The following is a 57,671-nucleotide window of genomic DNA, read 5'->3' on the forward strand; positions in this document are numbered from 1 at the left end:
GCCTCCCCTCCCCCGCCGCGGGGCTGGGGGGGGGACTGGGTAAGGGGGGTGCCCTCCTGTGTCGAACAAGCCCCCGTTACGCGGGCGCGCCGGGGCCCCCACGGCGGGGGGGGGCGCGTCGTCTCTGATCCACTAGCGCTTGATGCAAGGAGTATGCAAGAGGGCATTCGAGTGAACCCAGCAAGCCTCTACTCCATCGGCGGCGAATGAGTGAGGTCCTGTCCGGGTGGCGGGTGTCGCTCCCCGGACGGGCGCCGATCCGAAGGGATGGAGCATGTCAGCACCTCCTCCCACGCGTCGCCGACGACGCGTGGCGGTAAGTCTGGTAGCGGTCGGGAGCGCTGTGCTCGCGGCTGGTTTGCTCGGTGGTTCAGGTCCGGCCGGCGCGTCGAGCCACCGGGAAGCTCCGCTGATCGCGGGCGATCCCGCGGTCGACAACACCGATGTCTACGCGTTCGTCAGCCCTGACAAGCCGGACACGGTCACGCTCGTCGCGAGCTGGTCTCCGTTCCAGGAGCCCAACGGCGGGCCGAACTTCTACCCGTGGGCCACCGACGCCCACTACGACATCAACATCGACAACGACGGTGACGCCAAGGCGGACCTGACGTATCGGTGGACGTTCCGCACCGAGGACCGTCGCGGCAAGTCGACGTTCCTGTACAACAACGGGCCGGTCACGTCACTGGACGACGAGAACCTGCTGTTCCGGCAGACCTACACGCTGGAGCTGATCGACCGCGACGGCAAGGATCGCAAGCTGATCCGCTCGGGCAAGGTCGCGCCGTCCAACACCGGCCCCGCGTCGATGCCGGACTACGGCGCGCTGCGCGCCCAGGCGATCACCGACGTGCCCGGTGGCGGCAAGAGCTACGTCGGTCAGTCCGACGACGCGTTCTTCCTCGACCTGCGGGTGTTCGACCTGCTCTACGGCGGCAACCTGTCCGAGGTCGGCCAGGACACGCTGCGCGGGTACAACGTCAACACCATCGCGCTGCAGGTGCCGAAGTCGCAGCTGGCGCTCAAGGGCGACGCCACTCGCAACCCGGTCATCGGGGTGTGGAGCGACACCGAACGCCAGTCGATGATCCTCAGCCCCGGCGAGTCCCACGGGGTCGGCCCGTTCGTGCAGGTGTCGCGGCTGGGCAACCCGCTGGTCAACGAGGTCGTCGTGCCGGCCGGGCTGAAGGACAAGTTCAACGCCCTGACGCCGGACCGCGACGGCAAGACGCCCGAGCTGGTCAACCGGGTCACCGACCCCGAGGTGCCCAAGCTGATCCAGGCGATCTACGGCATCCCGGCCCCGGCCACGCCGCGCAACGACCTGGTGGAGATCTTCCTGACCGGCATCACCACCAAGGCGGGCGGGCCGATCAAGGCGGACCTGAACTCGCAGCTCAACAACGCCGACGTGAACCCCAAGAGGTTCGTCCCGTCGGAGCAGCTGCGGCTCAACACGTCGATCCCGCCGGCCGCGTCGCCGAACCGGCTGGGTGTGCTCGCCGGTGACCTGCAGGGCTTCCCCAACGGCCGCAGGCTCACCGACGACGTGGTCGACATCGGGGTGCAGGCGCTGGAAGGGGCCGCGGTCAGCGGCATCGTGCCCGCGCTCGCGACCGGCGACAAGGTCAACGCCAACGACAAGGCGTTCGGTTCCGCGTTCCCGTACGTGGCGCTGCCGAACAACACGGCGGTCAACTCCGGTGCCGCCGGTGCGGTCCCGCCCGTGGGCGGTAGCGGTGGCGGTGGAGGCCTGCCGGACGGGCTGGTCCTCAACGGCGTTCTCGCGGCGCTGCTGATCGGTTCGGGCGTGTGGCTGCTGAGCCGTCGTCCACTTCGGACCGCAGTTCCCGCAGTCGCATAAACGCGTGCCGGGGGACGACTTCCGTCCGTCCCCCGGCACGTCCTTCGGCAGCAACCCACGGAGTGCGCCATGAATCGCCGCAAGGTCATCGCAGTGCTCGCCATCGCCGCCGGCGCAGCCCTGCTCGCCACCACCGCCACCGCGCTGAGCCGCGGTGACGACCCGGCTCCTGCTGCTCCTGGCGCCGCTGTGGTGCGCAGCGACGTGCAACGGACCATCACCGCGGCCCAGGAACGGCTGCGACGGATACCCGACGACGCCGCGACATGGGCACTGCTCGGCTCGGCCTACGTCGAACAGGCCCGGATCACCGGCGACCCGGCCTACTACGGCAAGGCCCAGGGCGCGCTCGACACCTCCCTGCGGCACAAGCCGGACGCGAACGGCCCCGCACACCTGGGCCTCGGCGCGCTGGCCAACGCCCGTCACGACTTCGCCGCAGCCCGCGACCAGGCCGAACTCGCCCGTACCGCGCTGCCCGACACCGCCAAGGTGTACGGCGTGCTCGCGGACGCCCTGACCCAGCTGGGTGCCATCGACGAGGCACGCGCCGCCGTGCAGCGGATGCTCGACCTCGAACCCGGTGTCCCCGCGTTCACCCGCGCCGCCTACGACTTCGAACAGCGCGGCGACGTCGACTCCGCCCGCCAGGCCCTCACCCGCGCCCTCGACGCCTCCTCTTCCCCTTCCGACAAGGTGTTCTGCCGCTACCACCTGGGCGAGCTCGCGTTCGACAACGGCGACCTCGACGAGGCCTCCTCCCAGTACGAGCAGGGTCTGCTGGTCGATCCGCTCGACCCCGCCCTGCTCCAGGGACGCGCCAAGATCGCCGCCGCCCGAGGCAACCTCGACGACGCGCTCACCGGCTACGCGGACCTCGTGGCACGCGTGCCGTCACCGCAGTACCTGCACGAACACGCCCTCCTGCTGCGGGCCGCCGGCCGCACCGACGACGCCACCCGCCAGTTCGACCTGATCGCCCAGCAGGAGCGACTGCTCGCCGCCGCAGGCAGCACCGACGACCTCGCCGCCTCCGTCGTCGCCGCCGACCGCGGAGACACCGCCACCGCGCTCACGGCCGCCGAACGCGAGTGGAACCGTCGCACCAACCCGTTGGTCGCCGACGCGCTCGCCTGGGCCCTGCACCTGGCCGGACGGGACGCCGAAGCCCTCACCTACGCCGAGCGCGCCACCTCCACAGGCTGGCGCAACGCGACGTTCGCCTACCACCGAGGCATGATCCTGCGCGCCCTCGGCCGCACCGCGGAAGCCGCCGACGCCCTCGACTTCGCGCTGCGGATCAACCCGCACTTCTCCCCCGTGGACGCGCCCGCCGCCCGTGCCGCGCTGGACGGCCTGCGATGAAGGCGCTCGCGGTTCTCCTGCTCACCGCGCTGGCCATGCTGGCGGCGCCCACGAACGCCGGAGCCCACCCGCTGGGCAACTTCACGGTCAACCACCACCACACCATCACCGTGCACCCCGACCGGGTCGACGTCGTCTCGGTCATCGACCTCGCCGAAATCCCCACCCTGCAAGAACAACCCGCCCAGCAGACCGGCTACGCGAACCGCGAATGCGACACCGTCCGCGGCAGCCTCGAAGTAGCAGTCAACGGCACCCGCACGGCCGTGACGCTCCAGTCGGCCGCGCTCGAGTTCCCGCCGGGCGAAGCCGGGCTCGCCACCACTCGCCTCACCTGCCGGCTCACCGCGCTTGCGGACCTGAGCAGCGCCGCCACGCTGGACGTGCGCGACACCTACCGGCAGGGCCGCGTCGGCTGGCACGAGATGACCGCCACCGGCGACGGCATCGCCCTGATCGACCCGCCCGTCCCAGCGGCCAGTTCCAGCGACGAACTGCGTGCCTACCCCGACGACCTGCTGGCCAACCCGCTCGACGTCCGCATGGTGACCCTGCGCGTCGAACCCGGCTCCGGCACCACCTCGGGCATCGCCGCAGCACAAGGTGGCAGCACGTTCATCGGCACCGCCACCCGCGCGTTCACCGACCTCGTCGGTCGCCAGGACCTCACCCCGTTGATCGGCCTGCTCGCCGTGCTGCTCTCGCTGCTGCTCGGCGCCTCCCACGCCGCCCTCCCCGGCCACGGCAAAACCGTCATCGCCGCCTACCTCGCCGGCCGCGACGGCACCACCCGCGACGCCCTCACCGTCGGTGCCACCGTGACCCTCACCCACACCGCCGGCGTCCTGCTCATGGGCCTGGCGATCAGCGCCTCCAGCGCCCTGGCCGGAGAATCCCTGCTACGAGTGCTCGGCATCGCCAGCGGCGTGCTCGTCACCGCCATCGGCGCCTACCTCCTGCGCTCGGCCCTGGTCCAGCACCGGCAGCCCGTCCTCGCCGGACACGGCCACGGACATGGCCACGGGCACGGGCACGGGCACGGGCATCGTGTCGGTCGTGGCTGCCTGATCGGCATGGGCGTGGCAGGAGGCCTGGTCCCCAGCCCGTCCGCCCTGGTCGTCCTGCTCGGCGCCATCGCCCTGGGCCGCACCTGGTTCGGTGTCCTGCTCGTCCTGGCCTACGGCCTCGGCATGGCCACCACCCTGACCGCTGTGGGCCTGCTCCTCGTCCGCCTGCGCGACCGCCTCGCCGCCGTCGAACGCTTCCGCGACCGCTTCACCGCCCTGCCCGTCCTCACCGCCGGGCTCGTCCTCGTCGTCGGCATCGGCCTCACCGCCAGAGCCCTCTTCGAATAGGAGACCCGATGCGCCACCTGGCCACGATCCTGTGCTGCGCCACCGTCCTGACGGCCTGCTCCACGCCACCCGACCCCGGCCCGGTCTTCGACAACGAGAACGGCGCCGAGCTCACCTGCCTGCGCCACCAACCCCAGCCGCCCGGCCCCCGCTACACCGACGAAGCCATGCGCAACACCGGCGAAACCCTCTCCCTGCTGCGCTACTACACCGCACACGGCCGCAAACCCTTCTGCGACAGCCAAAAACCCACCGAAACCGACAAACAGTGGGCACAGCTCTACGTGACACTCGGTGCCGACCGCGTCAACGTCACCACCGTCCTCAGCTGAAGCCGGAAGCACGGGATCCGATCCGCATAGCCTCGAACGACGAAGTACCCAGGTGAGACTCAGCGACCGGATCACCGCCGCGACGATGCACGCCACCGCCCGCTGGACGGTCCGCTACGGCGAAGAACTCCGCTTCGCCGGCTCGGAGCTGCCGCGACCACGAGCGATCCGAGTACCGACCAGGCACGGCCGCGTCCGGGTGTACGTCTACGAGCCGCTGACCGGGCCCGTACCCGGCGCGGCACACGTCCACTTCCACGGCGGGGCGTTCCTGATGCGCTACCCATTCATGGACGACTGGTGGTGCCGCTACCTCGCCGCCACCACCAACATCCCCATCCTGAACGTCGACTTCCGCACCGCGCCCTACGTCACCTACCCCGTCGCCCACCACCAGTGCCACGACATCGCGGAATGGGCTGCGGCAGGCGGCAACGACCTGAAGCTCAGCAGCGATCGGATCTCGGTCGGCGGGTTCTCCTCCGGCGGCAACCTAGCCGCGTCCGTCAGCCTGCAAGCCCGCGACGGCGGACGCTGGCTCCCCGCCCTGCAGGTGCTCGGGATCCCGGCACTGGACTTCCACACCGAACACAACCACAACGAGCCAGGCATGATCACGCCACAGCTGCGCCAGCTCGTGCGCCGGACGTATTTCCCCGACCCCGCCAGCCGCAGGGAAGCGTGGGCCTCTCCTTTGCTGGCAACGGATCTGTCAGGACTGCCGCCCTCGGTGGTGCTGACTGCCGAACGCGACGTACTCCGGCACGACGGCCGCCGCTACGCCGCACGTTTGCGCGAGGCCGGCGTCCCGGTACACCACGACGAAACGCCTGGCACCGACCACTACTTCCTCACCGAAGACCCTGTCCGCGCCCGCACCACCATGGCAATGGTCGCCAAGTCGATCCGCGCTGCAATGTGCTGAAAAATCCCGGCTTGCAGGACATCCTGATCGGATGGGCGAGACCCGCCTCACGCCAGGAACCTCAGCCGGCGGAGATCGGTACGTGCGAGTCGATCTGGGGTAGGGTGAAGTGGATGGTGGTGCCGCCGGTGCGCGCGGTGTCGAGCCACATGCGGCCGCCGTGGTGCTCGATGATCTTGCGGCTCATCGCCAGGCCGATGCCGGTGCTGGGGCACTTGTCCTTGGTGTGGAGCCGCTGGAAGATGACGAAGATCCGTTCGGCGTACTGCTCCTCGATGCCGATGCCGTTGTCCCGCACCGAGAAGACCCACTCGCCAGCCTCGCCCGGTTCGGCGTCGACGCGCACGTGCGGTGTCTGCTCCGAGCGGAACTTCACGGCGTTGCCGATCAGGTTCTGGAACACCGTGACGAGCAGTCGCGCCTCGCCCTTGATCTCGGGCAGCTCGCCCACCTCGACCTCGGCGCCCGCGGACTCCAGGGTTAGGGCGAGATTGCGGCGCGCTTCGTCGACCAGGTCGGCGGCGGAGACGACCGTCGCGGTGTCGCGGTGCCGGCCGACCCGGCTGAAGGCGAGGAGGTCGCTGATGAGCGCCTGCATGCGTTTCGCGCCGTCGACCGCGAAGTCGATGTACTGCTTGGCCCGGTCGTCGAGCTCGTCGCGGTAGCGCTTCTCCAGCAGCTGGCAGAAGCTTTCTGGGCCCCATCCCTGTCTCAACCGCGAGCGGCTGGGTTCACGACCGCTGGTCCACTTCAGCCCCACCGACACGAGAACAGCATCGACAACCAGTCGATGCGGAATCGCCCGAAGAGTTCGTGGTCTGGACCGACACACGCCTCGCCGCTGCGCTGCGCCAGCACTCGTCGCGGCAGGTGGTCAAGATCTGGTTCTCAGCCGCTGCATTCCGCAACGTGGTGACGTCGTTCAGGCCCAGGGGTCTGCAGCTCAGTCGGTGGCATCGTCGATGAGGCCGTACGGAGGGTTGGTCCGGCTTCGCGTGAATCGCTTGACGATGTCGCCCGCGACGGTCTCCGGCGGGGAGTTGTCTACGACAACGAGTTGAGCTCCAACACCCGGCCCAGCGAGCCACCGTTTGGCGTGACGATAGAAGTTCTCGACGAGTCTGGCGTCGGCGAAGTCGGAATCGTTCGGGTCTGCAGCGTGCCCGAGGCTCTTCTGCGGACTGTCGATGATGAGCAAGCCTGGGCGCCGAGCGTCCTGTTCGTGAGCGACTTCCCAAAGAGTGAGGTACCAGGCAAGGCTGATCAGGACCAGGCCGCCGCTGCTGGCCGCACTGTAGGGAAGGCCGCGGACGTACGGCATCAGGTTGCCGTCCAGCCTGGGATCGCTCAGCTTCGGATAGCCGAAATCTGAAAGTACCTCGCCGAAGCGTTGGGAAAGCAGGCGAATCACAGCGGTGCGGTCCGGCCGCGAAGCTGCCTCACGACGCTCAGCACGTAGCCTCTTCGCCTGCCTTTCAAGACGAATCACGTTGTCATCAGCCTGCTGCACGCGCTCCCACAGCCGCAAGCCGGAGGATGCCTTCTGTTCGCGCAGCAGGGCAGCAGCATGACGGCGAGCCAGATCGTCGCGGTCTGCGAGGTACGGGGCGGGTACGTCGGCCACTCGGTTGAGTGCGGCTGCCGCCACCTCAACCGCCCGGTCAGCCTCGTCTCGCGCGGTCCGAAGGGCATTCAGGTCGTTGTCCAGGCGTGTCCAGTACTCGTTCAACTCGTCGAGGCGCCGAGTCGTCGCCTTCAACTCTGCTTGAAGGAGAGCTGAAGAGCCCGTGCGGGCGGAACTTGTGACGCCCGGCGCCGCAGGGACGTCATCCTCGCTCACCACATCGGAGCCTTTCATCTCAACGCTTTGTCCGCACAGCGTGCATGAGCCATCGACAAGCGTCGGCGAATTGTCCAATGTGGATAGACAAGCAGGGCACACCGAAACGTGCAGCGGGTCGAACAGCTGCTCGGCTTCCTTCAGAAATGTCAGCTTCTTCTTGTCGTCTGCGTATTGACCACGGAGGGCTCCCAATCGATCTACAAGGCTCTCACGATTGCGCACACGAACCTCAGCCGCACGCGCGGCATCCTGCGCGCTGCTGAGCGCTTGCCTCAGCCTGGTCGCTCCGGTTTCCTGTGAGATGCGTGCTCTGTCGAGCGATCCGAGCTGAGCTGCGAGTGCGGCGACTTCCCGTTGCGCGTTGTCGCGGTCGGTTTCCAGCACCAGCGGCCCCAGCGGATGTTCCTCCTCGACCACCGCCCGCAACGCTTCTGCCGCACGCTCGGCGTTTCGAACGGCGTCGTTCGCCAACTTGAGCCGTCCGGCAATGTCGCTCCCAGTACTGTCATGCACGTCGAACATCACGTTGATGGTCTGCTGGAACTTCTGCCTGACCATGTGGTTGGAATGCTCGAACACCAGGTTCTTGTTGTCCAAGCGCTCGTTCGGCAAGCACATCACCCGAAACACATCACGGATACTCAGCATGTGCGTCGCCGACTCCGGCTGCGTAGGTGCAACCGGAAGCTCCACGTTCCCAAGCCCACACGCGGCGAGCACGTGTTGGGAAAGTCCGCTCGGGTCGGACGTCGGCTCGATCGGCAAGCGCAGCTCAGGCACGCTTTGCAGATCCGACAGCGGGGCTTCCCACATCGACGCGAACTTCGAGGACGGCCCGGTGGCCGCTCTCTCGATCGTCGTGGTCGTTCCCCCGAGCTCGGTTTCAAGAAGCGCCGCACGCACGGAGGCAAGGACTTCCGGGTGCTGAGGATGTTCGTCATCTCCCAGGCAGTACCGGGCAAAGTCGATGACGCTGGACTTGCCAGTTTGACTCGGGCCAGCAATCACGGAGAACGGTCGCCACGAGTCTCCACCGGCGCCACGAAACGAGACCTCGTACGAGCGGCCGGTCGCGGCGAGACCACCAAGCTTCAGCTGTACCAGCCTGATACCCCTGGTCGGGTCGTTGTCAGCCACGAGGTTCTCCCCTGTCTGCCCGAGTTGAGGCACCCGGTATCGCCTCAAGGACATCGTCCAATACATCGATCAGCAGCCACGACCGTCCAAGCCACTCGTCTGCGTTTCGCTTCAAGTTGCGGTCCGACAACCGTTTCAACCGTCCGAGGACTACACGAGCGCCCTCTCGATAGGAGTCTGCATAGACAGAGATGAACTGCGACGCGATCGTCTTGCCCTCCTCTGACAAGCCGTAACCCTCGTTGTCGATCGTGACCAGACCGTAGGCCACGAGCAGCGACAGGTCGTGCTGAAGGCGCCGCAACCTGCTCGCGAACCGCTGGCCGGTGGAAGCGTAGGAGAGCTGCCGGTCACTGAAGCCTGCGAGTCGCAGAGTTAGGCGATCAGCATCGTCACGTGGGGTACTCCCGGAGACCACGACGAAGGGGTTCGCGGAGAAGAAGTCGTAGAACGCAAGACGGTCAACGGATCGCACCGGCGCGGACTCCGCACCGGCAACCTGAAGCAGGAGAGTCAACTGCGCGAGCCGAAACACCTGCCGGTCTTCAGGACCGTCAGGTACCGCGGCGGACAGGGCGACGCCCTCCTCGACATGGCCATCTTCGAACGACGTCACGACGCTGCTCCAGGCTGATCCGCTTCCAGTTGTGCAGCTACGGTCTCACTCGCCGCTGGACCTTGATGTGAGGCCGCGACATGACGCCAATGCTTGACCCAGCCAGCTCGCGCATCCTCGACGAGGCGATGCACGACGCCCTTGCGATGCGCAGGCCTCAGTTTGAGGCCTTCCGGATCGGCGGACTGGCCAGCTTCATGGAGAACCTGGTCGACCAGGCCCTGCATCTTGCCCTCATCGTCAGCGCCACCAACTTGGGCGTTGAAATGCTGTTCCCACAACGAGTGCAGGTCGAGGTGTAGCTCGTTGAGTGCGCTGACACCGACTTCATTGCCTGCGGCAGCGAGATCGCGTGCCAACGCTTCGGCTGCGAAGAACAGACCTCGGGCGGCATCGGTCTCAACCTTGCCGGCTTCCTCAAGCTGTCGCACGAAGAGCGCGTCGCCCAAGCAACTGGCATCCGTCAACATCCGCACCTGCTGTGCAGGCTGTAGGCGTCCGCTGGTGAAGTAGTTGCGGTACACGTGTTCCGCGTCCGGCTGCATGAGCTGGCGACGGAGTTCGATCACGTTCCACATAGTGATCTTGATCGTGTGCTTGCGCCCCTCGCGCGCAGCCCAGCGGTCGAACCACTGCTGCTCATCGGGCGGGAGGATGCACGGCACGCAGAGGGTCCACGCATCGACGTGAAAGCCCTCGTCCTTAGCCTTGCCCATGAGCTGCTTGAACGAGTCGCGAACCTGCTGCTGCTGATCCTTCCCCACCCAGGTCGGAAAGAACTTCGACTGCCACACCACGACCGAGTCGTCGAGTCGCCCAACGTACGTGTCGATCCCCCAGTCACCGCCGCCTGGCCCGGCGACCTCATTCGCAGCGGGATGCCTGACGCCCACGAGATCGGTGACGAGCGACTGAAACGCCACTCGGGCGCCCGCCAAGCTACCCGCTTCGACCTGGAACAGGGCGAACAGCACCTCTGGCGTCGGCACCACCAGGCCCATCATCACCGTCCAAATGCATCAGTTAGGTCGAAGCGCCGGCAGCACCGAGCCGCCACACCTCGCGTGCAGGTTGCTCACATCATCGAAGCAATACTTCGCCATGTTTCGCATCTCACCCAAATGGGGCATGGCTAAGAACATGATCGCGCTGCCTCGCCCTCGACCGAAAACCCGTGAGGAGGCACCATCAAGCAGCCGAGGACTGAGCAACTTCGAGCTGCTGTGCAGATTCGACGGTGTCTGCCCCAGGCGAACAGCTCACCCGTCCTTCGCTGCGAACGATCTTGATCAACCGTCTGGCCGAGCCTGAGCCGATCCCGAGCTTCGTTCGCAGAGCGTCTGCCGATATCGGCCGCTGATGAACAGCTCGGTGAACTGCATCTTCGTGTCGTGCCCGATCCAAAAGCGCGTCCTGTGAACGATCAACTGGCAGGCCGATCGCCATCGGGTTCGATACGCCTTCACGTCGAGGTGATGCGGCCTCTAGTTCGTCGCCTTCTGCGATTCCGCGCTCGTCGTCGGCCGCGGCCAGCGGCTTCGACGCACAGCTACGAACAATCGCCTGCAACAGGCCCGGCCCTACCTCAGCCCAGCCGATCAACAGCAGCGGGCCAACAGCATCGAACGCAGCCTTGCCGTACTCACCGGCAACCACCGGATCGGCCACGTTCAGCGCCAACGTGACCGCACTCGCGAACATCAACAACCGGCGAGCCGGCTGCAGCGCTTCAAGCGGGGCCCCGGCGAGCGCAAGGTGCCGGATCCCGAGCAGAAGACCGAGGATCGACAAGTCCACCGCAGGAGCGACGAGTGGTGCCACCCACACCGGCACGCCCAGCCGAAGGCCCAAGCTCAGCACGTTGCCGAATCCGAACAGGAACGTCAGCCCCACAACCGCAGCCATGATCGTCGTGACCGCCCGAACGACCAGGTCAGAAGCGTTGCGCTCGATTTGGCCGTTCATCGCCCACCCCGCGGCTCGTCCACGACGAAGCTGCTCTCAAGTACCAACTTGCCGGTTGTACGCTTGATCGAAGTGGTGAGCAGGTCTGCGTGGTGCCTTGCCGGGGGCACGAAAGTCGAAGGCGATCTGTGTTCGCGGAGTGCGCGGACCGGGTCGCCTTTCGGCGTTTTCTGGGGGCAACGAGCAGACCTGCGCACCACGAGCAGAGCGTTGTGCGGGAAGGGCCGCAACCACCTGGGTTGTGGCCCTTCCCGCTGCTCCGGTCGGGGTCGGCCTGGGGTCAGGCGTTGCGCACGATGTCTTCGAGCGTCGTGCGGATGGGGATCGCCGGCCGTCCCAGCAGGTCCTCCAGTGCCGGGTCGGTGACCGCGAACTCGCCTGCCCGCGCCGCCCGGAACATGCCGAGCACGAACTCCGCCGCCGGCTCCGGCATCCCTGCGGCGACCGCGTCCGACTTCCACTCCTCGTCGTCCACCACCACCCGCGTGATCGTCCGCCCGGTGATGTCGCCGAGCAGGCGGGCCGCGTCCGCGAAGTCGACGAGGTCGGGCGCGGCAAGCGGCGGGCTGACCGTGTCGAACAGGCCCGGCTTCGTCAGGGCGCGGACGTCCGCCTCCACCAGGTCGGCGTGTGCAGTCCACGACACCGGGCCGTCGGCCGGCAGCCGGAACTCGCCGGTCCGCAGTGCGGAGGGCACGTAGTGCTCAAAGGTGCTCGCGTAGAAGCCGTGTCGCAACGCCGTGTGCGCGATGTTCTGTCCGGCCAGGTACTTCTCCGTCGCCGCGTGCTGACGTCCTGGGTCGAACAGCGACTCGGCGGAGGCGCACTGGTGGCTCGTGTAGAGCACGCGGTGTGCGCCAGCGCGCTGTGCGGCGTCCACCGCGGCCCTGCTCGACGCCGCGGCCTGAGGGCCGCGGATCGCGGCTGACACCAGGAACACCTCGGCGGCGCCCTCGAAGGCGTGGTCGAGCGACGCCGGGTCGGTGAAGTCGCCCGCCCGGACGCGTACTCCGCGTTCCGCCAGTTCGGCGGCTTTGGCCGGCTCCCGCACGCTCACGCCGACCGTCTCGGCCGGAACGCTCTCGAGCAGCTTCTCGACGACCTGGCGGCCGAGCCTGCCCGTCGCTCCCGTAACGATGATCATGGCATCCCCTCATCTGAATCACTGGTTCACCGAAACAGTATCACTGATTCGGACCAGCGATATCAGTTGGCTGATATCATCGATTCATGACGGAGCCGCCGCTGACCGAGACCCGCGCCGACGCCCGCGCCAAGATCGTCGCGGCGGCCGCTCACCTGCTCCGCACCAGCGGCACCAAGGCCGTGACCACCCGCGCGGTCGCTCAGGAGGCCGGTGTTCCGGCCCCGACGATCTTCCGGCTCTTCGGCGACAAGGACGGCCTGCTGGAGGCGGTCGCCGAGCAGGTCATGGCGGACCACGTCGCCGAGAAGGCCTCCTGGGCGGCCACCGAGAACGGCGATCCGGTGGACGACCTGCGCGCCTCGTGGCGCACCCACATCGCCTTCAACCTGGCCAACCCCGACGTGTTCCTGCTGCTGGTCGACCCCGCACGCGCACAACGCTCCCCGGCCACGACCACCGGTGCCGGGATCCTGCGGACGAGGGTGGCCCGCCTGGCCGCGGCAGGCCTGCTCAACGTCACCGTGGCCCGCGCGACGGACCTGATCCACGCCGCCGGCGACGGCGCGGTGCTCGCACTGCTGAGCACGCCCGCCGACCGCCGCGACCCCGAACTGGCCGACACGATGCTCGACGCCGTGCTCGCCCAGGTCCTGACCTCGACGCCGGCGCCGCCCGCCGCCGACCCGATGGCGCTCGTCGTGGCGTTCCGCGCGGCCCTGCCCCAGCTCCCCGCGCTGAGCGACGGCGAACGAACGCTCCTGGCGGAATGGCTCACCCGCACGACCGCCGCGCTGGAGGACCGACGGCACTGACGGACTCCCGCGCGGGCCATCGCCGAAGCGCTAGAGCTGGCAGGATCTGATGTGGGGAGTCGTGCTCGGCGGACGCGCGTTCCCCTTCCCGGCCCGAGGATTGGACGCAATGGGACGCTCGTCGGTGTTCACCTTCCAGTACATCGCCATCGACACGGAGGCCGGTGTCACGCCGGAGGAGTTCGAGACCTTCGTGCGTGCTGAAGGCGTTCACCTGCCCCTGTACCCAGGGTGGCGGTGGACGCTGCTGCGCGGGTTGCGCGGCGAGCGGACCGGGCAGTACCTGATGTTGTTCGAGATCGACAGCGCCGAGCAACGCGACCTCTACGTGACGGCCCGGGGGGAGCAGACCGAGCTCGCCCGGCAGTTCTGGGCGCGGTACCCCGAGGCGGAGGCCGTGCTGGCGCGGTGGCGGCAACTGGGCACGTTCGGGGAGCTGCCGACGTTGTTCACCGACTACCGGCTGCTGGCCGACAACCCGCGGAGCACGGTCACGCCCGGACCTCGCTACCGCTCCGGGGAGAAGCCCGTCGCCCGTGTCGTCGGGATCCACAACCTGGCGTTGCGCGCCGGCGTGACCGAGGAGATGTTCGACCGCTTCATCGCCGAGAACCACCACCGGATCGACGACTACCCGGACTGGCGGTTCCACGTGCTCAAGGGCGAGCGGGGCAACCGTCTCGACCAGTACGTGATGATGATGGAGATCGCGAGCCTGGAGGCGCTGGACGTCTTCTACCCCGAGCCCGACATCGCCACCGGTGAGGCCGCGGAGTTCGCGGCCGCTCACCGCGACACCAAGCAGATGTACGAGGAGTGGAAGCAGCTGGCCTCGTTCTCGGGCTCGCCGCAGATCTACACGGACTACCTCGCCGTCGCGGAGAACCCGGCGTAGCCCTCGCACGACCGGGGACGGGATCAGGTGGTCACGCCGTCGTAGGGGATCCGCTCGACTCGACGGCCGTGCTGAAGTGCCTCGGTGAGCAGTTCGCGTTCGCGGAGCCGCTGCTCGAACGCCACGACCGGGCCGGGTTCAGGCTCGTCGGCCGGGCCGTCGTCGGCTGGGGCCTGGGGCGCGGGTGCGGGCGCCGGCTCGAGCCGCTGGGCGAGGCGCAACGACTCGCCCACCGCCAGCTCGTCGAGTCGCGCCGCCTGTTCGACGAGGAACCGGACGAGGTCGGCGGTGCGGTCGTCGTGCTCGTTCTTCAGTTGCAGCCGGTTGCCCCGGCTGTCCTCGTAGTCCGCCCAGCGGTGCGGCAGCTCGTGGACGAAGCCGTTGTGCTCGCCGACCCGCTCGATGACGGCAGTGTGGATCTCGTGCGCGGATCGCCACTGTCGCGTCAGTTCGTGGCGGCGGTAGAGGAACCCGTCATGCGCGGCGCCCGACCAGTGCGTGGTGTCGATGCCCTTCACGCGCTCGGCGGCGTCCCCCAGCGGGGCGGCCTGCGCGGCGGTCGTTTCCGCGACCAGGCGCATCCTGCTCGGGCTGCCCGGCGCCTCACCGGGCAGCGCCGGACCCGTCCGCACGGTCGGCTCGTCGTCGCCCCCGCCGGTGTGTCCTTCGTTCAAGCGCGTCCATCCGTTCTGAGCGACCTCAACCCGGCCGCGATCTCGTCCTCAGCGCCGCGATAGGCCTCGGCCGTCTCCCGCACCCGGTCCGCCATCTGGTCGGTCCTGGCGCAGAGGCGGTCTCTGGCTGCTTTCAGACTGCGGTCGTAGACCTCCACGGCCGCACGCAGCGGATCGTCTTCCGGCCAGCGGGAGGTGTCGACGCTGAACTTCCACGCGTTGTCGTCGCGAACGTCGGCGGCGACGCCGCGGAACTTGCCGGCCACCGCGTCCAGCTCGCCGAGATCGACCGAGAACCCGTCCACGTCACTCCTCCTCGTTGCCCATGTCGCGCCGCAGCCGCTCGACGTCCTTCGCCAGCCAGTGAAGGTGCCGGTGGGAGCCGGCGATCGGATTCAGCGACAGGCCGACCTCGGGGAAGCCGGCCAGCCGGTCGAGGATGTACCGACCTCGTTCCCGGCCGCGGCGGCGGCTGGAATCCGCGTACTCCTCGAACAACTCCCGGCTCGTGAAAACCGGAAGTTGTTCACAGCTGTCCGTTCTCACGGTCACCATGTGGCCGCTCGGGCTGACCTCGAAGAACAGCAACATCTGCGGAAGAAGCCGTCCCAGCCCGTCCACCGTCGCCTTGTTGGTGTCGAGGAGCAGGGCATCGAGGATCGAGGACGGGACTTCCATTCTGCCGTCGCTTCCGAACCGCTCGTGCTTCTCCTCCGCTGCCACCTCCTCCTCGAGCAGGCCCACGGGCATGGGCGGGTTCTGGCCGCGCTGCCACGTCGTCCAAATTCTTTTCACGCGACCCAGCAGCTTCTGCTGATGAGTGCTCTTGGCCCAGCCCCGCGACCCGCTGTTCTTCCTCGCCACGAACGCAAGACGTTCCCCGACGGTTCCCAGCCGGTTCAGCTCGACATCCCTCGGAATGTTGCAGGCGTACTTGACCACCGTCCTCGCCACCTGGTCGATCGGCAGCTCGTCGATCACGCGGCAGGTGTGCCAGTGCAGCTTGACCAGCACCTCGAGAGGCGTGTCGGCACGGCCGATGTGGAGCAGTTCCGCCAGCGGGGTCTCCCGGACCTGAACGATGCCCAGGCGACGCAAACCGAGTTTGGTGTGCAGGGACGATTCATCCAGAACCGCCATGAAGAACTCCTCGACGAACAGGCGAAGATCAGCTCGGGGGGCGAAATCGTACCCGAACACCCACCAAACGGCCCAACCGGATTAATTCCACTCCGCACGGCTCGCCAAAGGTGGACAAAAAGTTGACAGAACTCGGTAAATTTTCCGAAAGTCCATCGATCCGCCACAAGTTTTCGGAAAAGTTTCCGACTCGGTGACTTCGCTTCCGAAAATGTTCGAGAAGACATCGGAAAACAATCCGAACATTCCGGAACAACTCGAAAAAGTGCTGGTCAAGCGGTTCTTCTGGTCTTCAATGGACACCACAGAAAGAAAGCGACCACCACCGAGGAGACCGGATGAACACGCCTCACGACTGCGACCCCAACTCGTGGCCCGCCCTGGTCCACCGCCTGTCCCAGAACTGGCGAGCACTCCTGCGACTGCTGTTCGCGCTCGCGGTCATCACGGTGATCGCCGGCGCCGCGTGGTGGCTGCTCGGTCTGGGCTCCGTCGAGTTCGGGCCGATCGTGATCCACGGCAGCCCGCAGCCCGTCGCGGCATCGCGCGCCGCCGGCGGCTGACCCCGCCGCCGTGCTCGGTCAGCCGGCGGTCGACGCGGCGATCAGGTCGTCACCCGGGAGTTCCACGCCCACGGCGCCTCCCGGGTTGATCACCAGGACGACTCCCGCGAGCACCGGGAGCAGTTCCCGGCCCGTCGTCTCCATCGGGGCGGCGGCGTCCGGGGGCAGGTGGCCCGGGGCGGTCCACACGGCCAGGAAGCGGCGGCCGTCCTGGGTGACGCCGATGCGCAGGTTGCCCTGGCCGTCCGTCTCCGCGATGAGGCGTGCGTCCAGGGTTGCCGTCAGCAGGCTCTGGTGCGGGGACCAGCCGCAGGCCACGTAGCCGAGCACCACGTCGAGGTTCGCCAGGGGCTCGGGGAAGCCTCTGCGGGCCGGGCCCGGACGGTAGTGGGGGTTCAGGTAGGTCTTGCCCGTGAGTTCGCCGGTCTCGTTCACCTCGTAGGCACCGAAGAGGGTCGCGTCCGGGATGCCCTGGATGAAGTTCGGGTTCACCTCCGGATCCGCGCACCACAGCCAGGTGTCGGGGACCTGGCGGCGGGCCTGCTCGCGCAGGGAGTCCGTCACCGGCGGGAGGCCGGGGTGGAGGGTGAAGTCGTCGACGTGGTCCGGGAACTCGGTGAACGGGCCGGGGAGGACGTAGGCGCGGACGCCGTCGGGGTTCAGGGCCGTGATCAGGGTCCACGGACCCTTGAGGTGGTAGCGGTGGTGTTCGCGGTCCGACTGGATCTCGGTCTCGTACGCCAGGTTGCCGTCCGGGGTGCCGTAGCGGTGGACCCACAGGTCCTCGACCTGCGTGAGGCGGACCTCGGTCATCGTGGCCAGTTGCGGCTCCTGGTCCGAGCTCACCTGGTACGGGGCCTGCCAGGGCGGGAGGTCCTCGTCCAGTTCGAAGCGCAGGGCGTCCTGGTGCTCGATGAGCTGACCGATCAGGTACGTGACGGCGTTGCGGGCGTCGGCGAAGCGCTCGTGCTTCTCCTTGAAGTCGGCTTCTGCCCAGTAGACCTCGTACCAGTCGCCGTCCCGGACCAGGCACCACGCCTGTGCGCGGTGGGTTCCGAGGCTGTAGAAGCGCGGACTGGTCTGGACTCGGGTGATCACCAGGCGGAGCGGGTCGAGGGCCTTGCGGAAGGCCGCTTCGACCTGGTCCTCGTGGAACGGCCTGCCCATCGCGAGTGCGGAGGCCCGGGCCTTCGCGATCTCCGTGACGGGCGGGAGTTCGTAGCGCTGCTGGCGGATGTGGTCGACCAGCGCCGGCTGTGGCGGGATCTGGTGCTCGCGCAGGTAGTAGGCGACGCCGGCCGGCCAGGTCCAGACGCCGTCGGTGTGGAACGCGAGGGGCACCACCTGGTCCTCGCCTCCGGCGTGGAGGTCCTTCGCCGAGCCTCGGGAGGACAGGACGACCGGAGCGGACTCGAGGTAGCCCAGCAGCAGGTCCACCTCCCTGCCACCGACCATCGGCCGGTACCAGACGCCCTTGCCGTCCTCGACCACGTCGAAGGCGCGCGCGAGTTCCCGCAGGGGCTCCGTCTCGCGCGGGTGGAGCTTGCTGACGCGGCCGGTCTGCTGGATCTTGCCCGCGGCCCGCCACATCCAGTCCGGCACCTGCTCCGGCCTGGTCGGGAGGAGACGCAGCTCGTCGGCGGCCAGCTGGAGCGCTGTGCCGTAGTCCACCTGGATCTGCCAGTCCGGTGGGCCGTCGATGAAGAAGTGGCGCTCGGTCTCGCCGCCCGCCACGAACGCGTGGGTCGCGGTGAACCAGACGCCCATGCTGCTGTGGAACTCCCGCATCCGCAGGCGGTGCAGCCACTGGCTGACCATCACCGGCGGCGCCCAGACGTGGGTGGTGCCGTCGATCGTGACCGTCGCCTCGACCTCCATCCGGCGGGCCATCACGCGGCACCGGAGGTCGATCCGCTGCCAGCCCTCCGGCGCGAGCGCGACCAGGGCGGCCTCCACCTGGTCGCGGATCGAGGTGTTGCTGCGGGGCGACCTGTCCCCCGGTCCCATCGACGGGTACTGCGGCCACGCGCCGGGCAGCGGCGGCACCGTGCGGAGGAGGATCAACCGCTCGGTGCTCACGGTGCCCTGCAACGGATCCAGGTCCGTCGGCGCCGCGCCCTCGTCGGTGATGCGCCAGATCTCGGCGCCCAGCACCGTCTCGTAGCGCGGTGCCGTCGCGTCCGCGCCCGGTTCGATCCGGAACGCCTTGTCACCGTCGATCGCGATGTCGTACTGCACGTGCTTCACTCCCTGCCGCACAACGGAAAGACGGTCACGACTGGCGCGTTTCGACGAACTCGGCCCACTTCGGCGGCTGCTTGCCCATCTCTTCCATCATCTCGAGCATGTCGCGGAGATCGGCGACGTTCGGGGCGGTGCCGGCGAACCAGTCGCTGACGCTGTCCCATGCCCGGCGCGCGCTCTCGCCCTCGACGACGTCCCAGACCGGCGGGTCGTCCTGGTCGAGGTCGGCACCGTCGATCACGTGGTAGGCGTAGCCCTGGTGTGCGGTGAGCGCGAGGAGTCCGCGCGGGTCTGCCAGCTCGTGGTTCTCGAGGCCGTTGAGCGTGGCGACGGCGTGGCGCTTGCGTTCGGCGGTCATCGCGTCGACGCCGAACGCCGTCCCGGCCAGCCACAGTCCTGATCGGACACCCATGATGCGCAAGACCTCGCGCACCGCCTCGGGAACGCGGTCCACGCCCTGGTCCGCCGCCATCTGGTCGATCTGGTCGTCGGTCGCGCCCGCCACGGATCCGCGCCGCAGACCGTTCGCGCACACGCGGTCGAAGATCGCGCCGATGCGGTCGTTCGGGGTGCCGGTCGGTTGGTTCACAGCGGGTACAGCCTCTCTCCAGCTCGGTTGACGACTTCCAGGCGCATGTTCGGGAAGATCCGCTCGTAGGCGAGCATGATCTTCTGGCACGACAGGCAGATCTGGAACTCGGCCGGGGTTCCGTCGCGCTTGGCCGACGGCAGGTCTACCACCATGCGGAGGTCGCCCGAGATGTCCGCGGCGGAGAACGGCGTGTACGTGGTGCCGTTCGCCTCCGCCCGTGCCGCACCGCGCCGGTTCAGCTCGTCGATCGCGAGGGACATGCGGTCCTGCGTGCGCTGCACCTCGCCCTTGTAGCCGTCGCGGTAGTAGTTCGGGTCTTCCTTGTTGAGCGTGTCGACCGTCTTGTTGGCCTCGCGCAACGCCGTGTTGACCTCGTTCTCGGACAGCCCGCTGTGCTCGGCGAGCTGGTGGCGTGCCAGGTCCTCGAACATCTTCGGTTCGGAGTCGTTGGTCCTGGGGGTGCCCCCGCCGTCGCGCCAGCCGCCGCCCTCCGGGTCGTAGGAGGTGGCGTTGGACGTCTCGAAGAGGCGCTCGTTCTTCGGCGGCTGCTGCGGGGCCTCCGCCGCCGGGCTCCAGTCGTGCTGCTTGCCGCTGAAGTTGTAGAAGTCGGCCGACTCGCCGTCGCGGTCGCTGCGGTAGCGCGCCGTCGACAGGGTGCGCTCGTGCGGACGGCGTTCGGCGTCGGTGCTCGGGTTGCGGCCGGTGAGCTCGCGGACCGAGTCGAGGCCTTCCTCGCGCTTCTCGCGGTTGTCGTCGCGCATGTCGCGGAAGTCGTCTTCGCGCTCGCCGCGCCGTTCCGCGGTCTCCGGGGCGTACTCGGGGGTGTCGTCGCCCCACTCCGGCGTGTGGCCCGGCGGGTGGGGGCTCTCGTGGATCTGCTGGGAGCCGTCCGGGCCGAACGTGCTCCACTCGCCGTTCGGGGGCCAGCCGGGGCGGCCGTCGTCGTCGCTCCTGGTGGCGAAGAGGTTGCCGTGGTAGTCGACCCAGGCGTCGGTGTTGGGGGCGGTGACCGGTGCGTCGAGCTCGCGGGCGAGCTGTGCCGCGAAGCCGTCGTCGCGCCTGCCGGTGTCGCAGCCGACGAGGGTGATCGGCTCGCCCCGGTAGTCGGGGTTGGCGCGGACGATGTCCGCGACGTCCCTCGGGGTGAGCGGGTAGTTGCCGACCCGTGCGTTGGTGGCGTTGCTGTGGAGGTCGACGACGAACTGGCCGGGGATCCTCGGGAGCTCCCTGGCCGTGTAGTAGCCGTTCTTGTCCTGGCTCCTGTCGAAGATGGACATGCCGGCCGGGGTGGTGTGCACGTGGTCGCGCACGTTCGCGTCGAGCTCGTCGTTGAGCGGGCCGAGGCGGTCGCTCAGCGGTTTCTGCGGTCGTTGAGGCTCTTCTTGCGGGGCTGGATCTTGGTTTTGGTCCTGTTTGGACGGTTGTTCGTCTTGGTGCTTGGGGGTTTCCGGCTCGGGGTGGGCCGGGGTGTCGTGGTGCGGTTCGGGCGTGTTCAGGCGGTCGTGCACCTGCGACGGTGGTTGCTCGGTGCGCGGCGGGGTGTTGTCCGCCGGTGAGGTGTTGAGGCGTTCCGTGATGGACGGGCGCGGCACGTCCGGTGGGAGCGGCTTGGCCGGCAGCGGCTGGGTCGGGCCGGACTGGCGTTGCTCGGGTACGTCGGTCTTGGCCGGGGGCTCGGTGTGCCGCGGCGGTTCCGGTTCGTTGGCTGCGGGGCGGTCGCTCGACTGCGTGGTGGTGTCTGCCGGGCGGTCGCCCGACTGCGTGGTGGTGTCTGCCGGGCGGTCGCTCGACTGCGTGGTGGTGTCGGTCCGGTGTCCGACGAAGTCCGGGTTCGGCACGAACGGACCGAGCACGCGGCCCTCGCCCGACTCGTACCGGACCTCGTGCCAGCCTTCGACGTAGCGCCAGTCGATGCCGCCGGGGAAGAGCGTTTCCTTCTCTTCGTACCGGCGGTGGTGGCCGACGTTGTCCAGCGTCGGGTCGGTCATGATGCCGCCCGGTGCCTTGACCACGTACATGGCACCGAAGCCGACGCCCGCCTCCTCCCTCGCGACCTTCGTGTCGGAGCTGGTGCTGACGAACGCGTTGGTCTCGCCGTCGACGTGCTGCACGAGGTCGGGCTTGGCGTCGGCCCGCGGCACGTCGAACCCGCCCGCCGCCCTGATCTCCTCCGGCGAACGCCTGTCGCCGCGGTAGAGGGCGTTCTCGTCGCGCATCCAGCCCGGGACGTCGCGGTGCACGACGTGGGCGGGGTCGACGCCGTACTGGGACGGGTCCAGGTGCCGCATGGCGACCGGGGGGCCGCCGTCGGGGCCGGGTGGGGGCGTCGAGAAGTGCTGGGGCTGGGTGTCCGTTGTGGACTGGTGCGCGGGTGGCTGCTGGTGCGCCGGTGGTGGCTGGTTCGCGGGCGGTGGCTGGTGGGCAGGTTGCTGGGTGCCGGGCTGCTGGTGGGTGCCGGGCTGCTGGTGGGCGGGTGACGGCTGGTGCGCGGGCGGCTGGTGCGTGCCCGGCGTGGGCTGGGTGCCGCGCGGCGGGTGCGTGGGCTGGGGGTTGTGCGTGGTGTGGTGGGCGGGCGGCGGCTGGGTGTTCGGCTGGTTCGGGTGCCTGGCCGGTGCCTGCTGGTGGCTTTGCGGGTTGGGGTGGCGCGGGTTGGGGTGCGTGCCGGGGGTGGGCTGGTTGCGGTGCTGGGGCGCGTTCGGGTGCGTGCCTGGAGGGCCGTAGGGCGCCGGGGTGTGGTGTTGCGGGCGTGCCGGCGGTGCGAACTGCTGCGGTGGGCCGCTTTGGCGGTGGTTGCCGCCGTGGGGAACGGGTGGCTGGCCCGGTGCGCCGGGCTGGCGGTGTGCGGGTGGGGCGTGCATGCCCGGTGCCTGCTGGTGCATGCCGGGAGGCGGGCCGGCTGGGCGCTGGTGGGCGGGCGGGAGGCCGGGAGTGGTCGGGTGGGCGCCGGGCGCGGTCGGGCGGGTGCCGGCGGCGGGCGCGGTGGGGCGGGTGCCAGGCGCACCGGGGTGGGCGCCGGGCGCGTTCGGGCGGGCGCCAGGCGTATTGGAGTGAGTGGCTGGCGCGTTCGGATGGGTGGCCGGCGGGTTGGGGTGCGTGGCTGGCGCGTTCGGGTGCGTGCCGGGTGCGTTGGGGCGCATGCCGGGGCCACCGGACGGTGTGGTGTGGCCTGCTGGCGGCATGCCTGGGCCGCCGGGGCGCGTGCCGGGGTTGTTCGGCGACATGCCCGGGTTGTTCGGCGGGGCGCCCAGGGTGTTCGGCGGCGCACTGGAACGGGGGTTCTGCCCGCCGAAGCCCTGCGGCGCGGTGGGAGGGGTGTGGCCGCCTCGGCCTGGAGCGGGGGCTCCTGGGGCCTGCATACCGGCGGGAGGCATGCCGGGTGCGCGGTTCTGGCCGCCGGGCGGAGGCGAGCCCGGTGTGCCGCCGGCGGGTGGACGGCCTTGGCCTGCGGCCGCTGCCGTGCCGGCGGGCGGGCCACCCATGCCCGAAGGCGGGCCACCAGCCGGTGGACGGCCCGGTGCAGGCGCACCTGCGGGTGGACGTCCTTGGCCTGCGGCGGCTGCCGTGCCGGCGGGCGGGCCACCCATGCCCGAAGGCGGGCCACCGACCGGCGGACGGCCTGGCGCAGGCGTTCCCGCAGGTGGACGGCCCTGGCCTGCGGGCGGGCCGCTCACACCTGGCACCGGGCCACCAGCCGAGGGACGGCCCGGCGTGGGCGTTCCTGCTGGTGGGCGGCCCTGGCCCGTGGACGGGTTCGGGGTGCGGGGTGCCGGGGTGGACGGGGTGGAGGGCGGCAGCTTCACCGACGGGGCCGCGACCGACGGCGGCCTGGTGGTGCCTGCGGGGCCGCTGGGGAGTGAAGGGGGCGTGGAGGCTCGGGTGCCTGAAGAAGACGCCGAGGTCGACGCGGTCGGGGTGGCGGTGGTCGAGGCCTTGGGCTGGGTTGGCGCCTTCGACTCGATTCGGTTCATCGAGGAGGCGACCGACTGGTCGGTGTTGCGGGCCGTTTGGGCCGTTTCGCGGGTTTTGGTGCCTGCGTGGTCTGCGGCGGAGGCTGCCTTTTCGGCGCCGCCGCGGGCCGTTTGGATGGCTCGGTCGGCGTGTTGCATGGCCACCTGACCGAAGACGCCGGCGCTGCCCGAGGTGGCGTTGATGTTGAGCTTGCTCGCCACCGAGGAGCGGACCTGGTCGCCTCGGCCGGTGATCTTGCCGCCCAGCGACTCGACGGCGTCCGGGTCCATCCGGGTGCCGCGGCCGCCGCCCAGGCCTCCTGGCGTGGGCGACGACGGTGACGGGGACGGCGTGTGGCTGCTCGGGGAGCTACCGCCGTGGCGTGAGGAGGAACCCCTGGGGCGGCCGGTCATCAGGCGGTGGCAGGGGGCATGTCATACGGCTTCACGGCGTCGTAGGCGGTCTTCGCGTAGCCGCCGTACTCCGCGAACCGTTCCAGGCCCTTGACCAGGCCCTCCATCTTCTCGGCCAGCCGCGCCATGCGGCCGCCGAAGCGGGCCATGGCGGAGGCGAGCTTCGAGAGCCTGCCCGCGATCTTGGTGGCCATCATGGCGGCGCGGGTGCCCGCGTAGCCGGCGAACGCGGCGATCGAGCTGCCCAGCGTGACCACGGCGGACGCGGCGGCGATGAGCGCGCTCGCGATCAGTTCGCCGATGAGGTCGGAGATCCAGCCGAAGACCAGCGACCGCAGCTCGCAGACCAGGGCGCCGGACAACGCGTAGATGGCAGCGGTGCCGTCCATCGTCTTGCCGAGCGCCTCGTACTCGCCCGCCATCTGGTCCATCTCGCGCTTGAACGCGTCGCCGGACGAACCCTCCCAGTCGGCGACGGAGCGCAGGTCCTCGCGATGCTCCTGCGCGATCATCTTCATCTGCAGCGCGGCCTGCTTGAGCTGGTCGGTGTTCGCGTTGATCTCGTCGGGGTTGCCCAGCAACGCGTCCAGCGGCTCGCGCAGGAAGTCGACGTGCTCGAGCAGCCAGCCGACGCCGGCGGACGCGAGCATGCCGAGCGGGTTCGCCATCGTGGCGACGACGTCGACGACCATTCCGGCGCCGCCCAGCGCGACGTCGATGACGTCAGGCCCCTCGCCCTCCGACTCCGACGTCAGCGAGTCGACGAACCCGGCGACGCTGTCGACGACACCGGCACCCGTCGACCACGTGGTGGTGCTGTTCTCCTCGGACATGGCTCCCCCAGAGCGTTTCAGCGGTTCTTGAAGATCGAGCCGTCGCTGAAGTCGTCGTCCTCATCGCTGCTCGGCCGGGGCGCGGGACGGCGCGCGGGCGGCGGAGGGGCGGTCGCGGCGCGTTCCTCGTACTCCTCGTTGAACGCGTAGGCGGGAGCGCCCGGCTTGTCTTCTTCCTCCGGCGGCGGGAGGTACTCGGTGATCACGCGGTACGTCTCGGAGCCCTCGCCCTCGACCGCGGCGAACGTCTCCGCGACCTTCACGGCCGCGCCCCGCTGCGCCTTGCGCGCGATCTCCAGGATCTCGGCGGACAGCTGACCGTGCTGCTTGCGCATGGCGTCCGCGGTCAGCTCGAGGCCGGTCAGCGCACCGTTGGGCGCGACGCTCACCGTGATCGTCCCGTCGTTCGACGAGGCCGACCCGCTGGCCTGCGCGAGTCCTTCCTGGACGGCGGCCGCCTTCGCCTGTGCGTCGGCGATCTTCGCTTCGAAGTCGCGCATCCACTCTTCCGGCGTCTTCACCCCAGAGCTCCATCCACATTCGTCCGGACGGACCAAAGGATTCCACAACGGCTCGCAGCGCGTTGCCCGAACGCTCAGATCGACGGTCAGACCCCTGCGCCTGCGCTACCTCGACGGCTGCAGGTAGTTCGTGTCGCCGAAGCTTGAACTGAAAGTGCTCAGTCGATCACGTAAGGTAGCGAAGCTGGAGATGGCGCACGCGGCGAGCGGAGGACGGTGTGGCCACCGGCATCTATCGATGGGGGCTGCTCTTCCGCACGCTCTGGATCGCCGTCTTCACGCCGATCCTCACAGGACTCCTGATCGGCGGGATCTTCGGCCATCCCGTGTTCCTGGCCGTGTTCGCGATCTGGGTCGGCGTGCTCGCCTGCGTGCTGCGCGCCGAGGCGCTGAACGCCCGAGCACGCTCGCAGGAGTCACCGAGTGCCGGGTTGCTCGGCGCACGGGCCGGGTGGATGTCGCTCGCCATCGTGCTGATCTTCGGCAGCGCCGGGCTGATTCGGGCGGTGCTCGGCTAGGGCGTTCGAGCGGTTCGCGGCGGCGGGTACGACGAACGCCGGGGCGTACGAGCCGCCCCGGCGTCAGGTCGAGAGGAGAACGTCAGCCGCGGTGCCACTTCTGGTTGGCGCCGCCCACGCAGTCCCACATGTGCAGGACGGCGTCGTTGTTCGGGTTCCACTCGGCGATGTCCACGCACTTGTTCGCCTGCGGGTTGACCAGGTCGCCCGCGCCCGAGAGGACGAACTGCTGGGCCGGGTTGCCGGAGCAGGTGGCCAGTTGCACCGCCGCGCCGTTGTCGCGGGAGCCCCAGGCCACGTCCACGCACTTGTTGTTCTCGGTGCGCAGGGTGCCGTTCACCCACTCGAACTTCTGGTTGGTGCCGCCCGTGCAGTTCCACACGATGAGGCGCTGGCCGTCGGCGAAGTTCCAGTTCGGCACGTCGATGCACTTGCCGTGCCAGTCGCTGACGATGCTGCTGAAGTTGCCGGTGGGCGGGTTGGAGCCGCCGCTGAACGGGGTCAGGACGATGCCGGCCGAGCGCGGGTCTCCGTCGTGCACCAGGGACTCCTGGGCCTGCACGTCGTCGAACGCGAAGCCGTACGCCTTGCCGTCGACCATGTTCTGGTGCACGAGCTTCGAGTAGTGGTTGGTGATGGCGCCCTGGTAGAAGTCCGCGGGGCCGCCGCCCGGCTGGGTGGTGATGCGGTCCAGCGTGGTGCGGTGCAGCGCGGCGCACAGGGTGCGGGCGATCGGGCCGACGATCTGGTCGTTGGGGGCGTGCAGGGCGCCGTCGCAGCCCCAGACGTTCGACGTGGACGGCTTCGCGAACGACGCGACCTGCTGGCCCGCGGAGTTCGTGAAGTTCATGTTGTTGCCGGAGGTGCGGCCGAAGTACTTCACGTCCGGACGGTCGCCGAACGGCTGCACGGTCAAAGTCCTGCCCGTGTAGGAGTTCCACGCCTGGTTGATGTACGGGTCGAGGTAGTTGCGGTCGAAGTTGCCGACGTCGGCCGCCTTGCCGGGGGCGAGCACGCGCAGCACGGTGCCGTCGCCGCGGGTCATGATCGAGCCGCCCCAGCCGGCCTGGCCGCGGATGCCGTTGATGACGGCGTCACGGCCGCCCGGCTTCAGCTCGCCGGTCTTCTTCGTGGCGCCGCTCGCGCCGGTCACGGTCACCGCGTGCGGGACCGCGAACATGTCGACCTGCGAGCTGTTGAGCCACAGGCCGGCGTCGTTGTAGGTGAACTCGCTCCAGTCGAACAGGATGCCGCTGTTCGGGTCGCCGCCCGCCCACGGCGCGGGTTGCACCAGGCCGTCGGGCGTCAGGAAGAACTTCAGCTTCTCCCCGAACGACATGTAGACGCGGCCCGAGATGAACCGGGGCACGCGCAGCGTGGTGGTGCCGCCCTGGCCTGGGCCGGCGATGGACACGTCCGGTGCGGGGGTGGGCGGGTTGCCGCCCGGCGACCACGGCGTGAAGGCGCCGCCCTGGTTGACGTACCCGAGGCGGCCGTTGCGGATGTCGGTGCCCAGGACGTACAGGTGCACTGACTCGGATCTGCCGCTGTTGTTGGTGACGTTCAACGGCAACAGGTCGGGACCGATGGCCTGGGCCGGGGAAATCGCGATAGCCGCCGATGCGGTCGCCGCCAGCGCGGCGAGCGCGCTCAACCACTTCGTTCGAGTGCGCATGGTGCTCCTTGTGCAGGGGGTGCTCTGCCGGCAGGTCACCGACCCGGACTGCGAGGGACGGTCGGTGAACTCCGATCGAGAACTGGTCCAGACCGGTTATGAGAGCGCTTCCATGGTTGTTGGCTGATGGGAGCTATGTCAATACCGGGCCGGAACCGGGCACGGTCGCCAGTACGGTCGGGTCCATGAGCAACGAGGTGCGCGAGTTCTGGGACCGGCACGCGGCGGCGTTCGACGAGGAACCCGATCACGGACTGCTCGACCCCGCCGTGCGCGACGCGTGGGCGGCACTGCTCCTGCCGCTGCTGCCGGACGCCCCGGCGCGCGTCGTCGACCTCGGGTGCGGCACCGGCAGCCTGTCCGTTCTGCTAGCCCGGCAAGGACATCAGGTGCGCGGGGTCGACCTCTCCGGACGGATGGTCGCCGCCGCGCGAGCCAAGGCGGAGGCCGCCGGGGTCGAAGCCGAGTTCGTGGAGGGCGACGCCTCGACGCCGCCGTACGAGCCGGGGTCGGCGGACGTCGTGCTGGCACGGCACGTGTTGTGGGCCTTGCCCGATCCCGCCGCCGCACTCCACCGCTGGGCCGGGTTGCTCAGGCCGGGCGGGACGATGGTGCTCGTGGAGGGGCGGTGGTCCACGGGGGTCGGGCTCAGCGCCGCCGAGTGCCTGGAACTCGTGCGCGGCGCGGGACGGGAGGCCGAGGTCAGAGTGCTGGACGACGCCGCGTTGTGGGGACGGGAGATCGACGACGAGCGGTATCTGCTGGTCAGCTAGATTCCGGGGTGTCCCCAACGCTACCCGGAAGAGCCTCATGATCGACGTGCTGCCGACGGTGCTGACCGTCCTCGCGCTCGCGGGTGCCGCCTACGCGGGCCTGCTGATCGCGCTGAACAAAGCCCTGCTGCCGCTGACGACCCTGTCCAAGGGGCTGCTGGGGACCATGGCCGTGCTCGAACTGGGCCTGCTCGTCCAGGCCTTCGCCGGGTTCGCCGCGCTGGCGGGACTCGACCGCGAGATCCAGACGTTCTCGTTCGTCGGCTACCTGCTCGGGCCGCTCGTGATCGTGCCGGTCGGCGTGGCCTGGTCGGCCGCCGAACGCACCCGGTGGAGCGCGGGCGTGCTGGTCGTGGCGTGCCTGAGCGTGCCCGTGATGATCCTGCGACTCGGGCAGATCTGGGCAGGCCATGCCTGAGTTGCGCGAGGGTCCCGGCCGCATGCTGATCGCCGTCTACGGCATCTTCGCGCTCGCCGCGACGGCGCGGTCGGCGGTGCAGATCGGCACCCGGTTCGAGCACGCGCCGGTCGCGTTCCTGTTGTCGGCGTTCGCCGCGCTGGTCTACGTGCTCGCGACGATCGCGCTGGCGAGGGGCGGGCGCCGGGTCGCGCTGGTCGCGTGCTCGATCGAACTGGCGGGCGTGCTGCTCGTCGGGGCGGCGAGTCTGCTGGTGCCGCAGGAGTTCCCGGAGGCCACGGTGTGGTCGTTCTTCGGCATCGGCTACGGGTTCGTGCCTCTCGTCCTGCCCGTGCTCGGGCTGTGGTGGTTGCGGAGGACGGGGCCGTCAGGGGGAGGGTGACGGCCCCTGGCCTCTACTCCGCGGGTCGTGCCGCCGCGGTCACCTTCAGCGCGCGCATCGTCGGCACCATGCCGCCCGCCAGCGCGATCACCACACAGGTCGCCACCACCCCGATGAGTTGCAGCAGCGGCAGGTCCATCACGGCTTCCGCGCCCGTCGAGGCGAGTCCGCGCCACACACCCACGACGGTGACGACCGCGACCAGCAGGCCCAGGACCACGCCCACCAGCACCACGGCCATGATCTCGCCCAGCATCACGCCGGTGATCTGCCGGCCGGTGGCCCCGATCCGGCGCATCAGCCTGATCTCCTCGGTTCGTTCGCCCATCGACATCGCGAGCGTGTTGGCGATCGAGATGCCGGTGTAGAGGATGGCCATGCCGAACAGCAGCGCGATGGCGACCAGGTTGTCCTGCTGGGAGTTCTGCGACTGGCTGCTCAGCCACTCCTCGGAGGTCGCGACCGTCACGGCCGGGATCTCCGCCAGCGCGTCCCGGACGTCGTCCAGGTCAGTGCCGGGTTTCAAGGTCACGTAGGCCTCGCTGGTCAACGGGTCGTGCACGTGCCCTGCCGCGATCTCCGGCGTCAGCAGGATGTCCGGCAGGCCGGCGTCCGCACCCAGCACCGCCGCGACCGTCACCGGCACGGCCGTGCCGTCGCCCAGGTAGACCGTGGTCTGCTGCCCGGCGGTCCAGCCCAGCAACCCCGAAGCCTCGCGGTTCACCACCACCGTCGCGCCGGTGAACGCGTCCAGCGAACCGGCCGACGGCGCCACCTTGAAGACCGTGCCCAGCGTCCTCGGGTCGGCCACCCCCATCGTGACCTGGTCGGGTTCGCCCAGGTTGGGCGCCCAGCCGTTGGTCTTCACGACGCCCGCGACGTCCGCGACACCGAAGATCGACTTCATCTTGTCGATCGTGTCCTTCGGCAGCCCGGCCCCGCTGGACGCCGTCACCACGAACGGCGCGGAGAGGTGCGCACGGGCGTCCGCCGCCGCCGTCGCCGAGGTCGTGGCGATCACGCCCAGCATCGACGACCCGATCGCCACGGTGATCAGGATCGGCGCGGCCAGCGCGGCCACCCGGCGTGGTGCGGAACGACTGTTGGCGCCCGCCAGCATGCCGGTCACGTCGGTCCACGCGGACAACGGCCGGGCCAGCAGCCACACCAGTGGCGGCACGAACAACGGCGCCAGCGCGGCCAGAGCGACCACCAGCACCTCGGTCAGCACGATCGCGAAGACGACCGACGCCTCCCCGCCCACGCGCGCCATCAGCAGGATCATCAGCAACGCCAGGGCGAAGAAGCCGATCCCGATCAGCCACCGGCCGCGGGTCATCACGCCCTTCTCGACGTCGGCCTGGCGCAACGCCTCGACCGCGGCGACCTTGCCGGCCTGCCTCGACGCGGCGAACACACCGGCGACCGACACCCCCACGCCCACCAGGAAGGCGACGATCAGGGCCAACGGCGCGACGGGCGCGCTGAAACCGGGCGGGGCGATGCCGAAGCTCACGGTCAGCCCGGCCAAGATCTGCCCGCCGATCGCCCCCAGCACGCAGCCGACCAGCGACGCCAGCGTGCCCACGATCGCGGACTCGCCGATCATCATCCGCTGCACCTGCTTCGGCGTGGCACCAACGGTTCGCAGCAACGCCAGCTCGCGCCTTCGTTGCGCCACCACGAAGGCGAACGTGCTCGCGACCACGAACACCGACACGAACGCCGAGATCAGAGCGGTGATCGCCAGGAACGAACCCGAGTCGGTGACGGCACTGGTGTAGTCGCTGACCGTCGCGGGGTCGAGCTTGTCCGTGCCGGTCACGACGACCAGCCCCGGGTCCCCCAACGCCGTCCGCAGCTGCTCGGCCAACGCCTCGGCGGCGACCCCGTCCTCCGCGAAGACACCCACGGCGTCCACGGAGTCCTTGGCACCGGACAGTTCCGCGGCGACGTCATCGGTGAAGAACACGGAGCTCACCGCGAACCGGCCGTCCCCACCAGGTCCACGGGCCACACCGGCGACCTTCACGTCCCGGACCCCGCCGAGCGTGATGACCTGCGTGCGGTCGCCCGGTTCGAGGTTCTGCGCGGCCGCGGTGTCCGCGTCCAGCACGACCTCGTCCCGCGCACGCGGTTCTTTTCCCCCGGTCAGCTCGTACGGCGCCAGCGCGGCGCTCGACCAGCCGTGGCCCGCCCGCGTACCGTCCGGACCCCCGACGAGGGTCGCGGAGAACGTGCGGTCCAGCGCAACGGACTTCACCCCCGGCACGGCGTCCACAGTGGACCCGAGACCGGCCGGAACCCGGCGCGCCTCCAGCAACAACGGCGCGTAGTCGAACGTCGTCTCGCCGTCGTCGGTCGGAATGTGCGCACGCTGCTGCGCCCGCACCACCACCGAGGCGGCCTCGAACCGGCCGGCGCCGATCTGGTCGCGCACCAGCGAGGCGTCCCTGGTGGCCAGCAACATCTGACCGGTGGCGGCGAGCATCGTGACGCCCAGCACGACCACGACGATCAGGCCGGTGAACAGCTTCCAGCGTGTTCGCACCGACAGCAGAGAGATCCAGAACAACGCTCAGCCCCCCAGCGCGGCGAGCTTGGCCGCGACCGACTCGGGCGTGGGCTGCCGCTGCTCGGCCACCACGACGCCGTCGCTGAGGAACACCACGCGGTCCGCACAGGCCGCGGCCATCGGGTCGTGGGTGGCCATGATGACGGTTTGCCCGCGCACGTCCACGAGGTGCCGCAACGCACTCAGCACCTCGCGTCCGTTGTGGACGTCGAGCGCGCCGGTGGGTTCGTCGGCGAAGAGCACCTCGGGGTTGGTGATCAACGCACGGGCGATCGCCACGCGCTGCTGCTGACCACCGGAGAGCTGGCCGGGACGGTGCTTCGCGCGGTCGGCCAGCCCGACCTGACGCAGGGCGTCGATCACCTGGGAGGACGGCGGCTTCTGCCCGGCGAGCCGCAACGGCAGCATCACGTTCTGCTCGGCGGTCAGGGCGGGCAACAGGTTGTAGGCCTGGAACACCATGCTGATGCGGCTGCGGCGCAGCCGGGCGAGCGAGTCCTCGTCGAGCCTGCTGATGTCGGTCTCCCCGATGAACACCTGTCCGGCGCTCGGCCTGATCAGACCGGCCGCGCAGTGCAGCAGCGTGGTCTTGCCGGAACCGGACGGGCCCATCACCGCCGTCATCGAGCCGCGGCCGAAGCCCAGCGCCACCTGCCGGACGGCGTGCACCACGGCGTACTTCGTGCCGTAGTTCATCGTCACGTCCATCAACGTGACGGCGTCGCCGAGCGACCTGCCGACCGATGCGGTCGTCTCTCCCCTTGTGCCGAACATGTCCCCAAGTCAACTCATTCGGAGACTTCGGCACATCGCAGTTCGCTGCGATCTTGGGGGTGCAGCTACCTACACCCTCGAACGGACTAGTCGCGCTCGCTGTTGAGGTACGCGAGCACGGCCAGCACCCGCCGGTTGCCGCTGTCCGCCGGCTGCAGCCCGAGCTTGCCGAAGATCGCGCCGATGTGCTTCTGCACGGAGGATTCGGTGATGTGCAGGCGTTCCCGGATGGTCGTGTTGTCCTGGCCCTGCGCCATCAACGCGAGCACCTCGCGTTCGCGCGGGGACAACGCGTCGATCGGGTCGTGAGCCCGGCGGGTCAGCAGCTGCCGCACCACCTCGGGGTCCATCACCGTGCCGCCGCCCGCGACCCGCACCAGCGCGTCCACGAACTCCTCGACCCGCGACACCCGGTCCTTCAGCAGATAGCCGACGCCACCGGGCGAGTCGGCCATCAGCTCGGTGGCGTAACTGGTCTCGACGTACTGCGAGAGCACGAGGATCGGCAGCCCGGGCACGCGCCGCCGGGCCTCCAGCGCGGCACGGATGCCCTCGTCGCGGAACGTCGGCGGCATCCGCACGTCGACGATCGCCACCTCGGGCCGGTGCTCGACGGCCGCCTCGACGAAGCTCTCGCCGTCGACGACCCGCGCCACGACCTCGAAACCCGCTCTGGACAACAACAACGCGAGCCCTTCGGCCAGCAGGACGTTGTCCTCCGCGATCACCGCCCGCACGGCAGCTCCACCACGATCCTGCTCGGTCCGCCCGCCGGGCTCGTCACCGTCACCACTCCGTCCAGTGCGGCGACGCGGCGCCGGATGCCGACCACCCCGCTGCCGCCCGCCTCGTCGACGCCACCGCGGCCGTCGTCCGTCACGTCCACGACCAGCCGTTCTCCCGCCGTGTGCACCCGCACGTCGACGGACTTCGCGCCGCTGTGCTTGGCCACGTTCGTCAACGCCTCCGCGAGCACGAAGTAGGCCGCCGTCTCCACCGCGGCCGGCAGCTCACCGGTCTCGTCGAGGTCCAGGTGCGCGGGCACCGGGCAGTCCGCCACGAGCGACCGCACGGCTCCCGCCAGGCCTCGGTCCGCGAGGATCGGCGGGTAGATCGCGCGCACGATGGTGCGCAGCTCCGTCATCGCCGCCTCGACGCCCTCGGTCGCCTCGCCGAGCAGCTTCGACGCCACCTCGGGTTCGCTGCCCATCGTCTGCTTCACGATGCCGAGCCGCAGGGCGATCGACACCAGCCGCGCCTGGACGCCGTCGTGCAGGTCGCGTTCGATGCGGCGCAGTTCGGCGCCGTGCGCGGCCAACGCTCCGGCCCGCGACGACGTGAGCACCTCGACGCGTTCCTCGAGCTGCTCGGCGTCGGACCGGTCCAGCACGGCCAGCGTCAGCGCGGCCCACCAGCGGGCGAGACTCGGCAGCACGAACACCAGCAACGCGCCGGACACCAGCAGCACCGGAACACCGCTGAGCACGGCCGTTCCCCAGTCGCCGATCGTGACGCCCGGCAGCAGCTGCACGGGGTCGGAGTCCGGCAGCGCCCACCAGAACAACGTGCCCGCGAGCGACGCGAGCCCGAGTCCCAGCGCCAGCACCGTGAGCAGCCCGAGCGGCAGCCCCACGACCACCTGCACCGGCAGCCACGCGAGGTCGCGCCACGTCGTCGGGTCGCCGAAGACCCCGCGCCACCAGCTGAACACCCCGCCCCGCAACGGCTGGAACCGCCGGCGCACCGGGCGGCCGAGCAAGTGCCCGGCGAGCATCCGGTGCGTGTCGGTCCACAGCCGCAGCACGACCAGCACCAACGGCAGGAAGACCAGCCCCAGCCCGCCCGCGAGGATCGACAGCGCGGCGAGCAGCAGGGCGAACGGGACCAGTGCCGTCACGACCGCCGAAGGCGCCATGAGCAGCATCGTGGGCGCGGTTCGACGCACTCCACCCCAGATCGCCCTCACCACCCCATCCTCCCGGATCGGCCGGTCAGCCGAGCAGGCGGCCACCCACCAGCGTCTCGGCGTAGGAGAACACGTAGCCCGCGCCGACCTCGACCGGTGCCAGCGCGGCGAAGTCGCCGTCCAGCACGTCGAACAGCCGCAGGTCGGCCTCGCCCTGCCACACCGGCGTGAACTCGACGCCGGTCACCTCGGAGCTGACCAGCTGGCTGACCGGCTCGTCTTCGGGCGTCCACGCCGGGAAGTACCGGGTGTGCACCAGCGGAACGGTGTGCAGCACGGGCGGTTCGTCGGCGAGCCCGGTGATCTTCACGCTCGCCTCGGCGACGCGCCTGCCGGACACCGACAACGACCCGTGCAGCCTCTCCCCCGGTCCCGGCCGCTGCCCGGCGACCCCGACGGGCTTCGGCCGCGTCTGGTGGATCTGGCCGAACTGCTTCGGCATGCCCTGGATCCAGCCGCGCACCATCGGCACCGGCGCGTCGACCCACGCGTACGGGCAGCGCGCCATCGGACGGTCCTGATAGCCGCAGCCGATGAGCAGCAGGAACTCGGTGAACTGGCAGGTCGCCGGGTCTTCGAGCTCGGCGCCGGACTGCGAGCACCACTGCCACTCGGCGAACACGGCGGCGGCCGCGCCGGGGTCGGGACCGAGGTCGAGGCCCGGCGGCAGGAACCGCGCGGCGGCGTCCGGGTCCACCCGGTAGTCGACCATGATCACGTCGCCGGCGAAGTGCCACGGCGGCGGCGTGACCATCGACGACGTGCCGCTCGGCGACAGCGGCAGGCTGTAACCGGTGGGCGTGGGCAGGCTCGTTGCGGTCATGAGCTGATCCGTTCCGCTAGTGCCCAGGTCGTGCGCAGCGCACGGCCCGCGGCCGCGAGTTCTTCCGGTCGGTTGAGGCTGTAGGACAGGCGGACGCGGGGCGCGCCGGACGCACCGAACCGCGACCCGGCGGCGACCCGCACCCCGGCCTGGGCGGCGGCCGCCGTCAGGCCGTTCTCGGAGTGGGACGACCCGAAGCGCAGCCAGAGGAAGAAGCCGCCTTCCGGTGCCGTCACGTCGATGTCGCCGAGCGCGCCGAGCAACGCGTCCCGCCGGCCGCGCAGGTGCACGCGCAGGCGTTCCAGGTGCCGGTCGTACTCGCCCTGGGCGATCAGCACCGAGACCGCCAGCGACGTCAGGTGGTTGAGCGACCCTCCACTGTGGAACACCCCGTGGCCGAGCAGCCGTTGCACCACAGCGGGTCCGGCCGTCAGCCAGCCGAGCCGCAGGCCGGGTCCGAGGGTCTTGGAGAACGTGCCCAGCCGGATCACGCCGTCGGGATCCAGCCGGGCCAGCGGCGGTGGCACGGCGGCGAAGCCCAGCTCGGCGTACGCGTCGTCCTCGACGACGAGCACCCCGCGCCGGCGTGCGACCTCCAGCAGCTCGCGCCGCCGGCGTTCGCCCACCACCTGTCCGGTCGGGTTGTGGAACGTGGGATTCAGGTACGCGAACGCGATGTCACCGTCCAAAGCGGACTCGAACGCGGCCGGGTCCATGCCCTCGGAGTCCGCGGGCACGTGCACCAGCCGCAACCCGCAGCTTGTGAGGATCGCGCGCCCGTAGTCGTAGCCGAGGCGGTCGGTCACCACGGTCTGCCCCGGCCTCCCGAACGTCGTGCCGAGCAGGTGCAGCGCCTGCGAGGTGCCTGCGGTGACCACGACGTTCGCCGGGTCGGCGGACGCCCGTCGCGCGAGCACCTCGCGCAACGGGAGCGCTCCCGCGTTGTCCCCGTAGGCGAGGGCGGCGGACCCGAACTCGTCCAGCGCCCTCGCGTACGCGTACCGGATCAGCTCGACCGGCTGCAGGTCCGGGCCGGGATAGCCGGGCCCGAGGTCGAGGACGCCCGGCGGGGCGACCTCCTGCACGACCCCGAGGCGCCAGGCCGGGGGGAAGGGCGTCACGAGGACTCCAGCACCGACCGCAGCAGCTTCGTGGCGGCCTCGACGGCGGAAGGCGACCGCGACAGGGCGATCCGCAGGCAGTTCTCGCCCTCCTCCGGACGGGCCCAGTGGAACGGCCCGCACGGCAGCGCGAACAGGTTGTGCTTGCGGAGTTCCTGCCACACCAGCAGACCCGAGCGCGACCCGAGGTGCACGCGCTCGACGCTCGCGCGGCTGCCGGGGTCCGGGAACGTCACCTCGGGGATGCCGGCGAGCCCGTCCCGCACGATCTTCCGGTTGGTGGCGATGAACCTGTGCAGGTCCGCGAGGCCGCCCTCGGCCGCGTCCTCGGCGAGCCGCTTGATCATCAGCAGGATCAGCGGGGAGACGCCGAGCAGGATGTCCGAGTAGACCTTGCCGAGCGGCAGGCCGTTGTGCTCGGACGACACCAGCCAGCCGACCTTGAGCTCCAGCGTCGGCCACAGCTTGCCGGTGTCCTCGATGACGACCCAGCGGCACCCGCTGTTCTGCAGCACCTCGTAGTGGTCGTAGTGCGCGGCCGGGTCGAAGCCGCGGAACGACGTGTCGAGCGTGAGCACGACGTCGTGGTCGCGGCACTGCTCGGCGAGGCGCGCCAGCCGTTCGCGGGCCATGACCCTGCCGGTGGGGTTGTTCGGCGTGGTGACGAAGAGGCAGCCCACCGAGTCGAGCAGCTCGGCCGGCAGGTCACCGCCGTGCAGCGGTTCCTCCTCCACGGCGACGAGTTCCAGTCCGACGCCCCGGAGGATGTCCGGGATGTTGTCGAACGTGGGGTGCACCAGCGCGATCCGGCCGGTGACCGTGGCGAGCGACCGCGCGAAGATCTCCATCGCGACGGACGACGAGTAGCAGCTGAGGACGCGTCCCTCCGCCGTCGGGTACGAGTGCTGGCCGAGGGTCTCGAAGTAGGTGCGGATCGCCTCGCGCTCGATCTCGTCGACCGGCTGCTTCGCCGCCTGCGCCCACAGCTGCGGCAGGTCCTCGACCACCCGCGACTGGCCGAGGGTCAGGTCCTGGCGGGCGTGCCCGTCCGCGAGGTTGAGAGAACTGCTGAGGGCCAGGAACTCGAACTGGGTGAGGTTGCCCAGTTCGTCGTCGGTGGCCGGTGACTGGGTTTCCTGCATGGTGCTCACGGAGCTCCTTAACGGGTGGTGGAGGCAGGTCAAGACGCTTGCCTGCCGGGCGCCGGAAAACGGCGGAGAGTGGGGCTGAGGGTGGCGCCGACGGCGATCACCGCGGCCACGGCCGCGCACGCCAGCAGGCCGGTCTTGCCGTCGCCCGCGCCGGCGAGCGCACCGCCGGCGATCGGGCCGAGCGCGCCCGCGAGCCCGGCGAAGAGACCGACGAGACCGCTGAGCCGTCCGCGCAGCTCGTCGGCGGTGACGGACATCTGGTAGGTCATCACCGTCGTGACCGTGACGGGCATGAAGAACGCGATCAGCCCGAGCACGGCGCCGAGCAGGACACCGCCGGGCGTGAACGCCATGACGAGGATCAGCACGGCGGCGAGCCAGGAGAAGCCGATGATGATCACGGACGCGGGCAGCGCGGCGTGCAGCCGGGCGGCGACCGCGGCCCCGATCAGGCCACCGGCGCCGAAGCACGCCATCGTCACGCCGACCTCGCCGGGACCGACCTGGTCCTCGCCCGAGACGGCCAGCACGATGACGACCAGCGCGCTGAACACCAGCTGCACCAACGCGACCCACACGAGCGTCGTCCTGATAGGACGGTGCTGCCAGACCCAGCGGAGTCCGACCGGCGCGCCGTCGTCCTCCTCTTCGATCGCCGCCTTGCCCTTCGGCAACCTCAGGGTCAGCAACGCGATCGTGGAGATCACGAGCATCACCGCGTTCAGCGCGAACGGCAGCATGTGGTCGACGGTGAAGAGCACGCCGCTGAGCAACGGGCCGGCGAGGTTCGCGATGTACGGGCGGGCGGTGTTGCGCGCCACGGCCTGGGAGAGCTGGTCGGGGGCGACGACGCTCGGCAGCGCGGCGTCCTCGGCCGGACCGAACACCGAGACGAGCAGACCGTCGATCGCCGCCACCACGAGGATGTGCGGCAACGAGTAGGCGTCGAAGTACAACGCCACGGCCACACTGCCCATCGCGACCGCTCGCAGGACCTCGCAGACCACCATCACGACCTTGCGGTCGAACCGGTCGGCGAGGTACCCGGCCGGCACCGACCCCGCGAGCAGCGCCACGGCCATCACGGTGGCGACGAGGCCGATCTCGACGGCCGAGCGGGTCGTGGCGAGGATCAGCAACGGGAAGCCGATCAGCGCGAGCTCGCTGCCCAGTTCGGAGACGAGCCTGCTCATCCACAGGACGTTGTAGGCGCGGTTGCGGGACAACGGGACGGCCCGCACCGCGCTGTCGGTCGCCGTCACTGGGTTCCCCCGTCGGGTGCGTGGGGCCGGGCGGTCCGGCCACCGAGTTGGAGCAGGCGTCCCGGCAGGAACCGCCCTGGTGTGGCGGGACTTCCGGGCACGGTGAAGGTCAGGTCGGCGTGACAGGTCACGGGTGTGGCCGGCCCGCCGTCGATCGCGAGGCCGAGCCGTCCGTTCTCGTGGGTGACGTCGACCAGCGCGTCGCCGTTGGCGTAGCGGCCGGTCAGCGCTTCCGCTTGTGCCGCAGAGGCTTCCGGGGCCGTCGAGGTCGGCCGGTGGTCGGCGACCGGGATGCCGTCGGAGCGCAGTTCGTCGACGAGGTCCTGCCACAGCGCCGATCCGGTGGCCGCGTTGGTGGTCAGCGCGACGACCGTGTTCCCGTCGAACCTGAGGTGGCACGAGGTGCCGTCGCCGGTGCCGTCGTGGCCGAACCAGGTCTCGTCGTAGACCGCCCAGCCGAGGCCCCAGCCGTCGGCGAGGCCGTACGGGCCCGCGCGGTGCCCGGCCAGGTGGTCGTGCCGCATGGCCGCGTTGTGGTGGAGCGCGAACGCGACCAGGTCCCGTGCGCTCAGGGCGAGGCCGCCCGCCGGTGCTTCCAGCTCGGGCAACGACTGGTCGGTGATGACCCGCGTGCCGCTGTGGCCCGGCAGCGCCTTGCGTTCGGTCTTCCCGGTGACGAACGCGGGCGTGATCCTGAGCGGCCACAGCAGGATCGACTCGACCGCGTCCTGCCAGTTGACGCCGGTGACGTCCTCGACCATGTGCCCGGCCAGGACGTAGCCCGCGTTCGAGTACGAGAACAGCTCGCCTGGCCGGTGCACCAGAGCGTCCGGCCGCTGCCGCGCCGCCCAGCGACGGCGCGAGATCGGTTCCTGCTCGACGTTCGCCGCGAGGCCTGCGGTGTGGGTGAGCAGCTGGCGCGGGGTCACCGGCAGCTTCGGCAGCGGCTCGTCCAGGTCGAGGTCGCCGTCGTCCGCCAGCGTCAGCACCAGGGCCGCGGTGAACGGCTTGGTGAGCGATCCCAGCGGGAACGCCGCATCCGGACCGACGCCGAGGGTGGCCTCCGTCGTTTCGCCGCCGTGCCGGACGAAGAGCTGCGCCGCCGGGACGTCGTGCTTGCGCGCCAACCGTTCCAGGAGATCGTTCATCGCGCTGCCTCCGCGATCGCGCGGAGGGCGGCGAGGTGCTGGTCCGCGAGCTGCCGGACGGTCTTCTCGTCGTGCACGTCGGCCGAGTGCAGCCACTCGAACGTGAGCACGCCGTCGCTGACCGCGCCGACGACCTCCAGCGCGTGACTCCTGCGCTCGGCCGGGTGCCTCGGCGCGCCCACCGGGTCGTGGAAGCTCTGGTACAGCGGGCTTTCCGCGCCGCCCACGCCGGCCTGGCCGTGGTAGTTGAAGAGCACCCCGGCGTTCTGGCGCCCGGCGAGCGTGCCCGGTTCGGCCAGGTACCGCAGCGCCCCGTACGACAGGCCGTTGTCCGGGACGGCACGCAGCTGGCGCCGGATGTTCTTGACCAGCGCGGGCCAGTCCTGGTCCGGGACTTGGAGCGCGACCGGGTAGATCGCGGTGAACCAGCCGACGGTCCTTCCCAGGTCGACGTCGTCGAACAGCTCCTCGCGGCCGTGGCCTTCGAGGTCGATGACGACGCCGTCCTCGCCGGTCCACCTGGTCAGCGCCCAGGCGACGCTCGCGAGCAGCACGTCGTTGACCCGCGTGCGGAACGCGCCCGGCGCGAGGGTGAGCAGGGCGCTCGTCTCCCGTTCGGTGAGGGAGAACTCGACGCTCCTGGTCGACGCCTCCACGTCCGGGCCCGGTCCGTCGACCGGCAGTGGTGCTGCCGGCGGAAGTTCCCGCCAGTGCTCGGGGTCGAAGCCGCCGTCCGCGATGTGCGTGGTGAGCGCGTCGACCCAGGCACCGGCCGGAGAGGTCTTCGCGCCCAGCCGGATCTCGCCGGTGCGAGCCTGGTCGTAGGCGGACTCGACGTCCTCGACGAGGATGCGCCACGACACCGTGTCCACCACGAGGTGGTGGGCGGTGACGAACAGCATCGGCCGCCGGTCCGGGCCGAGGTCGAACAGCAGTGCGCGCAGCAGCGGACCCGTGGCCAGGTCGAAGCTCGCGTCCAGTTCCGCCGCGTGCTTGTCGATCTCGGCGCGCACGTCGTGGTCCCCGGTCGTGTGCCTGGCGAGCACGTCGACCGTCGTGGGCGGCGCGTAGACCTGGCGCCACTGGCCGTTCTCGCAGGTGAACCGGGCGCGCAACGCGTCGTGGTGCGCGATCACCGCGTCCAGTGCCCTGCGCAGAGCCTCTTCGTCGACGTCCTCGTGCAGTTCGGCGAGGAACGACTGGGTGAAGTGGTGCGGCGCGACCGGGTCGCCTTCCAGGAACTCCCGTTGCACCGGGGTCAGCGGCACCTCGCCGACGACCGGTTCGTCGTGGCTCCGCTGCTGGGCGGGCTGGGCGACGGCGGCCAGTTCACCGAGGGTCTGGTGCAGGAACAACTCCCGCGACGACAGCTGCAGCCCCGCCTGGCGGGCCCGGTAGACCAGCTGGATGCCGAGAATCGAGTCGCCGCCCAGTTCGAAGAAGTTGTGGCCGGTGCCGACGTTCGCGACGCCGAGGACGTCCGCCCAGATGCCCGCCAGCGTCTGCTCGGCCGGAGTTTCCGGGGCCAGGTAAGGGGTTCCGGTGGTGTCGTCCAGCTCGGGTGCGGGCAACGCGCGCCGGTCGGTCTTGCCGCTCTGGGTGAGCGGCAGCTCGGTGAGCACGGTGATCGTCGCGGGCACGGCGTGCGCGGGCAGCACCTGCGCGAGGTGCCTGCGCAGGTCGGCCAGGTCGACCTCCCCGACGACGTAGGCGTGCAGCCTGGTGACGCCGTGGTCGGACCTGGTCGCGGCGGCCGCGCTCCGCACCTGGCGGTGGCCGGTCAGCGCCTGTTCGACGTCGCCGAGCTCGACCCGGTGGCCGCGGATCTTGACCTGGTCGTCGGTGCGGGCGAGGAACTCCAGCACGCCGTTCGGCAGCCACCGCGCGGCGTCTCCCGTGCGGTACATGCGCGGGCTCGGCCAGTGCGGGTCGGTCCGGAACGGGTCGGGCACGAACGCGCGTTCCGTGCGGTCGGGGCGGTGGAGGTAGCCGCGGCCCACTCCCGCGCTGCCGATGTGCAGTTCGCCGGTCACGCCGACCGGGACCGGGCGGCCGTGCCGGTCGAGCAGGTAGATGCCGGTGTTGGCGAGCGGCCTGCCGATCGGCACGTACGGACCGGCGCCGATCGGGTCGCGCGACACCTCGTGCAGGGTCGCGTCCACGGTGTTCTCCGTGGCCCCGTAGGCGTTGACGACGATCGTGCCGGGCGCGACGCGGTCGAGCAGCTCGGCGGCGTCACCCGCGTGCCAGGCCTCCGAGCCGACCGCGAGGACCCTCAGGTGGGCTCGCTGGTCGCGACGGGCCAGTTCGCGGGCGATCGCGGTGGCGAGCACCGGGACCGTCACGAACAGCTCCGCCTTGGTGCTGTCGAGCAGATCCACGAGCGCGGGCGGGTCGGTGACGAGGTCCGCCGGGCAGATCTCCATCGTGCCGCCGAACAACGTCGACCAGACGAAGTCGGAGAAGAACAGGTCGACGCCGAACCCGGACACGGACAGGCAGCTCGGCCGCGTGCCGGTCAGGCCGTACCGGTGGTCCCAGACGCGGGCCAGGTGGTGCACGTTGCGGTGCTCCACCATGACGCCCTTGGGCTTGCCGGTGGAACCGGACGTGTAGATCACGTACGCGAGGCTTTCCGGCGTGGCCTCGGTTTCCGGCGCGGTCTCCGGGTGACCGTCCACAACGGACCAGTCCAGCTCCACGACGTGCTTCGCGGTGAGGCCGTGCTCCTCCGCCAGGCCGTCGCCGGAGATCAGCACCTCGGCGCCCGCGTCGTCGAGCATGTCCTTCAGCAGCTTGGCCGGGTAGCCGGGTTCGAGCGGCACGAACGCCGCGCCCGCCTTGAGCACGGCGAGCAACGCCACCACGGCGTCGACGTTCCGGTCGGCGCAGACCCCGACGAACGAGCCGGTCGTGACCCCCTTGCCCTGGAGGTGGTGCGCGAGCCTGTTGGCCTTCACGCGGAGCTCGGCGAACGTCAGGCTGTCGTCGCCGCACCGGACCGCGATGCCGTCCGGGTGCTGGTCCGCGATCTCGTCGTACAGGTCGTGCAGCAACGCCGGTGGGCCGAAGTCGACCGTCGGACCGGCCCACTCCGTGATCATCCGGTGGTGCTCTTCCGGGGTGATGAGCGGGAGTTCGCGCATCGGCCGGTCCGGGGTGGCCACGACGTTCTCCAGCACCAGCAGCAGGTGCCGGCCGAGCCGCGCGATCGTGGCGGCGTCGAACAGGCCGGTGCTGTAGCTGATCCGGCCCAGCAGCCTGCCGTCGCGTTCGGTGAAGTCGACGCTGAGGTCGTGGCTGGCGTCGCCGCCGTCGAACTCGACCTCCTCGGCGTGCAGGCCGGCCAGCTCCAGCCGGTGCTCCGGCGTGCTGTCCAGCACGACCATGGCCTCGACCAGCGGGTTCCTGCTGGGGTCGCGTTCGGGCTTGAGCGCGTCCACGATCCGTTCGAACGGCAGGTCGCCGTGCGCGAACGCCTCCAGCGCGGTGCCGCGAACGGCGCCCAGGAAGTCGGCGAACGACAGCTCTTCGTCCACATCGGACCGGATCGCGACGGTGTTGATGAAGCAGCCGACCAGGCCTTCCAGCTCGGCCCGGTCGCGGCCCGCCGTCGCCGTGCCGACCACGACGTCGCGCTGTCCGCAGTACCGGGCCAGCAGGACCTGGACCGCCGCCACCAGGGCGTGGAACAGCGTGGCCTCCTGGCCGCGAGCGAGCGCACGGAGGCGTCCGAGCAGGTCGGCGTCCACCTCGAACGACCACGCGGCACCGTCGGAGGTGCGCACCGGCGGGCGCGGGCGGTCGGTCGGCAGGTCGAGCGACGTGACGCCGGCCAGCTGCTGCCGCCAGTAGTCGATCTGGCCGTCGAGCTGACCTTCCAGCCTCTCCCGCTGCCACACCGCGTAGTCCACGTAGGACACCGGCAGTGCGGGCAGGTCGGCGGTCCGGTTCCGGACGGCGGCGGTGTAGCAGGCGCTCAGCTCCTGCACGAACACGCCCATCGACCAGCCGTCGGTGATGATGTGGTGCATCGTGAGCACGAGGACGTCGCCGACCAGCAACGCTCGGGCGAGCGGCCCGGTGCGCAGGTCGAACGGCTTCGTCATCTCCTGCTTCAGCCGGTGCTGGAGGTCGCCGGCCTCGGTGATCTCCAGCGGCACCTCGCCGGTGGCGTGCACGACCTGCACCGCGCGTTCGTCCACGTAGTCGAACGTCGTGCGCAACACCTCGTGGCGTTCGGTCAGCACAGCCAACGCACTCCGGAGTGCGTCGGTGTCGAGGTCGCCCTGCAGCCGCACGGCGAACAGCACGTTGTACTCGGCGGTGCCGGGCGCGAACTCGTCCAGGAACCACAACCGCTGCTGCGAGAACGACAACGGCGCCTGCTCCGGCCGTGGTGCGAGCCGCGGAATCCGGTCGGTCTCCCCCGGCCGCAACGCCTCGGCGAGCGCCCGCACGGTCGGTGTGTCGAACATCTGCCGCGGCGAGACGTCCGCCCCCAGCGCGGACCGCAGCCGGGACGCCACCTGGATGCTCAGGATCGAGTCGCCGCCGAGCTCGAAGAAGTCGTCGTCGGCGCCGACCCGCGCGACCCGCAGCACCTCCTGCCAGACGTCCGCGACCACACGTTCGGCGTCCGTGCCGGGCGCGATGTACGGCCTCTGCTCCTGCTCGGGCTCGGGCAGCGCGCGGCGGTCGAGCTTCCCGTTGCGAGTCAACGGAATCTCCGGCACCACGACGAACGCGGCCGGAACCATGTGACCCGGCAAGCGATCCCGGGCGTGATCACGCAGGTCGCTGATCGCCGGAGTCCCGGTCACGTACGCCACGAGCCGCTTGCCGCCCCCGTCCTCGCGGGCGATGACGGCCGCCTCCGCGACGGCGGGGTGCGCGACCAGCACGGCCTCGACCTCGCCGGGTTCGATGCGGAACCCGCGGATCTTGACCTGCTGGTCGGACCGGCCGAGGTACTCCAGCTCCCCCGCACGGGTCCACTTCGCGACGTCACCGGTGCGGTACATGCGACTTCCGGGCGCTCCGAACGGGTCCGCGACGAACCGCCCGGCGGTCAGGCCCGGCTGGTTCAGGTACCCGTCGGCGAGGCCCGCCCCGGCCACGTACATCTCGCCGGGCACGCCCACCGGCACCGGCTCCAGCCGTTCGTCCAGCACGTAGACGCGCAGGTCGGGGATCGGCACACCGATCACACCGCCGGTCGTCGCGGCCGTCAGCTCCGCGTACGTGACGTGCACCGTCGTCTCGGTGATGCCGTACATGTTGATGAGCCGGCTGCCGGGATGCCTTGCGTACCAGTCGGTCAGGCGGCGCGGTTCGAGTGCCTCGCCGCCGAACACCACGTACCGCACCGAAAGCTCGCGGCCCGGGTTCTCCGCGTCGGCGCGCATCAGCTGGTAGAAGGCCGACGGGGTCTGGTTGAGCACGGTGACGCGTTCGGTCTCGAGCAACCGCAGGAAGTCCTGCGGGGTGCGGGAGACGTGGTGCGGCACCACGACCAGGCGGCCGCCGTGCAGCAGCGGGCCCCACAGCTCCCAGACCGAGAAGTCGAAGGCGTAGGAGTGGAACAGCGTCCAGACGTCGTTCTCGTCGAACTCGAACCACGGCCGGGTGGAGGTGAAGAGGCGGACGACGTTGGCGTGCGGGACGACGACGCCCTTGGGACGCCCGGTCGAACCCGAGGTGTAGATGACGTACGCCGGGTGTGCCGGGGTGAGACCGGCGTGGCCGAGGTCCGCGTCCGAGAGCTCGAAGTCCGCGCTCACCTCGGTGAGCGTCACGACCGGCGCCGAGTCCTCCAGCACCTCGCGAATCCGCTGCTCCGGGTAGTCGGGGTCAATAGGCACGTACGCCGCCCCCGCCTTCAGCACGGCCAGCACCGCCACCACCAACTCGGCCGAGCGCGGCAACACCAGCGCCACGAACCGTCCGGGCCCGGCGCCTTCCGCCACCAGCCGCCGGGCAAGCCTGTTGGCCGCGGAGTTCAGCTCCGCGTACGTCAGCGAGGTGGCGCCATCGGTGACCGCGACCGCGTCCGGCATCGCCCGCACCCGCGCCTCGAACAGCTCCGGCAGCGTCTCCGCGACAGACGAGTGCTCCCGGCCGTTCCACTCGACGAGCAGCTGAGAGCGTTCCCGCTCGTCCAGCGACGGCAGCGCGGAGCCACGCGCGAACGCGGCCAGCACGGCGGCCAGGTGACGGGCCATCGACCCGACGGTCTCGTCGTCGAACAGGTCGGGGTCGTAGTTCAGGAACAGGTGCAGCGAGTCGCTGAGGTGCGCGGTCAGCGCCAGCGGGAAGTTGGTCTGCTCGTCGCCGACGTACTCGCGGACGGTCACGCCGTTGCGCGACGCCGCTTCCTCGTCGTACGGGTAGTTCTCGAAGACGACGATGCTGTCGAACAGGTTGACGCCGCTCGGCACCTCGCTCCAGCCCTGGATCTGGCCGGGCGACACGTACTCGTACTGCCGCGACTCGGCGACGGTGTCCTGCAACGCCCGCAACCAGGACGCGTCGACACCGGTCACGTCCACGCGCACCGGGACCGTCGTGATGAACAGGCCGAGCACGTCGCCCGCGCCCGGCAGGTCGGCGGGGCGGCCGGAGACCGTCGCGCCGAAGCAGACGTCGGACTCGCCGCTGTAGCGCGCCAGCACCGCCGCCCACGCGCCCTGGACCAGGGTGTTCGGCGTCAGGCGGGCTTCACGGCTGAAGCGCAGCACGTCGTCGGTCAGGCCGTGCGGCAGCGAGACCTCGATGCGACCCGACGTGCGGGACCGGTGTGCCCCGGCGGGTGCGCGGTCGAACGGCAGCGGGGTCGGGGCGGTCAGGCCGGACACCACACCTCGCCAGTGCTGCTCGGCGGCGGGGAGGTCCTGGTCCGCGAGCCACGCCACGTAGTCGCGAAACGGGCGGCGCGGGGTCGGGACGGCGCTCGCGTACTGCTCGAACACGTCGGACAGCACGCCGGCGAAGCTCCAGCCGTCCAACAGGATGTGATGCGAGAACCAGAAGACCTTCACCTGCGTGTCGGTCAGCCGCAGGAACGCCAGCCACATCAACGGAGCCGTGCCGAGGTCGAGCGAACGGGCGGAGTGCTCGTCCCACAACGCCTGCACGCGCGCTTCCTGGTCAGCACCCAGCCCGCGCAGGTCGTGGTGTTCCATCGGCACGCGCAGTCCTGGCGCCCGAACGATCTGCAAGGGCTCCGGCACGTCCTGCCAGACGACCTCGGTGCGCAGCACGGGCGTGCGGTCGACGACGCGTTGCCAGGCCGCGGCCAACAGCACCGGATCGACGTCGTCCAGCACCATGCCGAACCGGCTGAGGTACACGTCGGACTCGGCTCCGGCCAGCGAGTGGAACAGGATGCCGCGCTGCACGGACGTGAGCGGGTAGACGTCCTCCACCGCGCGCCCGGTCGTCAACGAATCCACAGTGGACTGACTCAGGGAGGCCAGCGGGAAGTCCGACGGCGTCCAGCCACCCGACTCCGGCAGCGCGCAGTGCTCGACGATGCCGGTCAAAGCCTGCAGGAACTGCTCGGCGAGGGCACGCACGGTCGGCTCGTCGTGCAGGTTGGCCGAGTACGTCCAGCGGAACTCCAGGCGGTTGTCCCGCACGACCCCCGTGACGTCGAGCTGGCACGACCGCAGGTGGTCCGGGGCGCGGTCGCTGCCCGGCGCGTCCAGCCAGGCCCCGAAGAGGCCGCCGGACTCCGTGGCGAACCGGCCGAGGTAGTTGAACGAGACGGCGGGCCAGGCACCGCCCAGACCGTGGTCGCCGAGGTACCGCAGGGCGGTGTAGCCGAAGCCGCGGGACGGCACGGCGCGGAGCTGTTCCTTGACGGACTTGAGGATCGCGCCCCAGTCCTCGCCGACGGCGGTCAGCGTGACCGGGTACAGCGTGGTGAACCAGCCGACCGTGCGGCTGACGTCGACGCCGTCGAACAGGTCCTCCCGGCCGTGGCCCTCCAGCAGCACCCGCACGTCGTCGGAGCCGGTCCAGCCTGACAGCACCGAACCGAGCGCGCTGAGCAGCACGTCGTCGACCTGCGTCCGGTACACCGGCGGCACGTCCCGCAGCAGCGCGGACGTGACGGCCTCCGACAGCCGGACGGTCACCTCGCGCTCGGACTCGACCGTGTTCTGCTCCGCCCCCTCCCGGGCAGGCCCCTGCTCGGCCGCGCGCCAGTGCTCCAGTTCGGCGTCGAACGCACCGGCCGCCACGGCATCCCGCACCCGGCGCGCCCACTCGCCGTACGAGGTGGTCCTGGGGCCGAGGGCATCGCCGCGATAGGCGCGTTCGAGATCGGCGAGGAGCACGCGCCACGACACCGCGTCGACCACGAGGTGATGCACGACGAGGAACAACCGCTGCCCGTCGACGAGTGCGGCCCGCACCAACGGCCCGTCGGTCAGGCTGAGACCGGCACGGGCCTCCTCGACGGTGCCGGCCAGCACGACGTGCTCGCCGGACGTGTACGTCTGGGTGCCGCCGGAGAACCGCAGCCGCAGAGCGTCGTGCTGCTCCACCACGGCTTGCAGCGCGGCCCGCAGCCGTTCGGGCTCAACGCGTTCGGTCAGTTCCAAGTAGACGGACTGGGTCGCGTGCTCACGAGAAGAAGTGGTCTCCTCGAAGAAGTTGTGCTGGATCGGGGTGAGTGGCGCCTCTCCCTCGGCCACGTCCGGCACGACCAGCGCCTCGACCGCACCGGCCCGCGCGGCCAGCTCCCCGATCGTCTGGTGCAGGAACATCTGCTTCGACGTGAGCAGCAGCCCCGCCTCACGGGCCTGCGCCACGACCTGCAACCCGAGGATCGAGTCGCCGCCGAGGTCGAAGAAGTTGTGCGCGGTGCCCAGTTCCGCCGCGTCCCGGTCGAGCACCCGCGCCCAGATCTCGACGAGCGCGATCTCCGCGTCGGTCACCGCCGCGACGAAACTGACCTGACGGTCGGCCGCCTCCGGTTCGGGCAACGCCCGGTAGTCGGTCTTGCCGCTCGCGGTCTCCGGCAGCGCGGCCAGCACGGTGATGGTGGCGGGCAACGCCGGCGCGGGCAGCAGGTCCGCGAGGTGCGCCCGCAGGTCGGCGACAGCGACCTCGTTGCCAGGCGCGAAGACCACGTACGCGTCGATGCGCGTGCGGCCGGAAACCCTTGCCACGACCGCAGCCGCGCGCACGGCCGGGTGCTCGCCGAGGACGTGCTCGATCTGGCCGGGCTCGACCCGGTAGCCGTTGACCTTCACCTGCTGGTCGGTGCGCCCGAGGTAGGTCAGCACGCCGTCCGTCCGCCGCACCAGGTCACCCGTGCGGTACAGCCGATCTGTGCTCAACCGGTTGGGCACGAACGGATCCGGCACGAACCGTTCCGCGGTCAGCTCGGGACGGTCGAGATACCCGCGTGCGACACCGGGTCCGCCGAGGTGCAGCTCGCCGGGAACGCCGTCCGGCACCACCCGGCCGTGCGGATCGAGCACGTGCGCGCGGGTGTTGGGCAACGGCCGCCCGATCGGCACGAACGGCCCGGCGCCCACGCCTTCCGTCAGCGGGAAAGCCGTGCTGTCCACGGTCGCCTCGGTGACGCCGTACGCGTTGACCACGACGGTCGACGGCGACACCCGGCCGAGCAGCTCGGCGCAGTCGTGCACCAGCCACCCCTCGGACCCGACCGCGAGCAGCCGCAGTCCGTCCAGCCGCCGGTCCCTGGCGACGAGCTCACGGGTGATCGTCCGCGCCACCGACGGCACCGTGGCGAGCACGTCCGCCCCGCTGGACTCGATCAGGTCGACGAGCGCGCGCGGATCGCCCAGCACGTCCTGCGGGCACATGATCAGCGTGCCGCCGAACAGCAACGACAGCAGGACGTCGCCGACGAAGAGGTCGACCGACGGGTTCGACACGGACAGGCAGCGCGGCGGCTGTACGTCGAACCCGTAGCGCGCGTTCCAGGCGTGCGCGGTGTGGAAGCCGTTGCCGTGCTCGACCAGAACGCCCTTCGGCGTGCCCGTCGACCCGGACGTGTAGATGACGTAGGCGAGATCGTCCGCCGACACCTCTACGTCCAGCGGCTCCGCCGAGCCCTGCCACTGGTCCTCGTCGACGCGCACGACCTGGGCACCGACCTCCGGCAGCCGGTCGGCGACCTCGCCGTGCGTGATCAGGACCGGCGTGCCGACCAGCAGCTGCGCGAGCAGACCCGCGGGATGGGCGGGGTCCAGCGGCACGAACGCCGCTCCCGCCTTCAGCACGGCCAGCAGCGAGACGACCACGTCCACGCCGCGCGGCAGGCACAGCGCGACCAGCGACCCCTTGCCCACGCCGAGTCCGGCGAGGTGGCGGGCGAGCTGCGCACTCCTGGTCCGCAGCTCGCCGTACGTCAACGACTCGTCCCCGGACCGCACGGCGACGACGTCCGAACCAGCGTCGATCAGCTCGTGCAACGGTCGCGGCACGCCGAAGTCGACGGTCTCACCACTCCCGGCCTCGATCAGCCGCTCCACCGAGGCGGCGGGCAGCAACGGCAGTTCCCGCATCGGCAGCGAGGGCTGCGCCGCCACGCTCTCCAGCACGAACGCGAGACCGGCGGCCATTGCGTCCACAGTGGACGCATCGAAGAGATCGGTGCTGTACTCCAGGAACCCGGTGATGCCCGAAGGTCCCTCGTGGAAGTCGATCGTCACGTCGAGGCTGGTCGCGAGCGCCGGCGGGCGGACCTCCGCCACCTCCAGGCCGGGCATCCCGGGCAGCCCTGCCGGGGCGTTCTGCAGGTTCACCATCACCTGCACCAGCGGCGGCCGGCTGGGGTCGCGTTCCGGTCGCAGCGCCTCGACCACGGACTGGAACGGCACCTCGTCGTGCGCCAGAGCGTCGGCGACGGTCAGCCGCACCGAGTCGAGGAACTCGCTGAACGTCCGCGACTCGTCCACAGTGGACCGCACGACGACGGTGTTCACGAAGAACCCGACCAGGTTCTCCAGCTCGTCGCGGCCACGGCCGGTGGTGACCGTGCCGACCGCGACGTCGGACTGCCTGGCGTACCGCGCGAACATCAGCTGGGACGCGGCCATCAGCACCATGAACAGCGTCGCGCCGTTCAGCTTCGCCACGGCCCGCAACGCCTGCGCGACGTCGTCCGCGATCTCGAACTGGTGCACCGCGCCGGCGGACGTGCGGACGGCGGGACGCGGCCGGTCCGCCGGCAGGTCGAGCGGCGGCAGCCCGGCGAGCTTCGACCGCCAGTGGCCGAGCTGGGCCCGCAGCGCGTCCGACCGCAGCCGTTCCTGTTGCCAGGCGGCGAAGTCGGCGTACCGGATGGGCAGCTCGGGCAGTTCCCGGCCCGCGTAGGCCGCGGTCAGCTCGTTCAGCAGGACGCCGGTGGACCAGCCGTCGCTGACGATGTGGTGCATGCCGAGCACCAGCACGTGCTCGGCCGGGCCCACCCGGACCAGGGTCACCCGGAACAACGGCCCGGTGCGCAGGTCGAACGGCGTGGTCACCTCGGCGAGCAGCACGGCGTCGAGGTCGCTGTTCACCTCCAGGACCGGCACCACGGCGGCCGGGTGCACGACCTGTCGCACCTGCCCGTCCACGGAGGTGAACGTCGTGCGCAGTGACTCGTGCCGCGCGACCACCAGGTCCAGCGCACCGCGCAACGCGGCGAGGTCGAGCGCGCCGGTCAGCCGCAGCACCAGAGGCGCGTTGTACTCGACGCCCTCCGGTTCGAACTCGTGGAAGAACCACAACCGTTGCTGCGCGGCCGATGCGGGCAGCAAGTCTCCCCGCACGGCGGGGATGCGGTCGACCGGCTCGGCGGCACCGGCGAGCGTGCGCCGGGCCAGCTCGCGCAGGTGCTCCGGCAGCGACGCGATCCGCTTTTCCTGTTCGGGCGTCAGGCCCATCTCGTCCCCCACGTCAGTTCGCGCCGAGCGCGAAGTCGTTCTCCAGCTTCGCGAGCACCAGGTCGACGATCCGTTCCGCGAGCCCGGCCACGGTCGGCGCGTCGAACAGGTCGCGCGGTGACACCTCGACCCCGAACGACCGCCGCACCCGCGACGTCAGGCGCAGGCTCGTGATCGAGTCACCGCCGAGGGCGAAGAAGTCGTCGTCCGCGCCCACCTCGTCGCGGCCGAGCACCTCGGCCCACACCCGGCAGAGCGCTTCCTCGGTCGGGTTCGCCGGCGCCCGGTAGGCGACGGTGATCACGTCCGCACGGGACGGTCGCGGCAGCGCCCGCCGGTCGACCTTGCCGTTCGCGGTGAGCGGCAACCGGGGCAACCGCACGAACGCCGACGGCACCAGGTAGTCCGGCAACGTCTTCGCGAGGTGCCGGCGCAGCGTGTCGCCGTCGGGCGCGGTGTCCGGCACCACGTACGCGACGAGCTGCCGGGTGCCCGCCTCGGTCCTGGGCGCGGTGACCACGACCTCGCTGACGGCGGGGTGCCGGATCAGCGTGTTCTCGATCTCGCCCGGCTCGACCCGGAAGCCGCGGATCTTGACCTGGTCGTCGGTGCGCGCCACGAACTCCAGCAGCCCGTCCGGCCGCCACCGCACCAGGTCACCGGTGCGGTAGAGCCGTGCGCCCGGCTCCCCCAACGGGTCCGCGACGAACCGCTCGGCCGTCAGGTCCGGCCTGCCCGCGTACCCGCGCGCCAGTCCGGCACCACCGATGTACAACTCTCCCGTCACACCTACGGGAACCGGCGCGAGACCGGTGTCCAGCACGTGCAGGCGAACGCCCGGGATCGGCTCGCCCAGCGGGATGGTGCGGTGGCCCGCCCCGGCCTGTGCCGGGTACAGAGTCACCGCGAGGGTCGACTCCGTCGGGCCGTAGATGTTGACGAACGTGCGGCCGGGCGCCCACGCCTCGACCAGCTCGACCGGGCAGACGTCGCCGCCGGTGCCGACGCACTCCAGGCCGGAGAGCTCGGCCGGGTCGAGCGCGGCCAGCACGGCCGGCGGCAGCGAGGCGACCGTGATGCCGTCCGCCTTCAGCTGCCTGGCCAGCGCCGACGGGTCGTGCAGCGCGTCCGGGCCGGAGAGCACCAGCGTGGCTCCGGCGACCAGCGTGCTGAAGATGTCCTGCACACCGCCGTCGAAGCTCATCGAGCAGACCTGGAGGACGCTGCTGTCGGGGGTCAGGCCGTACCGCTCGTTGATCGACCGCACGACGTTGAAGAGCGACCTGTGCTCGATCATCACGCCCTTCGGCGTTCCGGTCGAGCCGGACGTGAACATCACGTACGCCAGGTCGCGGTCGTCGCCCTCGACCACGGGATCGTTGTCCGGCAACGAATCGAGCGATACCCGATCGAGCAGCACGGTGTCCACTTCGGACTCCGCGAACCGGGTGGCCTGGTCCGCGAGCGTCAGCAGCACGCGCGGCCTGGTCTCCGCGAGCATCGTGGTGAGGCGTTCGGCCGGGTACTCGGGGTCCAGCGGCACGTACGCGCCACCGGCCTTGAGCACCGCGAGCACGGCGACGACCAGGTCGGTGCTGCGCGGCACGGACACGCCGACCAGCACGTCCCGGCCGACGCCGAGGGCGATCAGGTGGTGCGCGAGCCGGTTCGCCGCCGCGTCCAGTTCGCCGTAGGTGGTGGCGTTCCCGTTGTGCACGACCGCGACGGCGTCCGGGGCCTGCGCGCCGATCACCTCGTGCAGGCGTCCGCCGGTCCGCGCGGGCCCGGTGGTCGCCCACTCGGTCAGCAGCGTCCGCCGTTCGGCCTGGGCGAGCATCGACAGCTCGCCGACGCGGCCGCGGCCGGAACCGACGGCCTCGAACAGCATCCGCAGGTGACCGGCCATCCGCCGCACGGTCGTCTCGTCGAACAGCGCCGGATCGAAGTGCAGCAACAACGACAGCGCGTCCTCCGGGTAGACGACCACGTTGAGCGGGTAGTTCGTGCCGCTGGTCGACCCGATGTCCACGATGGACGGACCGTCGGCGGCCGTCTCGACCGGGTAGTTCTCGAACACGACGATGCTGTCGAAGAGGTCACGGCCGCGCGGCAGTCCGGACCACTCCACGACCTCGGTCAGCGACACGTGGTCGAACTGCCGTGCCGCCGCCTGCGCTTCCTGCTGGCCGCGCAGCCACGTGACGACGTCGGCGTCCTGGTCGACGTGCACCCGCACCGGGAGGGTGTTGATGAACATGCCGGCGATCCGGTCGGCACCCGCGAGATCGGCGGGCCGTCCGGCGACCGTGGCGCCGAAGCACACGTCGGTCTCGCCGCTGTAGCGCGACAGCAGCAACGCCCACACGCCCTGGACGACCGTGTTGATCGTGACCTGCGCCTGCTTCGCCGTCTCGTACACGCGGGCGGTGACGTCCTCGGGCAGCGAGATCCGCAGCCGGGCCGACGAGACCGTGCGGTGCAGGCCGGACTTCGGCCGGTCGAACGGCAGCGGCGTCGCGGCCTCGAACCCGGCCACCGCCTCCTGCCAGTACTCGCGGGCGGCCGTCAGGTCCTGCTGCGCCAACCACTCCACGTAGTCGCGGTACGGGCGCCTCGTCACGGCGACGGGCTCGGCCGAGCACTCACCGAGCACCTCGGCGAGCACCTGCATGCCGCTCCAGCCGTCGAGCAGCGCGTGGTGGAACGTCCACACCAGGCGAACGCGGTCGTCGGTCAGGCGGATGATCGCCACCCGCATCAGCGGCGCCTCACCGAGGTCGAGACCTGCCTTGCGGTCCTGGTCGAGGTGGTGGGCGACGGACGCGTCCAGCTCCGCGCCGGACAGGTCGCGCCAGTCCAGCTCGGTCACCGGTACGCGGACGTGCGCGGACACGACCTGGTAGGGCTTCGGCAGGTCCTCCCAGGCGAACGCGCTGCGCAGCACCGGAATCCGGTTCGCCACCCGTTGCCAGGCGGCGGCCAGCGCGGACGTGTCGCGCACTCCGTCGACCACCGCGTTGATCTGCTCGAAGTAGGCGGTACCGCTGGAGTCCATCAGGCTGTGGAACAGCATGCCGTTCTGCATGGGCGTCAACGGGTAGACGTCCTCGACGTCCCGCCGCCTCCCGACGATCTCGTCCACTGTGGACTGGTCGAGGCGCGCCAGCGGGAAGTCGGACGGCGTGCGGCCGCCCGCGTCCGCCGTCAGGCAGTGCTCGACGGCGGCGGTGAGCTCGGCGACGAACTGGTCGGCGAGCTTCGCGATCGTCTCCTCGTCGTGCACGTTCTCCGAGTAGTACCAGCGGAACTCGAGCCGTCCGGCCAGCACCGTGCCGACGACGTCGACGAGGTGCGGCCGGGTGTCGCCGTCGTGCTGGTGCAGGCCGATCTCCGACGACGCCGCGTCGAACTGGCCGAGGTAGTTGAGCACCACCGGCGGGTCCAGCTCCGGCACCCGGCCGGCGTCGCGCAGCACGCCGTAGCCGAGGCCGCGCGACGGGACCGCGCGCAGCTGCTCCTTCACCGACTTCAGCGCGGCGTCCCAGGAGCCCCCGGGTTCGACCACGACCGGGTAGCGCGTCGTGAACCAGCCGACCGTGCGGGTGACGTCGACGTCGTCGAACAGCTCCTCACGGCCGTGGCCCTCCATGCCGAGCGGCACCCGCGAGTGCCCGGTCCACGCCGACAGGACCCGGCCGAGCGCCGCGACGAGCACGTCACCGACCTCGGTCCGGTAGACCGGCGGCACCTCGCGCAGCAGCTTCGCGGTGGTCTCCTCGTCGAGCCCGGCGCGGACGATCCTGGTGCTCCGCACGGTGTTCGGGCCGTCCCGGTCCACGGGCACGGTCGCGTCCACGTCCTCCAGCGCCGCCCAGTGGGTCTGCTCGGCGTCGAACCCGCCCGCGGCGAGGTGCCTCGTGAGCCTGCTCGCCCACGCCGCCGGGGAGTCGGTGGTGGCGCCGAGCACGATCCGTTCGCCGCGGCCGGCCTGGTCGAGCGCGGTCCGCAGGTCCTCGGTCAGCACGCGCCACGACACTCCGTCGACGGCGAGGTGGTGCACGGCCAGCACGAGCCTGGCGGGGCTGCCCGGCACCAGCACGGCGCCGACGAGCCTGCCCTCGGTGATGTCGGTCGAGGCGGAGGCGAACTCGACGGCGGTGTTCTCGTCGCCGGTCGCGAACCGGACGCTCGCGGCGGTCTCCTCCTGCCACCACTGGCCGTTCTCCAGGCCGTACCGCGTGCGCAGCGCGCCGTGGTGGGCGACGAGCGCCTCGACCGCCAGCCGCACCTGGTCCGGTGCGACGTCCGGCAGGTCCAGCGTCACGTGCTGGTGGAAAGGCGCGGTCGGCGTGAACGTGGCGAAGAAGAACCGCTGGATCGGCGTGAGCGGAGCGCGGCCCTCGACCCGGACGGCTTGTGCCGCAACGGGTGCACCGGTGGCGACGGCCTCCAGCGAGGCGATCGTCGGCCGTTGGAACAGGTCGCGGGCGCTCAGCCGCAGCCCGGCGTCACGTGCCTTGGAGACCACGCGCATCGCGACGATCGAGTCGCCGCCGAGCGTGAAGAAGTTGTCCTCGACGCCCACCTCCGCAACGCCGATCGCGTCGGCCCAGATGTCGGCGAGCAGCCGTTGGAGCTCGGTGCGCGGCGCGACGAACCGGTCGCCGGTCGCCTCGGGTTCGGGCAGCGCGGCGTGGTCGACCTTCTCGCGCGAGGTGAGCGGGAACTCCGCCAGCACCATGACCGCCGCCGGCACCATGTACTCCGGCAGCACGCCGCGCACGTGGTCGAGGAGTCGCGCGGGTTCCGGGTCGCGGCCGACCGGCACGACGTACCCGAGCAGCCGCACGCGTCCCTGCGCGTCCTCCCGCGCGATGACGACGGCCGCCGCCACCTCGGGGTGCTCGGCGAGCACGACCTCGACCTCGCCGGGTTCGACGCGGTAGCCGCGGATCTTCACCTGGTTGTCGACGCGGCCGGAGAAGTCCAGCTCACCGCTGGGCAACCGGCGCACGAGGTCGCCGGTCCGGTACAGCCGCGCGTCGGCGTCCGGGGAGAAGCGGTCGGGCACGAACCGGGTCGCGGTCAGCTCGGGCCGGTTGACGTACCCGCGCGCGACGCAGACCCCGCCGATGTGCAGCTCGCCGGGCACGCCGACGGGCAGCTGGTTGCCGTGCGGGTCGAGCACGTGCACCGTCGTGTTCGCGACCGGCACGCCGATCGTCGGCAGCGCGTCGCCCTCCGGTGCCACGACCGAGCCCGTCGCGAGGACGGTCGCCTCGGTCGGGCCGTAGTGGTTGACCATCCGGAACCCGAACCGGGGGCTGGGCCGGCGGCGGAGCACGTCCCCGCCCGCGATCACCACGCGCAGGCTCGTGTCGACGAGTTCGAGCTGGTCGAACACGGCGTCGACGCGCGGGGTGATGATCACCGACAACGTGACCTCGTTCGCCGCGATCCACCGCACGAGGGCGGCCGTGTCGTCCAGCACGTCCTGCGTGGCGACGACGACCGAGGCGCCGGCGGTGAGCGCGGGCCAGATCTCCAGCGCGACGGGGTCGAACGCCTGCGCGACCAGGTGCGCCGACCGGTCGTCCGGCGTGACGCCGTAGAAGTCGTGGTACCAGAGGCAGAGGTTGACGAGCGACCGGTGCTCGACCATCACGCCCTTCGGCCTGCCGGTGCTGCCCGAGGTGTAGACGACGTACGCGACGTCGTCCGCCTTGCTGCCCGTTTCCGGTGCGGTGCTCGGGTTCCGGTCGATGGCCGGGTCGTCGATCAGCACGGTGTCCACTTCGGACATCCGCCCGGCGAGCCCGCGCTGGGTCAGCACGACCCGTGCGCCGGTGTCCTCGACGACGAACGCCAGCCGTGCCGCCGGGCTGTCCGGGTCAAGCGGCACGTACGCGCCACCGGCCTTGAGCACGGCGAGCAGCGCGACGACGAAGTCCGCGCCCCGCTCCAGGCACACCGGCACGGCCACGTC

At 70.5% G+C, this 57,671-nt stretch carries 38 protein-coding genes (1 of these 38 running past the window's edge); 12 read left to right on the forward strand and 26 right to left on the reverse strand.

The features are described from left to right. The first annotated feature begins 343 nt into the window (after positions 1-343). From ACFWNN_RS19830 to ACFWNN_RS19850, 5 genes are all read left to right on the forward strand, one after another. Positions 344-1,864 carry a DUF4331 domain-containing protein gene (locus ACFWNN_RS19830; protein ID WP_382441374.1) on the forward strand — a complete coding sequence of 507 codons (1,521 nt, stop codon included), beginning with the start codon at positions 344-346 and terminating at the stop codon, positions 1,862-1,864. Positions 1,865-1,933: 69 nt separating this feature from the next. Continuing rightward, the gene (locus ACFWNN_RS19835) at positions 1,934-3,229 is read left to right on the forward strand and encodes a tetratricopeptide repeat protein (protein WP_382441375.1); all 1,296 of its coding nucleotides are present in this window, start codon (positions 1,934-1,936) and stop codon (positions 3,227-3,229) included. Continuing rightward, complete coding sequence (locus ACFWNN_RS19840; protein WP_382441376.1) at positions 3,226-4,584, forward strand: nickel/cobalt transporter; 1,359 nt, start codon at positions 3,226-3,228, stop codon at positions 4,582-4,584. The genes ACFWNN_RS19835 and ACFWNN_RS19840 overlap by 4 nt, the downstream gene beginning before the upstream one ends. Positions 4,585-4,592: 8 nt before the next feature. After that, positions 4,593-4,916: a hypothetical protein gene (locus tag ACFWNN_RS19845; protein WP_382441377.1), complete on the forward strand. Its 324-nt coding sequence runs from the start codon at positions 4,593-4,595 to the stop codon at positions 4,914-4,916. Positions 4,917-4,968: 52 nt separating this feature from the next. Then, positions 4,969-5,841 (forward strand): alpha/beta hydrolase, encoded by an 873-nt coding sequence (locus ACFWNN_RS19850; protein WP_382441378.1) that lies wholly within the window; start codon positions 4,969-4,971, stop codon positions 5,839-5,841. Positions 5,842-5,902: 61 nt separating this feature from the next. Here the strand turns inward: ACFWNN_RS19850 and ACFWNN_RS19855 are convergent, their stop codons facing one another. The 6 genes from ACFWNN_RS19855 to ACFWNN_RS19880 form a co-directional block, all read right to left on the reverse strand. Further along, positions 5,903-6,607, reverse strand: coding sequence for an ATP-binding protein (locus ACFWNN_RS19855; protein ID WP_382441379.1), 705 nt, complete (start codon positions 6,605-6,607; stop codon positions 5,903-5,905). 177 nt (positions 6,608-6,784) lie between these two features. After that, positions 6,785-8,821 carry a hypothetical protein gene (locus ACFWNN_RS19860; RefSeq protein ID WP_382441380.1) on the reverse strand — a complete coding sequence of 679 codons (2,037 nt, stop codon included), beginning with the start codon at positions 8,819-8,821 and terminating at the stop codon, positions 6,785-6,787. Then, a complete protein-coding gene (locus ACFWNN_RS19865) occupies positions 8,814-9,437 on the reverse strand; it encodes a hypothetical protein (protein ID WP_382441381.1) in 624 nt (207 codons plus the stop codon). Before ACFWNN_RS19865 ends, ACFWNN_RS19860 begins: the two co-directional genes overlap by 8 nt. Continuing rightward, positions 9,434-10,444: a hypothetical protein gene (locus ACFWNN_RS19870; protein WP_382441382.1), complete on the reverse strand. Its 1,011-nt coding sequence runs from the start codon at positions 10,442-10,444 to the stop codon at positions 9,434-9,436. Before ACFWNN_RS19870 ends, ACFWNN_RS19865 begins: the two co-directional genes overlap by 4 nt. Positions 10,445-10,625: 181 nt before the next feature. Further along, positions 10,626-11,402: a hypothetical protein gene (locus ACFWNN_RS19875; protein WP_382441383.1), complete on the reverse strand. Its 777-nt coding sequence runs from the start codon at positions 11,400-11,402 to the stop codon at positions 10,626-10,628. 280 nt (positions 11,403-11,682) lie between these two features. Further along, entirely contained in the window at positions 11,683-12,546 is an 864-nt protein-coding gene (locus ACFWNN_RS19880; protein WP_382441384.1) for an NAD(P)H-binding protein, read from the reverse strand. Positions 12,547-12,632: 86 nt separating this feature from the next. Between ACFWNN_RS19880 and ACFWNN_RS19885 the strand changes: the two genes are divergently transcribed. Both ACFWNN_RS19885 and ACFWNN_RS19890 read left to right on the forward strand, forming a co-directional pair. Then, positions 12,633-13,361 (forward strand): TetR/AcrR family transcriptional regulator, encoded by a 729-nt coding sequence (locus ACFWNN_RS19885; protein ID WP_382441385.1) that lies wholly within the window; start codon positions 12,633-12,635, stop codon positions 13,359-13,361. A 109-nt stretch (positions 13,362-13,470) separates the two neighbouring features. Further along, positions 13,471-14,256: a hypothetical protein gene (locus tag ACFWNN_RS19890; protein WP_382441386.1), complete on the forward strand. Its 786-nt coding sequence runs from the start codon at positions 13,471-13,473 to the stop codon at positions 14,254-14,256. Between the two features lie 23 nt (positions 14,257-14,279). Here ACFWNN_RS19890 and ACFWNN_RS19895 read toward each other — a convergent pair whose 3' ends face one another. The 3 genes from ACFWNN_RS19895 to ACFWNN_RS19905 are packed head-to-tail and all read right to left on the reverse strand — an operon-like array spanning position 14,280 to position 16,130. Then, entirely contained in the window at positions 14,280-14,930 is a 651-nt protein-coding gene (locus ACFWNN_RS19895; protein ID WP_382441387.1) for a hypothetical protein, read from the reverse strand. Then, positions 14,927-15,235 (reverse strand): hypothetical protein, encoded by a 309-nt coding sequence (locus ACFWNN_RS19900; RefSeq protein ID WP_382441388.1) that lies wholly within the window; start codon positions 15,233-15,235, stop codon positions 14,927-14,929. Before ACFWNN_RS19900 ends, ACFWNN_RS19895 begins: the two co-directional genes overlap by 4 nt. Before the next feature lies 1 nt (position 15,236). Further along, the gene (locus ACFWNN_RS19905; RefSeq protein ID WP_382441389.1) at positions 15,237-16,130 is read right to left on the reverse strand and encodes a hypothetical protein; all 894 of its coding nucleotides are present in this window, start codon (positions 16,128-16,130) and stop codon (positions 15,237-15,239) included. Between the two features lie 278 nt (positions 16,131-16,408). Between ACFWNN_RS19905 and ACFWNN_RS19910 the strand changes: the two genes are divergently transcribed. Further along, positions 16,409-16,633: a hypothetical protein gene (locus ACFWNN_RS19910; RefSeq protein ID WP_382441390.1), complete on the forward strand. Its 225-nt coding sequence runs from the start codon at positions 16,409-16,411 to the stop codon at positions 16,631-16,633. 18 nt (positions 16,634-16,651) lie between these two features. On the opposite strand, the gene ACFWNN_RS19915 is transcribed toward ACFWNN_RS19910, so the two are convergent. From ACFWNN_RS19915 to ACFWNN_RS19935, 5 genes are all read right to left on the reverse strand, one after another. Then, positions 16,652-18,871 (reverse strand): SseB family protein, encoded by a 2,220-nt coding sequence (locus tag ACFWNN_RS19915; RefSeq protein ID WP_382441391.1) that lies wholly within the window; start codon positions 18,869-18,871, stop codon positions 16,652-16,654. A gap of 34 nt (positions 18,872-18,905) precedes the next feature. Then, positions 18,906-19,466 (reverse strand): hypothetical protein, encoded by a 561-nt coding sequence (locus tag ACFWNN_RS19920; RefSeq protein WP_382441392.1) that lies wholly within the window; start codon positions 19,464-19,466, stop codon positions 18,906-18,908. Beyond that, a complete protein-coding gene (locus tag ACFWNN_RS19925) occupies positions 19,463-23,707 on the reverse strand; it encodes a hypothetical protein (protein WP_382441393.1) in 4,245 nt (1,414 codons plus the stop codon). The genes ACFWNN_RS19920 and ACFWNN_RS19925 overlap by 4 nt, the downstream gene beginning before the upstream one ends. A gap of 122 nt (positions 23,708-23,829) precedes the next feature. Beyond that, a complete protein-coding gene (locus ACFWNN_RS19930) occupies positions 23,830-24,663 on the reverse strand; it encodes a WXG100 family type VII secretion target (RefSeq protein WP_382441394.1) in 834 nt (277 codons plus the stop codon). 17 nt (positions 24,664-24,680) lie between these two features. Next, complete coding sequence (locus tag ACFWNN_RS19935; RefSeq protein WP_382441395.1) at positions 24,681-25,184, reverse strand: YbaB/EbfC family nucleoid-associated protein; 504 nt, start codon at positions 25,182-25,184, stop codon at positions 24,681-24,683. A gap of 218 nt (positions 25,185-25,402) precedes the next feature. On the opposite strand from ACFWNN_RS19935, the gene ACFWNN_RS19940 reads away from it, so the two are divergent. Further along, complete coding sequence (locus tag ACFWNN_RS19940; RefSeq protein WP_382441396.1) at positions 25,403-25,702, forward strand: hypothetical protein; 300 nt, start codon at positions 25,403-25,405, stop codon at positions 25,700-25,702. Positions 25,703-25,784: 82 nt separating this feature from the next. Here the strand turns inward: ACFWNN_RS19940 and ACFWNN_RS19945 are convergent, their stop codons facing one another. Continuing rightward, positions 25,785-27,377 carry a beta-1,3-glucanase family protein gene (locus tag ACFWNN_RS19945; protein WP_382441397.1) on the reverse strand — a complete coding sequence of 531 codons (1,593 nt, stop codon included), beginning with the start codon at positions 27,375-27,377 and terminating at the stop codon, positions 25,785-25,787. Positions 27,378-27,562: 185 nt separating this feature from the next. Between ACFWNN_RS19945 and ACFWNN_RS19950 the strand changes: the two genes are divergently transcribed. Genes ACFWNN_RS19950 through ACFWNN_RS19960 form a run of 3 tightly spaced genes read left to right on the forward strand, consistent with a single transcriptional unit; the run spans position 27,563 to position 28,950 of the window. Continuing rightward, positions 27,563-28,150 carry a class I SAM-dependent methyltransferase gene (locus tag ACFWNN_RS19950; protein ID WP_382441398.1) on the forward strand — a complete coding sequence of 196 codons (588 nt, stop codon included), beginning with the start codon at positions 27,563-27,565 and terminating at the stop codon, positions 28,148-28,150. A gap of 37 nt (positions 28,151-28,187) precedes the next feature. Continuing rightward, a complete protein-coding gene (locus tag ACFWNN_RS19955; RefSeq protein WP_382441399.1) occupies positions 28,188-28,568 on the forward strand; it encodes a hypothetical protein in 381 nt (126 codons plus the stop codon). Next, positions 28,561-28,950, forward strand: a complete 390-nt coding sequence (locus ACFWNN_RS19960; protein WP_382441400.1) for a hypothetical protein — start codon at positions 28,561-28,563, stop codon at positions 28,948-28,950. Before ACFWNN_RS19955 ends, ACFWNN_RS19960 begins: the two co-directional genes overlap by 8 nt. Positions 28,951-28,963: 13 nt before the next feature. On the opposite strand, the gene ACFWNN_RS19965 is transcribed toward ACFWNN_RS19960, so the two are convergent. The 11 genes from ACFWNN_RS19965 to ACFWNN_RS20015 all read right to left on the reverse strand — a co-directional run. Beyond that, a complete protein-coding gene (locus tag ACFWNN_RS19965; protein ID WP_382441401.1) occupies positions 28,964-31,501 on the reverse strand; it encodes an ABC transporter permease in 2,538 nt (845 codons plus the stop codon). Positions 31,502-31,528: 27 nt separating this feature from the next. Beyond that, on the reverse strand, positions 31,529-32,299 hold the full coding sequence (locus tag ACFWNN_RS19970) for an ABC transporter ATP-binding protein (protein ID WP_382441402.1): 771 nt from the start codon (positions 32,297-32,299) through the stop codon (positions 31,529-31,531). Positions 32,300-32,385: 86 nt separating this feature from the next. Next, positions 32,386-33,036, reverse strand: coding sequence for a response regulator (locus ACFWNN_RS19975; RefSeq protein WP_382441403.1), 651 nt, complete (start codon positions 33,034-33,036; stop codon positions 32,386-32,388). Further along, the gene (locus ACFWNN_RS19980; protein ID WP_382441404.1) at positions 33,024-34,214 is read right to left on the reverse strand and encodes a sensor domain-containing protein; all 1,191 of its coding nucleotides are present in this window, start codon (positions 34,212-34,214) and stop codon (positions 33,024-33,026) included. The genes ACFWNN_RS19975 and ACFWNN_RS19980 overlap by 13 nt, the downstream gene beginning before the upstream one ends. Positions 34,215-34,290: 76 nt before the next feature. Continuing rightward, positions 34,291-35,088, reverse strand: coding sequence for an enduracididine biosynthesis enzyme MppR (gene mppR, locus ACFWNN_RS19985; RefSeq protein WP_382441405.1), 798 nt, complete (start codon positions 35,086-35,088; stop codon positions 34,291-34,293). Further along, positions 35,085-36,209, reverse strand: a complete 1,125-nt coding sequence (locus tag ACFWNN_RS19990; RefSeq protein WP_382441406.1) for an aminotransferase class I/II-fold pyridoxal phosphate-dependent enzyme — start codon at positions 36,207-36,209, stop codon at positions 35,085-35,087. Before ACFWNN_RS19990 ends, mppR begins: the two co-directional genes overlap by 4 nt. Next, the gene (mppP, locus tag ACFWNN_RS19995) at positions 36,206-37,351 is read right to left on the reverse strand and encodes an enduracididine biosynthesis enzyme MppP (RefSeq protein ID WP_382441556.1); all 1,146 of its coding nucleotides are present in this window, start codon (positions 37,349-37,351) and stop codon (positions 36,206-36,208) included. Before mppP ends, ACFWNN_RS19990 begins: the two co-directional genes overlap by 4 nt. A gap of 38 nt (positions 37,352-37,389) precedes the next feature. Further along, entirely contained in the window at positions 37,390-38,622 is a 1,233-nt protein-coding gene (locus ACFWNN_RS20000; protein WP_382441407.1) for an MFS transporter, read from the reverse strand. Next, entirely contained in the window at positions 38,619-39,770 is a 1,152-nt protein-coding gene (locus ACFWNN_RS20005) for a serine hydrolase domain-containing protein (protein WP_382441408.1), read from the reverse strand. The genes ACFWNN_RS20000 and ACFWNN_RS20005 overlap by 4 nt, the downstream gene beginning before the upstream one ends. Next, the gene (locus ACFWNN_RS20010) at positions 39,767-51,697 is read right to left on the reverse strand and encodes an amino acid adenylation domain-containing protein (RefSeq protein ID WP_382441409.1); all 11,931 of its coding nucleotides are present in this window, start codon (positions 51,695-51,697) and stop codon (positions 39,767-39,769) included. Before ACFWNN_RS20010 ends, ACFWNN_RS20005 begins: the two co-directional genes overlap by 4 nt. 1 nt (position 51,698) lies before the next feature. Continuing rightward, positions 51,699-57,671: the 3' portion of an amino acid adenylation domain-containing protein gene (locus tag ACFWNN_RS20015; RefSeq protein WP_382441410.1), read on the reverse strand. It continues 3,225 nt past the right edge of the window; only the last 5,973 of its 9,198 coding nucleotides appear in the window; the start codon falls outside the window, past its right edge; its stop codon occupies positions 51,699-51,701.

This window comes from Lentzea sp. NPDC058450, assembly GCF_042721395.1.
Classification (GTDB): Bacteria; Actinomycetota; Actinomycetes; order Mycobacteriales; family Pseudonocardiaceae; genus Lentzea.

What these genes read in the sequence shown, in the direction of transcription:
- ACFWNN_RS19925 (WP_382441393.1), bottom strand. Translation starts at nt 23,707, where the DNA reads ATGGACCCGGACGCCGTCGAGTCGCTGGGCGGCAAGATCACCGGCCGA.
- ACFWNN_RS19910 (WP_382441390.1), top strand. Translation starts at nt 16,409, where the DNA reads ATGAACACGCCTCACGACTGCGACCCCAACTCGTGGCCCGCCCTGGTC.
- ACFWNN_RS19945 (WP_382441397.1), bottom strand. Translation starts at nt 27,377, where the DNA reads ATGCGCACTCGAACGAAGTGGTTGAGCGCGCTCGCCGCGCTGGCGGCG.
- ACFWNN_RS19875 (WP_382441383.1), bottom strand. Translation starts at nt 11,402, where the DNA reads ATGAACGGCCAAATCGAGCGCAACGCTTCTGACCTGGTCGTTCGGGCG.
- ACFWNN_RS19835 (WP_382441375.1), top strand. Translation starts at nt 1,934, where the DNA reads ATGAATCGCCGCAAGGTCATCGCAGTGCTCGCCATCGCCGCCGGCGCA.
- mppR (WP_382441405.1), bottom strand. Translation starts at nt 35,088, where the DNA reads ATGACCGCAACGAGCCTGCCCACGCCCACCGGTTACAGCCTGCCGCTG.
- ACFWNN_RS19955 (WP_382441399.1), top strand. Translation starts at nt 28,188, where the DNA reads ATGATCGACGTGCTGCCGACGGTGCTGACCGTCCTCGCGCTCGCGGGT.
- ACFWNN_RS19950 (WP_382441398.1), top strand. Translation starts at nt 27,563, where the DNA reads ATGAGCAACGAGGTGCGCGAGTTCTGGGACCGGCACGCGGCGGCGTTC.
- ACFWNN_RS19930 (WP_382441394.1), bottom strand. Translation starts at nt 24,663, where the DNA reads ATGTCCGAGGAGAACAGCACCACCACGTGGTCGACGGGTGCCGGTGTC.
- ACFWNN_RS19885 (WP_382441385.1), top strand. Translation starts at nt 12,633, where the DNA reads ATGACGGAGCCGCCGCTGACCGAGACCCGCGCCGACGCCCGCGCCAAG.
- ACFWNN_RS19880 (WP_382441384.1), bottom strand. Translation starts at nt 12,546, where the DNA reads ATGATCATCGTTACGGGAGCGACGGGCAGGCTCGGCCGCCAGGTCGTC.
- mppP (WP_382441556.1), bottom strand. Translation starts at nt 37,351, where the DNA reads ATGCAGGAAACCCAGTCACCGGCCACCGACGACGAACTGGGCAACCTC.
- ACFWNN_RS19845 (WP_382441377.1), top strand. Translation starts at nt 4,593, where the DNA reads ATGCGCCACCTGGCCACGATCCTGTGCTGCGCCACCGTCCTGACGGCC.
- ACFWNN_RS19970 (WP_382441402.1), bottom strand. Translation starts at nt 32,299, where the DNA reads ATGTTCGGCACAAGGGGAGAGACGACCGCATCGGTCGGCAGGTCGCTC.
- ACFWNN_RS19840 (WP_382441376.1), top strand. Translation starts at nt 3,226, where the DNA reads ATGAAGGCGCTCGCGGTTCTCCTGCTCACCGCGCTGGCCATGCTGGCG.
- ACFWNN_RS20005 (WP_382441408.1), bottom strand. Translation starts at nt 39,770, where the DNA reads ATGAACGATCTCCTGGAACGGTTGGCGCGCAAGCACGACGTCCCGGCG.
- ACFWNN_RS19890 (WP_382441386.1), top strand. Translation starts at nt 13,471, where the DNA reads ATGGGACGCTCGTCGGTGTTCACCTTCCAGTACATCGCCATCGACACG.
- ACFWNN_RS19960 (WP_382441400.1), top strand. Translation starts at nt 28,561, where the DNA reads ATGCCTGAGTTGCGCGAGGGTCCCGGCCGCATGCTGATCGCCGTCTAC.
- ACFWNN_RS19980 (WP_382441404.1), bottom strand. Translation starts at nt 34,214, where the DNA reads ATGGCGCCTTCGGCGGTCGTGACGGCACTGGTCCCGTTCGCCCTGCTG.